At 60.6% G+C, this 57,671-nt stretch carries 41 protein-coding genes (1 of these 41 running past the window's edge); 18 read left to right on the top strand and 23 right to left on the bottom strand.

Going from position 1 to position 57,671, the window contains the following annotated elements:
• Window positions 1-1,086, top strand: the 3' portion of a protein-coding gene (gene gatA / locus BV106_RS21375; protein WP_051946148.1) for an Asp-tRNA(Asn)/Glu-tRNA(Gln) amidotransferase subunit GatA. It extends 363 nt beyond the left edge of the window; 1,086 of the gene's 1,449 nt are visible here — the last part of the coding sequence; the start codon falls outside the window, past its left edge; it ends in the stop codon at window positions 1,084-1,086.
• Between the two features lie 62 nt (window positions 1,087-1,148).
• On the opposite strand, the gene BV106_RS21370 is transcribed toward gatA, so the two are convergent.
• Window positions 1,149-1,682, bottom strand: coding sequence for a DUF456 domain-containing protein (locus tag BV106_RS21370; RefSeq protein WP_051946147.1), 534 nt, complete (start codon window positions 1,680-1,682; stop codon window positions 1,149-1,151).
• Complete coding sequence (locus BV106_RS21365) at window positions 1,679-2,299, bottom strand: nitroreductase (protein ID WP_051946146.1); 621 nt, start codon at window positions 2,297-2,299, stop codon at window positions 1,679-1,681. Before BV106_RS21365 ends, BV106_RS21370 begins: the two co-directional genes overlap by 4 nt.
• Before the next feature lie 172 nt (window positions 2,300-2,471).
• Between BV106_RS21365 and BV106_RS21360 the strand changes: the two genes are divergently transcribed.
• Window positions 2,472-2,951: a redoxin domain-containing protein gene (locus tag BV106_RS21360; RefSeq protein WP_038168048.1), complete on the top strand. Its 480-nt coding sequence runs from the start codon at window positions 2,472-2,474 to the stop codon at window positions 2,949-2,951.
• A gap of 84 nt (window positions 2,952-3,035) precedes the next feature.
• Here BV106_RS21360 and BV106_RS36015 read toward each other — a convergent pair whose 3' ends face one another.
• The 9 genes from BV106_RS36015 to BV106_RS21315 form a co-directional block, all read right to left on the bottom strand.
• Window positions 3,036-5,126: a response regulator gene (locus tag BV106_RS36015; RefSeq protein ID WP_051946145.1), complete on the bottom strand. Its 2,091-nt coding sequence runs from the start codon at window positions 5,124-5,126 to the stop codon at window positions 3,036-3,038.
• Complete coding sequence (locus BV106_RS21350; protein ID WP_038168045.1) at window positions 5,119-6,180, bottom strand: chemotaxis protein CheB; 1,062 nt, start codon at window positions 6,178-6,180, stop codon at window positions 5,119-5,121. Before BV106_RS21350 ends, BV106_RS36015 begins: the two co-directional genes overlap by 8 nt.
• Before the next feature lie 72 nt (window positions 6,181-6,252).
• Window positions 6,253-8,391, bottom strand: coding sequence for a response regulator (locus BV106_RS21345; protein ID WP_081892059.1), 2,139 nt, complete (start codon window positions 8,389-8,391; stop codon window positions 6,253-6,255).
• A gap of 102 nt (window positions 8,392-8,493) precedes the next feature.
• Window positions 8,494-10,116, bottom strand: coding sequence for a methyl-accepting chemotaxis protein (locus tag BV106_RS21340; RefSeq protein WP_038168041.1), 1,623 nt, complete (start codon window positions 10,114-10,116; stop codon window positions 8,494-8,496).
• Window positions 10,117-10,149: 33 nt separating this feature from the next.
• Window positions 10,150-10,725 (bottom strand): chemotaxis protein CheW, encoded by a 576-nt coding sequence (locus BV106_RS21335; protein ID WP_038168040.1) that lies wholly within the window; start codon window positions 10,723-10,725, stop codon window positions 10,150-10,152.
• Entirely contained in the window at window positions 10,715-12,181 is a 1,467-nt protein-coding gene (locus BV106_RS21330; RefSeq protein WP_051946144.1) for a CheR family methyltransferase, read from the bottom strand. The genes BV106_RS21335 and BV106_RS21330 overlap by 11 nt, the downstream gene beginning before the upstream one ends.
• Window positions 12,178-12,693, bottom strand: a complete 516-nt coding sequence (locus tag BV106_RS21325) for a chemotaxis protein CheW (protein WP_038168038.1) — start codon at window positions 12,691-12,693, stop codon at window positions 12,178-12,180. The genes BV106_RS21330 and BV106_RS21325 overlap by 4 nt, the downstream gene beginning before the upstream one ends.
• Before the next feature lie 61 nt (window positions 12,694-12,754).
• Window positions 12,755-14,368 (bottom strand): hypothetical protein, encoded by a 1,614-nt coding sequence (locus BV106_RS21320; protein WP_038168035.1) that lies wholly within the window; start codon window positions 14,366-14,368, stop codon window positions 12,755-12,757.
• Window positions 14,365-15,135, bottom strand: coding sequence for an ABC transporter ATP-binding protein (locus tag BV106_RS21315; protein WP_038168033.1), 771 nt, complete (start codon window positions 15,133-15,135; stop codon window positions 14,365-14,367). The genes BV106_RS21320 and BV106_RS21315 overlap by 4 nt, the downstream gene beginning before the upstream one ends.
• Window positions 15,136-15,307: 172 nt before the next feature.
• Between BV106_RS21315 and BV106_RS21310 the strand changes: the two genes are divergently transcribed.
• From BV106_RS21310 to BV106_RS21295, 4 genes are all read left to right on the top strand, one after another.
• Window positions 15,308-16,465 carry a Gfo/Idh/MocA family oxidoreductase gene (locus tag BV106_RS21310; protein ID WP_038168032.1) on the top strand — a complete coding sequence of 386 codons (1,158 nt, stop codon included), beginning with the start codon at window positions 15,308-15,310 and terminating at the stop codon, window positions 16,463-16,465.
• A gap of 226 nt (window positions 16,466-16,691) precedes the next feature.
• Window positions 16,692-20,009 (top strand): DUF1553 domain-containing protein, encoded by a 3,318-nt coding sequence (locus tag BV106_RS21305; protein ID WP_063767974.1) that lies wholly within the window; start codon window positions 16,692-16,694, stop codon window positions 20,007-20,009.
• A gap of 32 nt (window positions 20,010-20,041) precedes the next feature.
• Window positions 20,042-21,493 carry a DUF1501 domain-containing protein gene (locus BV106_RS21300; protein WP_038168030.1) on the top strand — a complete coding sequence of 484 codons (1,452 nt, stop codon included), beginning with the start codon at window positions 20,042-20,044 and terminating at the stop codon, window positions 21,491-21,493.
• A 179-nt stretch (window positions 21,494-21,672) separates the two neighbouring features.
• Window positions 21,673-22,665: a sugar phosphate isomerase/epimerase family protein gene (locus tag BV106_RS21295; protein ID WP_038168029.1), complete on the top strand. Its 993-nt coding sequence runs from the start codon at window positions 21,673-21,675 to the stop codon at window positions 22,663-22,665.
• A gap of 282 nt (window positions 22,666-22,947) precedes the next feature.
• On the opposite strand, the gene BV106_RS21290 is transcribed toward BV106_RS21295, so the two are convergent.
• Window positions 22,948-23,538 (bottom strand): papain-like cysteine protease family protein, encoded by a 591-nt coding sequence (locus BV106_RS21290; protein WP_265595921.1) that lies wholly within the window; start codon window positions 23,536-23,538, stop codon window positions 22,948-22,950.
• 484 nt (window positions 23,539-24,022) lie between these two features.
• Between BV106_RS21290 and BV106_RS36010 the strand changes: the two genes are divergently transcribed.
• The 3 genes from BV106_RS36010 to BV106_RS21275 all read left to right on the top strand — a co-directional run bounded on the left by BV106_RS36010 (window position 24,023) and on the right by BV106_RS21275 (window position 26,706).
• Window positions 24,023-24,886: a hypothetical protein gene (locus tag BV106_RS36010; protein WP_051946142.1), complete on the top strand. Its 864-nt coding sequence runs from the start codon at window positions 24,023-24,025 to the stop codon at window positions 24,884-24,886.
• A gap of 312 nt (window positions 24,887-25,198) precedes the next feature.
• Window positions 25,199-25,747 (top strand): hypothetical protein, encoded by a 549-nt coding sequence (locus BV106_RS21280; RefSeq protein ID WP_038168024.1) that lies wholly within the window; start codon window positions 25,199-25,201, stop codon window positions 25,745-25,747.
• 65 nt (window positions 25,748-25,812) lie between these two features.
• Complete coding sequence (locus tag BV106_RS21275; protein WP_038168021.1) at window positions 25,813-26,706, top strand: DUF1444 family protein; 894 nt, start codon at window positions 25,813-25,815, stop codon at window positions 26,704-26,706.
• A 69-nt stretch (window positions 26,707-26,775) separates the two neighbouring features.
• On the opposite strand, the gene BV106_RS21270 is transcribed toward BV106_RS21275, so the two are convergent.
• The gene (locus BV106_RS21270; RefSeq protein WP_038168019.1) at window positions 26,776-27,600 is read right to left on the bottom strand and encodes a TlpA disulfide reductase family protein; all 825 of its coding nucleotides are present in this window, start codon (window positions 27,598-27,600) and stop codon (window positions 26,776-26,778) included.
• Between the two features lie 330 nt (window positions 27,601-27,930).
• Here BV106_RS21270 and BV106_RS21265 point away from each other — a divergent pair, with 330 nt between their 5' ends.
• On the top strand, window positions 27,931-28,758 hold the full coding sequence (locus BV106_RS21265; protein WP_038168017.1) for a PEP-CTERM sorting domain-containing protein: 828 nt from the start codon (window positions 27,931-27,933) through the stop codon (window positions 28,756-28,758).
• A gap of 313 nt (window positions 28,759-29,071) precedes the next feature.
• On the opposite strand, the gene BV106_RS36005 is transcribed toward BV106_RS21265, so the two are convergent.
• The 5 genes from BV106_RS36005 to BV106_RS21240 all read right to left on the bottom strand — a co-directional run bounded on the left by BV106_RS36005 (window position 29,072) and on the right by BV106_RS21240 (window position 41,145).
• Window positions 29,072-32,623, bottom strand: a complete 3,552-nt coding sequence (locus BV106_RS36005) for a c-type cytochrome domain-containing protein (protein ID WP_051946141.1) — start codon at window positions 32,621-32,623, stop codon at window positions 29,072-29,074.
• 168 nt (window positions 32,624-32,791) lie between these two features.
• Window positions 32,792-35,611 carry a DUF1549 domain-containing protein gene (locus BV106_RS21255; RefSeq protein WP_038168015.1) on the bottom strand — a complete coding sequence of 940 codons (2,820 nt, stop codon included), beginning with the start codon at window positions 35,609-35,611 and terminating at the stop codon, window positions 32,792-32,794.
• 76 nt (window positions 35,612-35,687) lie between these two features.
• On the bottom strand, window positions 35,688-38,120 hold the full coding sequence (locus BV106_RS21250; RefSeq protein ID WP_038168084.1) for a PPC domain-containing protein: 2,433 nt from the start codon (window positions 38,118-38,120) through the stop codon (window positions 35,688-35,690).
• 129 nt (window positions 38,121-38,249) lie between these two features.
• A complete protein-coding gene (locus BV106_RS21245) occupies window positions 38,250-39,599 on the bottom strand; it encodes a DUF1501 domain-containing protein (RefSeq protein ID WP_081892055.1) in 1,350 nt (449 codons plus the stop codon).
• A 310-nt stretch (window positions 39,600-39,909) separates the two neighbouring features.
• Window positions 39,910-41,145 (bottom strand): hypothetical protein, encoded by a 1,236-nt coding sequence (locus BV106_RS21240; RefSeq protein WP_265595920.1) that lies wholly within the window; start codon window positions 41,143-41,145, stop codon window positions 39,910-39,912.
• A 272-nt stretch (window positions 41,146-41,417) separates the two neighbouring features.
• Here BV106_RS21240 and BV106_RS36000 point away from each other — a divergent pair, with 272 nt between their 5' ends.
• The 3 genes from BV106_RS36000 to BV106_RS21225 all read left to right on the top strand — a co-directional run bounded on the left by BV106_RS36000 (window position 41,418) and on the right by BV106_RS21225 (window position 44,972).
• Window positions 41,418-42,800 (top strand): NAD(+)/NADH kinase, encoded by a 1,383-nt coding sequence (locus BV106_RS36000; RefSeq protein WP_051946139.1) that lies wholly within the window; start codon window positions 41,418-41,420, stop codon window positions 42,798-42,800.
• A gap of 75 nt (window positions 42,801-42,875) precedes the next feature.
• A complete protein-coding gene (gene argS / locus BV106_RS21230; RefSeq protein WP_038168010.1) occupies window positions 42,876-44,642 on the top strand; it encodes an arginine--tRNA ligase in 1,767 nt (588 codons plus the stop codon).
• A 96-nt stretch (window positions 44,643-44,738) separates the two neighbouring features.
• Window positions 44,739-44,972, top strand: coding sequence for a DUF4032 domain-containing protein (locus BV106_RS21225; RefSeq protein WP_038168009.1), 234 nt, complete (start codon window positions 44,739-44,741; stop codon window positions 44,970-44,972).
• Between the two features lie 48 nt (window positions 44,973-45,020).
• On the opposite strand, the gene BV106_RS21220 is transcribed toward BV106_RS21225, so the two are convergent.
• Together BV106_RS21220 and htpG are read right to left on the bottom strand one after the other, a co-directional pair.
• Complete coding sequence (locus tag BV106_RS21220; RefSeq protein ID WP_038168007.1) at window positions 45,021-45,359, bottom strand: hypothetical protein; 339 nt, start codon at window positions 45,357-45,359, stop codon at window positions 45,021-45,023.
• Between the two features lie 306 nt (window positions 45,360-45,665).
• Window positions 45,666-47,507 (bottom strand): molecular chaperone HtpG, encoded by a 1,842-nt coding sequence (gene htpG, locus BV106_RS21215; RefSeq protein ID WP_038168005.1) that lies wholly within the window; start codon window positions 47,505-47,507, stop codon window positions 45,666-45,668.
• 115 nt (window positions 47,508-47,622) lie between these two features.
• Between htpG and BV106_RS21210 the strand changes: the two genes are divergently transcribed.
• The 3 genes from BV106_RS21210 (at window position 47,623) to BV106_RS38755 (ending at window position 49,423) form a co-directional block, all read left to right on the top strand.
• Window positions 47,623-47,973 carry an aspartate 1-decarboxylase gene (locus BV106_RS21210; protein WP_038168003.1) on the top strand — a complete coding sequence of 117 codons (351 nt, stop codon included), beginning with the start codon at window positions 47,623-47,625 and terminating at the stop codon, window positions 47,971-47,973.
• 267 nt (window positions 47,974-48,240) lie between these two features.
• A complete protein-coding gene (ppk2, locus tag BV106_RS21205) occupies window positions 48,241-49,101 on the top strand; it encodes a polyphosphate kinase 2 (protein ID WP_051946149.1) in 861 nt (286 codons plus the stop codon).
• A 151-nt stretch (window positions 49,102-49,252) separates the two neighbouring features.
• Window positions 49,253-49,423 (top strand): hypothetical protein, encoded by a 171-nt coding sequence (locus tag BV106_RS38755; protein ID WP_265595918.1) that lies wholly within the window; start codon window positions 49,253-49,255, stop codon window positions 49,421-49,423.
• Between the two features lie 188 nt (window positions 49,424-49,611).
• Here BV106_RS38755 and BV106_RS38750 read toward each other — a convergent pair whose 3' ends face one another.
• Window positions 49,612-49,782: a hypothetical protein gene (locus tag BV106_RS38750; RefSeq protein ID WP_265595917.1), complete on the bottom strand. Its 171-nt coding sequence runs from the start codon at window positions 49,780-49,782 to the stop codon at window positions 49,612-49,614.
• A 222-nt stretch (window positions 49,783-50,004) separates the two neighbouring features.
• On the opposite strand from BV106_RS38750, the gene BV106_RS21200 reads away from it, so the two are divergent.
• Window positions 50,005-50,808 (top strand): alpha/beta hydrolase, encoded by an 804-nt coding sequence (locus tag BV106_RS21200; RefSeq protein ID WP_038168001.1) that lies wholly within the window; start codon window positions 50,005-50,007, stop codon window positions 50,806-50,808.
• 844 nt (window positions 50,809-51,652) lie between these two features.
• On the opposite strand, the gene BV106_RS21195 is transcribed toward BV106_RS21200, so the two are convergent.
• On the bottom strand, window positions 51,653-53,101 hold the full coding sequence (locus tag BV106_RS21195) for a DUF1501 domain-containing protein (protein WP_038168000.1): 1,449 nt from the start codon (window positions 53,099-53,101) through the stop codon (window positions 51,653-51,655).
• A complete protein-coding gene (locus BV106_RS21190; RefSeq protein WP_265595916.1) occupies window positions 53,098-55,746 on the bottom strand; it encodes a PSD1 and planctomycete cytochrome C domain-containing protein in 2,649 nt (882 codons plus the stop codon). The genes BV106_RS21195 and BV106_RS21190 overlap by 4 nt, the downstream gene beginning before the upstream one ends.
• Window positions 55,747-56,084: 338 nt before the next feature.
• On the opposite strand from BV106_RS21190, the gene BV106_RS21185 reads away from it, so the two are divergent.
• Complete coding sequence (locus tag BV106_RS21185; protein ID WP_038167997.1) at window positions 56,085-57,494, top strand: acetylxylan esterase; 1,410 nt, start codon at window positions 56,085-56,087, stop codon at window positions 57,492-57,494.
• The last annotated feature ends 177 nt before the right edge of the window (window positions 57,495-57,671 follow it).

The raw sequence follows: 57,671 nt of genomic DNA, 5'->3' as shown, positions 1-57,671 counted from the left end.
GCCATGGGCTCCTCCACAGAGAACTCCGCCTTCTTCGCGAGCCGGAACCCGTGGGACACTGAACGCGTCCCTGGCGGGTCCAGCGGCGGCTCAGCTTCCGCAGTAGGCGGTGATATCGCCATTGCCGCCCTGGGATCCGATACGGGCGGCTCGATCCGGCAACCCTCCGCCTTCTGCGGGTGCGTTGGCATCAAGCCCACGTACGGGCGGGTCTCCCGCTTCGGTCTGGTGGCCTTCGCTTCATCCCTTGATCAGATCGGCCCCATCACGAAGACCGTCGAAGACGCCGCGCTGGTCTTAAACCATCTCTGCGGCAAAGACGGACGCGACAGTACCTCACTGGACGCAGCAGTGCCCGACTTCACATCTGGCCTCGGCCAGGATATCAAGGGGCTGCGCTTTGGCCTGCCCAAGGAGTACCTTGTGGATGGAGTGGATGCTCGCATTCGCAGTGCCGTTGATGCTGCCATCACCCACATTCAGGGTCTGGGAGGCATTGTGGAGGAGATCAGCCTCCCGCACACCGACGTGGGTATTGCCACCTATTACGTCATCGCACCAGCTGAGGCCTCCACGAACCTCTCACGCTTTGACGGCGTCCGGTACGGCCACCGCGCCGAGAACACCAAAGACGTTCTGGATCACTATCTCACGACCCGCGCCGAAGGCTTCGGGCCTGAAGTGAAGCGACGCATCCTGCTCGGCACTTATGTGCTGAGTTCGGGCTACTATGACGCCTACTACGTGAAAGCCCAGAAGGCCCGGACCCTCATTCGTAAGGACTTTGACGAGGCATTCAAGAAGGTGGATATCGTGCTCTCTCCCACAACGCCCGAGCTCCCCTTCAAGCTGGGGGCCCACAGCGATGATCCCCTTTCCGTCTATCTGGCGGACCTATTCACCATTCCGGCCAACCTGGCGGGGCTCCCCGGCATCAGCGTGCCATGTGGGTTCGTGGAAGATGGCGGCACCACGCTGCCAGTGGGTCTGCAGATGGTGGGACGTGCGCTGGATGAAGTCACCCTGCTTCGCGCGGCCCATGCCTACGAGCAGTCCACCTCCTGGCATTTGAAAAAGCCCCGGTAGGAGGCTTCGGCCGTCATCTCACGCGGTTCAGGAGTCAAACGACCGGCATTCCATGCCGGTCGTCACCACCAGAACACGTCCACGAGAAAGCACACCACCATGGCGATGCTCAGACCCAGCTTGAGCACCATGCCCATGGTCGTCCCCACCACGGTACCCCAGGTCGCTTTCATGGCAGGGTTGATCTTCTTTTTCGCAAAAAGGACCTCAAAAGCAAAGCCGCCAATGAGAGGACCGAAGATCAATCCCAATGGGCCAAAGAACAGTCCCACAATCCCGCCCACCAAGACACCCCAGAAGCCCCAGCGGCTGCCGCCAAACCACTTGGACCCCACGGCTCCACTGAGAAAATCCACTGCGAACGTGGCTGCCAGCAGGAGCGCCATGACGCCGAGTCCCCACAGGCTCATGCCGTGATCCGGCATCAGCAGGGTGTGAAGCCCGCCTGCCACAAAGAGCAGCACCGGACCGGGGAGCATAGGGACCACGGTGCCCAGCACGCCGACAAACATCAGCAGGACCGTCAGGCACCACACCATCCAGTGCCCGATCTCCAGGCTCTGGAACCACTGCACCATATCATGCCACCAGCTCATTCCCCGGCTGCCTCTCCATGCCAGGTGATCTTGCCCTGCACCGGGCTGCGACGCCCCTCCGGCCACACAAAGCCTGGCTTGGGCCAGCCCAGGTAAAACAAGCCCAGGCAACGATCTTCAGTCCCCAACTGTAGCCAATCAGCAAACTTGCGGTCGTACACCAAAGCCGGGGTGGACCAGTAGCCCGCCAGCCCTGCGGCACTCGCGCTCAGATGCAGATTCTGTACGGCACAGGCCACCGCCTCGATTTCCTCCAGTTCCGGGATCTTTGCCCCGCCGCGCCGGGCCATGACGATCGCAATGATGACGGGTGCCAGTCGGGCGCTCTCCGTCATCTTCCGATACTTGTCCTCACGAAACTCTGAGGCAGGTGTGATCTCCTGGTAAACCGCCTGCATCGTCGCAGCCAGTTCAGCCCGGGCCGCTCCTTGCAGCACGTGAAACCTCCACGGCTCCGTCATGCCGTGAGTGGGAGCCTGATTTGCATTCTCCATCAACGCCTCCAGGAGTGCCCTATCCACCTGCCGGCTTGAATCCATGTCCGCCGGTTTGACGGAACGACGGTGCCGGATGTGGTCGGTGATGCTCTGAAGAGGGGTAGGCGCGGCTTCGGACATAGATGGGGTCAGGAAGAAAACGTACGACGTTCCCCTCGCGATGCGACAGAATCAAGTCCAGGCGCGAGCAGGCGAGTTGATTTGTTTGACCCCGTCACCGTACCGCCTACAATCGGCCCGTTCGGACGCTTGGCGTCACGATCACAAACCCGAATCCCAACTCTCTCTTCTCATGCCTCTCGCAGTCGGTACCAAAGCCCCGGATTTCACCCTCAAGAGCAAGAACGCCGATGGCCTCAAAGATGTGACCTTGAGCGCCAACTTTGGCAGCAAGAACACCGTGTTGCTCTTCTTCCCTCTCGCTTTCACGGGCGTGTGCACCCAGGAACTGTGTGACATCACCGCCGGCCTTGGTGGTTATGGCGATCTCAACGCTGACGTCATCGCCGTGAGCGTGGACAGCCCCTTCGCTCAGGAAGCCTGGGCCCAGAAGGAGAAGATCGGCATCACCTTGGTCAGCGACCTCAACAAGGAAACGACCAAGGCTTACGACGTGCTCTTCCCCGGTCTGGCTGGCATCGGTGACACCTCGGCCCGCTCCGCCTTCGTCATCGACAAAGACGGCGTGATCCAGTACTCGGAGCAGACTCCCTCCCCCAAAGAACTGCCCAACTTCGAAGCCGTGAAGGCTGCCCTGGGCTCTCTCTCCTAAGGCGCACGACGGTTCCCGTCATAGCTTTTTGTATTCCGCGGCCGGGCTAATGCCCGGCCGCTTTTTTGGGGCCCGTCCAGCTCGCTATCGCAGACGCTCAATCGCCCTCAGCAGATCAGGGAAACTTACCGGCTTCACCAGGTGCTCCTGAAATCCGGCTTCACGAGATCGGCGATGATCGTCCTCCATGCCATAGCCACTCAGGGCTATGGCGCGCAATGGCAGCCGGGCGCGGATGGATTTCATGAGGTCCAATCCACTCCCATCGGGAAGCCCCAGATCGCTGATCAGCAGATCCACCGCTTCGCCCCCCTCCACCACCGCCAAGGCGGTGGCCACACTCCGGGCCACGAGCACCGTGTGCCCGCGACGCTGCAGAAGCTGACGCATCACCTCGCGGGTGTCCTCATGATCCTCGACAAGCAAAATACGTAACCCGGCGGGTTTCACAGCAGGGACGGTTGGCACCGAAGACGGCTGGCAGACAGGAAGCACCAAATCCGCCACTGACTGCCCCTGAAAGACGGGCAGCGTGAGAGTGAAGGTGGCCCCCTTGTTCCGCCCCGCACTCGCCGCCGTGAGTGTGCCATGGTGCAGATCCACGATGGCCTTGCTGATCGCAAGGCCCAGCCCCAGCCCTCCAAACTGCCGCGTGACCGTCCGGTTGCCCTGGTCGAAGGCATCGAAGATCCTGCCAATGTCCTCGGCGGCGATGCCAATGCCATTGTCCGAGACCTCGATCACGACCGTATTTCCTCCATCCCGTCCCGCCTGCCCCGGCTTCAGGTTCACCTGTACAACGCCTTCCTCGGGGGTGAATTTCACCGCATTGCGCAGCAGGTTCCACAGGACTTGAGTGAGGCGCATGGCATCACCTTGCACGCGGGTCTGCGTGGCAGTGTCATGGGTAACGATGCGGTCTGGCCCCGTGCGGGATTCACGGCAGATTTCCACCGCATGGTTCAGGAGATCACGTAGATCCACCTCATCATCCCGCATCTCCATCTTGCCTTTGATGATCCGGGTCAGATCCAGGAGATCGTCAATGAGCCGGGCCTCCAGATCAATGTTACGCTTGACCATCTCAAGGTCCCGGCGCAGCTCCTCCGGCACTTGGGGGCGACTGCACCACTCTGCCACCACGGCCAGCACCGGGCTCAGGGGCGTGCGCAGCTCATGGCTGAGCACCGCCAGGAACTGATCCTTCGCCTCGTTGGCACGCTTGAGTTCCTCTCTGGAGTTACGCAGCTCCTCCTCCCGCTGCTGAAGTTCTTCCACCAGCGCAGCGCGGGCTTCAGCCGCCTCCTTGGCCGCCCGTTCGCGCGCCGCCTCCAGCTCCCTGGCCCGGAATTCATGCAGAATGCGAGAATTCTCCTCCTCGTAGAACTTCCGCCTCAGCAGGGCCCGGATGCGCCCCTTCAGAATCGCGTAGTCCCCAGACTTCCCCACGAAATCATCTGCTCCAGCCTCCAGGGCACGGAAGAGATTGTCCCGTGATTCTGCCCCAGTGAGGACAATCGTGATGAGCGGCACCTCCAGCTGATGACGCAGTTCATTTATCCTTCGACATACCTCGAACCCATCCATCTTCGGCATGAGCAGGTCGATGATGACGCCGTCATACTTGTTCTTCCTGACCAGCTCCAGACTTTTCAGGGGATCCAGGGCGACGTCCACCTTGTACCCCTCACCCTCCAACTCTCCCCTCAAGTGCTCGAGGAAGGTCGGACTGTCATCGATGGCCAGGAGGCGGGCGGTCCGGAAACTGTTGTCACCGCCGGTAAAGATGCGCCCCTCCGGCCGCGACTTCTGCAAGAGCGTGCGCACCCTCAGCAGCAAATACTCCGGATTGCCCGACTTCAGAATGAAGTCATCGGCCCCGCTGTCCAGCCCCTGCAGTTCCTTGTCCTCCTGGGAGGTGAGGATCACGATGGGCAGGCTGCGGCTGTCCACATGCATTCTGATGCGGCGGCAGACCTCATCCCCGCGCATGCCCGGCAGGTAGTAGTCTAGCAGCACCAGATCTGGCCGCTTGTCACGCAGGGTGACAAAGGCCTCCTCTGCCGTGGACACCCAGGTGACCCGCCAGCCTTCTGCTTCCAGCAGGGAGATCAGCTTGAGCGCCTGACTGGCGGAATCTTCCACCAGGACGATATGACTGCGCGGCTCAGCCACGGGTCACCTCCCCGCTCTGGCAGACGACGTTGAGCCGCGGACCAATCTCCGAGACGGGCAAGACCTCACGGGCCGCCCCCAGACGCACCGCCGCACCGGGCATGCCATACACCACGGCGCTGGACTCGTGCTCGGCAAAGGTGAGCCCTCCGGAGTCGCACATCTCCTTCAGTCCCTCGGCACCGTCTTCCCCCATGCCCGTGAGCAAGACACCCAGCGCCCTGGCCCCGTGTACCTGGCTCATGGAGCGGAACAGGACCGTCCCGGAAGGCTTCTGCGCACACACCGCAGGCGTGTCCAGCAGGCCCAGGCGCATGCCCGCCACACAGATGGCATGACGGTCTGCCGGGGCCACATAGACCCCTCCCTCTTCCAGCGGCATCTGCGCCACCCCTTCCAGCACCTCCCGGTCGGGCAGCACATCATTGAGCCAGTGGACGAACCCCCGCACAAATCCCGGTGTGATGTGCTGCACCACCACGATGGGCTGCGTGACCGAGGGCGAGAGATCTCCTAGAACCCGGACCAGCGCACTGGGCCCCCCGGTGGAGGCCACCATGCCAATGACCGTGGGCCGCCAGCGCCCGGCCTGGGTCACTGGCACCCTGGCACCGGCGGAAGTCTCCGGCATGCCCGGCCACGTCACACGGTAACGCTGCCGGATCACCCTCACCTGGCTCATGATGTAGAGCTTGGTGCAGAGCGCCGCCGCCAGCTCCGCATAGTCGTCATGACTCATCCCCACCGGCTTCTGCACCACCGACAGCGCTCCGATCCGGAGGGCATTCATGGAGATGTTGAGCTCCTCATCCGCCACGTTGGAGGAAACAACCACAATGGGAGTGGGATACTCCGACATGATACGCCGAGTCACCTCCAGGCCGTTCATGCCCGGCAGCCGGATGTCCAGCGAGATCACGTCCGGACGCAGATGCTCCAGCACCGCCAGTGCCTCCTCCCCGCTCCTGACGGACGACACCACCTGCAACCGCGGATCCTGGTTGATGATGTGTTCCAGAAACATGCTGATCACCGGGGAATCCTCGACAATCATCACTGTGGTTTTTTTCGTCAATGCGCGAAGGGGTTGGGAAGTTGAAAGGAAGGGCAGGCGGTCAAGGGAGGGTCAGACCAGCTGTCGCACAGTATCGAGGAGCTCACGATGATCGAAGCGCTCCTTCACGATGTAAGCATCTGCACCCAAGGCCAGGCCGCGTTCCTGGTCCTCCCGGCTGCTCAAGGAGGTGACCAGCACCACCGGCAGCTCCGACAGGCGGGCATGGTTCTTCATGGCAGAGAGCAACTGGAAGCCGTCCATCTCCGGCATCTGCACATCCGATACCACTGCATCCACCGGCTCTGTTCTGAGCAGGTCATAAGCCGCCTTGCCGTTCACGGCCACCCGCACCGCATAGCCTGCAGCTTCCAGAATGGATTTTTGAAGCGTGCGGGCGGTGAATGAGTCGTCCACTACGAGCACCACCGGCTTCTTCTTGACCATCGACACGGGCTTCACCTCGCGGAGGGTTGATCCCAAGAAGCGCTGCATCAGGCCAGGCAGATTAATGACCAGCGCCACCTCCCCACCCTCCAGAAGAATGGCTCCAGAAAAGTGCGGTGACAATGAGGCGGGATGCGGCAAGGCCTTGATGAGGGCACTCGTCTCACCAACGAACTCCTCGACATTGAGGGCCAGAGGGCGGTCCCCTTTCAGCACGGCGACGAGCAGATGGCCATCTTCATGCCGGACGAGACTGGGCGGCAGACCACAAGCAGGACCCAGGGTCACAAGAGGGACCGGACGCCCCTCATGCATGATCACGGAACGCCCTTCCACGGTGTGCACCTCCCTGACGCGCTGCAGAGACGCGAGCCCGCGCATGCCCAGTGCGAAGGTACGCCCAGCGGTGCGCACCAGCAGAAGACGATGGGTGGACACGCTCACCGGCACCTCCAGAATCAACTGGCAGCCGCGCCCCGGACTCTGCTGCATGCGGGCGGTCCCCTGCAACTGGGTGGCACGATCCTTCACCACCGACAGTCCCACGCCGCGTCCGGAGACACGCGTCACTTCGGCCGTGGTCGAAAAACGCGGCTCAAAGAGGAAATCCAGCCACTGGGCGTCATCCATATTCTCCGCCACCTCAGGAGTGACCAGCCGATTGCGCAGCGCCTGGGCCCGCACAGACGGGATGTCCACCCCCTGCCCGTCATCCGAAACTGACAATCGAAGCACCTGGCCAATCACCTCAATGTCCAAACGGACCATTCCTGTCTCAGGTTTGCCCGCGGCACGACGTCGCGAGGGGGATTCGATGCCGTGCGCCATGGCATTGCGCAATGCATGCATCACAGGGTCCTTGAGAGATTGCAGCACCGCGCGGTCTGCCTGTAGTTCACCACCATCGATGGTGAACTCAACCTTCTTCCCGGTCTCCGCCGCCAGATCGCGCATCATTTTGGGAAACCCTTCAAAGACGCTGTTGATGGGGACCATGCCAATGCGCCGCACCTCCTCCAGCTGACGCTCTCCCAACGTACGCAGAGCCCAACCCGCCTGCTGCTGCTGCAAGCGTACACGCTGCAGTTGCTTGCTCAGCGCCACCAGTCCCGCATGCAACTCGGTGGAACCCGCCATGGCACGATCACTGGATTGTCTCAAGGCTTCGGTCTGCTCAAACAACTCCTCCAGCTCCCGTCCCAAGGCCTCTTGACGCGAGGCTTCAGCCACCAGCTGTCCACTCGACTGCAACAACCTTTCCAAATGCCCGGCGTGAATCCGCAGGCTGTCAGGTCCGGCCCCTCCAGACGCCAGAGGTTTCTTCGCTGAGGGAGCCCTGCTTCCAGCCTCCGGTTCAAGGTACAACACCCCTTCAGGCACCTGCTCCTCCAGCATTGCGGATGGTGTCACGGACGTCTGGTCCACCAAGTTGGTCTCCGAGCCCCCTTCCGCCCCCATCAGATCATCCACCTCATCCACGAGCCTGATCATCCGGTCCTTCGCCGCAGCATCTGCCGGCACCCGCCCTCTGGCGATCTCTGAAAGCAGACTCTCCAGGTCATGGGCCAGATGCTCCACCTCCAGCAGATCACAGACACGGGCCCCGCCTTTCATGCTGTGAGCCATGCGAAAGGCTTCATCAAACACCGGCCCCTCCGTCAGCGGCCAGGCCTCCACCAGTGCACGGACCGCAACGATCTGCTCACGGTATTCCAGGCGGAAGGCCGCAAGCACACGCTGTTGAATGTCTGACGAGGAGGACACGAAGGGATTGGGGATTTAGGAACTGGATGGAAGGGATGTCAGGGGAATGCTCCCTCCCGTGGCATAGACCGGGAGGAACTGGGTGCGGCAGACTGGCCGGGCCTACAGCTGATACTTGCCCACGGCCATGCGGAGCTGGATGCTGAGTTCGTTGAGATTACCCAGGGCCTTCTCCAGCTGAGCCGTCCCGATTGCGGTCTGCTCGGCCGCCTGACGAATGTCACGCATCCCCTGGGTCACCTGGTCAAAGCCAATCTGCTGTTGACTGGTGGCACCGATGATCTGCTGGAAGGCGTGCACGCTTTCTACCGTCGTGTGCGTCATTTGATGGATGGTCTGCTCTGTGACCTGGGCCTGCTGCTTTCCGGAATCTGAGCGCTTCACGGCCTCCTCCGTGAGCATGACCGTGCTGTTGATCCCACGCTGGATCTCACCAAGAATACCGCCCACATGCACGGTGCTTTCCTTGGCCCGCTGGGCCAGGTTGCGCATCTCGCCCGCCACCACGGCAAACCGGGCCCCGTGATCGCCGGCACTGGCCGCTTCGATGCTGGCATTGAGCGCCAGCAGGTTGGACTGGTCCGAGATCTCGTTCACCGTACTGATGATGTCGCCAATGGCCTGCGTCCGCTCACTCAACCCCACGATCTTCACGGCCACATCCTCCACCTGCTGGCGAATGCCTTCCATGAGCCGGGTGGTGGCCTGCACAGCCCCCACCCCGGACTGACTCGCCGCGGAGGTGGCCTCGGCATTGGCCGCCACCTGCTTGGCCTTGTCTGCGATCTCCGCACCGGACTGCGTGATTTCCTGCATCGTGGCGGAAACCTCCTGCACCGTGGCCGCCTGCTCCTTGGTGCTCGACGCCTGCTGCTGGGTGGACGCCAGGATCTCTGCCGCGGCGGAATTGATGTTTCCCGTAACCCCGAGAATCTGTCCGCTCAAGTCTTTGAGGTTGTCCACCATGTTGTCAAAAGCATCACCCAGCAGCCCGAGCTCATTGCGGCTGGCGATGGCGGCCTTTTCCGTGCGTAGATTGCCCCGTGAAACATTGTCTGCGAGGGCAACCAGACGCTGAAGCGGCCCGGTGATGCTTCTGGCCACCAGCCAACTGATGAGGAAGCCCAGGGTGCCGACGAGCAAGGTGATGAGCACTTCCTTGGTCACCAGTTCCCGGGACTGCTCCTGCAGGAGCTGAGTGTACCCTTTGTTGATCACGATGCCGAGGTCCTGGATCTCCGACTCCCGCTGCAGCAGGCTTGTCAGGAGCGGTGCGAAGTCAGGCGAGGTTTTTTCCATGGCCACCAGCCGGTCGGTATCATCGATGGACACCGTGATGAGCTGCGCCTGCTTCAGCATGTTGTCACGGACAGGTCCTTCAGGTGCAGCTGGCACCCGGACCATTTCAGGCCGGTTCATGCGCTCGATCACCTCCCCACCGTTCAACAATCCCTCCTGGGTGTTCACCCACACCTTCCTCACGTAATCCAGCTTTTCCCGTGCGACCCGCTTCTCCATGAGGAGCAGCGCCGTGGAGAAGTGCTGCTGCTGCAGCATGCGCTGACGTCCCACCAGTTCAAGGACGAGGAACTTGCTCTGCTGGCTGTCGAGCGTGCTGACTGTAAAGTAGAGGATGGTGGACAGGGCCACCATGAAGAACAGCGGGATGATGGTGAGCTTGGTGCCGACCTTGAGATCACGCCAGACGTTGGGAGAAGAATTCATGTACAATGGAATGGATGGAAAAATGGATGCGTCCTAAGCGGAAATGGTGCTGTGAAAGGGTTCAAGAATAACATTCGCGTCCAGAAGGACCCCCAGCCTTCCTGCCGCCTCAAATACGTGGTTTTCTTTGATTGCTTCAGGTGCCAGATGCACAAACCCAAGGACCTCGTCACAGCCCAGTGCCAGGCGAAGCGTGGAATGACGCAGCACTGCCCCTCGCACGAATCCTGAGACATCTCCACCTGTCGTTTTGAGATATGGATAGGGGCTGCAGAGACCGACCAATTCACTCCGGACATTCACGACTCCCAGCAGCGCCTCATGGGCATCTGGGACAGCCGCCCACTGCTGGAAGCTTACAATCTGTGCGACTTGGGCTGCATCCAACCCGATCACGGACTCCCCCACCCGCAAGAGCAACACTTGCTGAGCTCGGTCATCGTCCAATCGCCCGGCCCCTTTCATCTCCGCCAGAGCGGCAGCACGGCGCAGTAACACGGCATCCCGCTCCTCTGCCCCGGGTTGAAACGCCCGTTGCAGGGTCGCCTCCGCATCTTTCATGCGCAGCTTCACCTGCTCCCAGTTGATTCGTTCTGTCTCAGGCTTCATGTGTCGTGGTGGCTCCATGATAGGGTTGCAAGAGGGCGCGCAATTCACCAGCGGTCAATCCATCGCCCCAGGGCAGGACAGCCCCGCCTTCCAGACGGATGATCAACCGGCGGGCATTCTGAAAACTCCGGGCGGCTGGCTCTCCCAACCCCAGCTGCACCAGTCCCAGATAGTAGTGGGCGACAGCCAGGTCACGACGCAGGTACAGGCTACGCTTCAGCGCCATCCGGGCCTTCTCCCACTCACCCTGCTGGAACAACACCAGCCCCAGGTGGAAATGCGCCCCTTCATGCAGAGGCTGGGCCGCAATCAGCGCCTCCGCCAGCTTCCGTGCGGAAGTCAGATCGCCCTTGTCGGCCGATGTGGTTATTTCCTCAACCGCCGTCTCTCTGTTTGCCTCCCGCTCCGCCGGGCGGACTGGTTCTGGCACAGCGGGCGACGCCTCACGCACCACCGGAACCCACTGGGGTGCGGCTGCGCTCGTCCGGACAGTCTGGACCGTAGGGGCCGCTGGGAGCGCCGGTGCTGCCACACTCCGGGACACAGGGACTGCAAGCCCCGGGGAGGGAGCATTCTTTCCTTCTCCTTCCGAGGCCCGCTGATACAACACAGCGCCCGGCGCATTGACGGTCTGGAACGCGCGAAAGATCTCCGTATGCGGCTCGGCATGCCCCACGGCCAGCCATCCGCCCGGCACCAAGCTGCGGTAGAACTGATCCGCAAGACGCCGGTTCGTCGGGACATCGAAGTAGATGATAACGTTCCGGCAGATGATGAGATCCAGCCCGCTCAACTCATGCTCAATGGAAGGAAACTTGTCTTTGACCAGATTGTGGTGACGGAAGGTCACCGCCTCGCGATAAAGATCGTTGATGCGCCAGCGGGCTCCCAACTGGTGAAAGGTGCGCTTGAGCAATTCCGGCTCCATGCCGCGGAGCGCCCAGTTGTCATACACTCCCGCCCGGGCGAGTGCGAGGAAACGGCGGTTGATATCCGTCGCAACAATCTCGAAGGACCAATCTTGTGCCGCATCTCCCAGTAGATCATGCAGGAGGATCGCCAGCGAGTAGGGCTCTGCCCCCACAGAACAGCCTGCGCTCCAAATGCGGAGGGACTTGAGCGCCGCGCGCCGATGGATGAGATCCGGCAACACGTGATCCCTCAGTGCGTGGAACATCTCCAGATGCCGGAAGAAGAACGTCTCGCCAATCGTCAACTCTTCCACCAGGCGGTCCAGCGCCGGGTCGAGCCCACGGGTTAACATTTCGAGGATCTCCCCAGCCTGGCGTCCCTCCAGCTGCTGACAGCGGCCCACGGCTGTGGCGAGATCGCGGTCCTTGTCGGCATAGTACGACAGGCCCGTGGTGGCGATGATCCACTCCTTCAGTTTTTGGAAATCCGGATCTCTGAGCAGGGCGTGCACCCTGGGATCCGCCATGGACGACACTGTGCTCATGCCTCCTGTTCCGCCAATTCAAAAGCATCATGACGCAGCTTCTCACGCGCCGCCAACTGCCGGAGCCGGATGCTTTCCCCTTCCAACAACACCTTGGATGGACTGAGCAGCACGATGGACATCTCAGGAGCTGGACGCGCGACCACGCGGTCCGCACAGTTGTTGAGAACGTGATCCACGGGCAGCCTCACCGTCTGAACGGCATCATACCGCAGCAGTTCCACGCCCTCATCAGCCAGCCAGGCCACATTCAGATCTCCCAGGCGGGCGACGACGAGGCGGGACTGCAGCTGCTCTTCAGGATTCCAATCCGCGTCTTGCATGGCCAGCTGGAGCACACTCTCCAGCCGCAGCACGGGCACCATCTCGCCCCTCAGGTTGAGGAATCCCCGGAGCACGGGCGGCGTCTCGGGCGGGTGTACCAGGCGCACGCAGGGCAACACCTCCCGGACATGGTGCACTTCGATCCCCAGCCGAACACCGCAGATGGAAAAAGTCAGAGCGGAAGGCATGAGAGCAACTCGGGAAACGATGGGCTGGTGCTGATCAACACGCCCTTCAACGGATGCCGCCCTAAGCTTGGTTGCCCCTTTTTTTGCTCAAGCCATCAATTCTCCTCGCAAGAACCAGATAGATCAGCCCCACGATCACCAGTTGGATCGAAATGGCCACGGGGAAAAAACCAAACTTCATGGCACCCCACCCCCCCATGGCGACGGCCGAGGACACCCCCATGACCACCATCATCGTCAAACATCCCCACCGGGCCTGATCCTTGGCGTCATACGGTGTAGCGAACGGCCGCCACTCATTCATCAGGCCGGGCACGAGAGACCACACAGGGAGCATCACCACATTGGGCAACAGGAGCAGCAGCCACTTGCTCATGCCGTGGGTGGCGAGGACGAGGGTCAAAAGCAGCACAATGAGTGGCACCGCCAGAAGGACAAGGACGGCCTTCCTGGCCCCATGAAACAGGGGCTGCCAGCGCCCTTCCGGTGAGGATTGGAAGAGCTCCGCGGCCTGCCAGTTCTCACTGTAGGCCAGCATCTGCATGGCCATGAGCGGCAGCCAGCCCATGTAAATGCCAGCCAGAGCCACATCCACACCGCTGTCGCGCCCCGCCCGACCTGCCAGGAGAAACACCAGGGGCAATGCCAGTACCTGGGCAATGCCCGGGTAGAGCCGCAATTTCGTTTCCCGGTCCCGAAACATATAGGCCGCGGTCAAAATGAAGCTGCTGCGCTCCACCGGATGACTCAGCCAACGACGCAACGGAGCAGCGCCGACCAGGCGGCGAATCCACCAGGCCTTCCCTGTCGCTTTTACTTCCGGCGACGCTTGCTCGTTGAGCAAGGTGAGCCCTTCCCCATAGCTGGCGGCCAGCCGATGCATGCCCAACCAAGCCACCATCAAGGTCGCGAACACCCCCACCGCAGCGGCGATCACCATCCAGGCCTCCGGCCGGTGTGATGCCAGGACGGCATCCAGCGCCCCGAACCACGTAGGAGGCAGCAGCAACAGCCACCAGGCGTGACGAAGCTCCTCCAGATTCACCTGGCCCAGCAGCCGGAAGGACTGACTTCCCATCACCAGCACCACGGTCAGGATCGTCTGGAACGTGGTCATGATGTTATCCAGCCGGTCCCGGCCAAACCACTTCAAACACACCTGATACACCACCACCAGCGCTCCGGCACAAAAGCCGATCATGCCCCCCAATGAAACCAGATGAGCTAGAGGAAACCACCAGTGGGCATCCCGCAGCCACAGACCTGCGACCATGCCTGGGAGATTCAGCGCGAGGGCCATAATGGCGGTCACCCCGCACAGCACACTCGTCTTGGCATGGAGGAGCTCTTTGGCAGTCACGGGACGATGCAGAAGAATCTCCGACTCCTCCCGGTTGAACAACACACTGCCAGCCGTGGCCACTAGATGCATCACCACCAGGAACAGGGTGGCCCCATGCATCATCACAGAAAACGTCAGGGTATCCACCCGCTGGATGGCCAGACAGGGAGCGAACCCCACCAGAAGATAGAACCCCAGCGTGCCCAGCATGCTGTGCCGGTTCACCTTGCCTTCCTCACCGCGCTTTCGGGAGGTGGCACGCCCCCGAAAGAACAGAGTCCAAAAGAGGCGCCGCAGAACTTTCCCGTTGCTCTGGCTCGCAGAAGTCTTCATGACCGGAGAGACCGGGCGAACGATTCGGCCCGTTGTTCGTGGTCATGCGAGCCTGTGAGCCGGGTGAATAGTTGCTCCAGGCTGGCCGCAGCGTGCTCCCGAATCAGATCCTCCGGGGCGCCATCGACGAGGAGCCGCCCCTGGTGAATGATAGCCACCCGATGGCACACGCGCTCCACTACATCCAGGATGTGGGAGCTGTACACGATCGTTTTGCCCTCGCGGGCCAGGGTCTCCAGCAGGGCCTTGAACCCCACTGCGGCATTGGCATCCAGCCCGTCCAGCGGTTCGTCCAGAAACACCACCTTGGGCTGATGCAAAAGGGCGGCGGTGATGACCACCTTCCTCCGCATGCCCTTCGAATAGGCCCCCAGCAGCTTTCTCTCCAGTGTGTCCATGCCCAGCTCGAAGTACTCGATAAAACGGACCACCCGTTCCACGGCGGCGCTTTCCTCGATCCCATAGAGAGAGGCCACCATCAGCAGATACTCCATCCCGGTGAGAGACTCGTACACCGCTCCCGAGTCGGGCACGAATCCCAGCGCCCGCTTGGCCTCCACCGGCTCCAGCGTGATATCCCGCCCCGCGATCAGTGCCGTGCCTTCATCCGGCTTGAGCAACCCGGTGACCATCTTCAGCGTGGTGGTCTTCCCTGCCCCGTTCGGCCCCAGCAACCCGACAATCTGCCCCGCTGGCACTTCGAGCGACAGGTTGTCCACTGCTGTTTGAACGCCATAGCGTTTGGTCAGACCGCGGAGAGAAAGCATCGAGAAAGTTAGGAGTGAACGGCGAAAAGTAAAAACTGAATCCGCAGAGTTCAGCGCGACCCGCCTCCGGTGCCAATGGCACCCCACTTTTGACTTTTCACTTTTTACTTTTCACTTCTCCGCCCCCGCGCCAGACTCCCGCCTCACTCTCTCTCACACTAGTTACCCACCCATGAGCAGAAAAATTCGTTACGGCATGGTCGGTGGTGGTCGCGGCGCCTTCATCGGCGGCGTTCACCGCATCGCAGCCAACATTGATGGCCAGATTGAGCTGGTCTGCGGCGCTTTCTCGTCCGACCCCCAGAAGTCCAAAGATTCCGGCAGTGATTTCTTCCTCCCCGCAGATCGCTGCTACGGCAGCTTCGAGGAGATGATCCAGAAGGAGTCCGCCCTTCCTGAAGGGGAGCGCATGGACTTCGTCTCCATCGTCACGCCGAATCACATGCACTTCCCCCCGGCCAAGGCTGCCCTGGAAGCCGGTTTCCACGTGCTGTCTGACAAGCCCGCCACCCTCACCCTGGAAGAGGCCAAGGCGTTGACGGAGATCGTCAAAAAATCTGGCCGCCTCTATGGCCTGACCCACAACTACACGGGCTACCCCATGGTGAAGCAGGCCCGCGAGATGGTGCACGACGGGAAGTTGGGCAAAATCCGCAAGGTGGTGGTAGAGTACCCGCAGGGATGGCTGGCCACCCGCATTGAGGCCTCTGGCCAGAAGCAGGCAGAATGGCGCACCGATCCCAAGCGCTCCGGCGCGGCGGGCTGTATCGGCGACATCGGCACCCATGCCGAAAACCTGGCTGAGTACATCACTGGACTGCAGATCAAGGAACTCGCCGCAGACATTACCAGCTTCGTCGAAGGGCGTGCACTTGATGACGATGGCAACGTGCTGCTCCGCTTCAACAACGGGGCCAAGGGCGTACTTCACGCCTCCCAGATCAGTGTGGGTGAGGAAAACAACCTCAACATCCGCGTGTACGGTGAAAAGGGCGGCCTGGAATGGCATCAAAATGAGCCGAACACCCTGCTGGTGAAGTGGATCGACCAGCCCATGCAGGTATATCGCACCGCCAACGGCTACCTGGGTAAGGCAGCCCTGGCCGCCGGTCGCACTCCCCCTGCCCACCCGGAAGGTTACCTTGAGGCCTTCGCCAACATCTACCGGAACTTCGCAGCGCACATCCGTGCGGAACTGGAAGGCACCACACCGGATCCCCTGGTGCTCGACTACCCGAAAATCGAAGACGGCGTGCGCGGCATGGCCTTCATCGAGGCCGTGGTGGGCTCCTCCCAGAACAACGCAGCCTGGACTCCGATCAACGTCTAGGCTGGCGCTAGGGCTGCAGTAACTGCATTTCCCTGAGGCACCGTCCCACCAGACGGTGCCTTCTCTGTTTTCCAGTGGGTCGCCGAAGGTTGCCAATGAGGCCATTTGTCCTATGATTGCGCCGGACAGCTGGCCAAATTCCGGGGATCGGGATCCATGAGCGCCCCTTCATTTGCCTCGCTTCCTCCTCATACGAAAATGGCGGGTGCGCCGCCGGACCTTTTTCATGCTCAAACTGTTGCCCTCCACTACCCCCGCCCTAGCGCGGTGGGTCGCGCTCGCCGTGAGCCTGACAGGAGGCGCGGTCCAGGGGGCGAATGACAGCCCCGTGAGCTTCAATTTCCAGGTCCAGCCGATCCTTGCGGGCAGCTGCTATCAGTGCCACGGCCCCGACGAAAAGCAGCGCAAAGGTGGCCTGCGGCTGGATGTGCGGGAGGCGGCACTCAAGGACGGCGTCATTGTCCCCGGCAAGCCGGAAGCGAGCTCGCTCATCGAACGCCTTTTCACCAGTGATGAGGACGAGGTGATGCCTCCGCCGGACTCGCACAAGACGATTGATACCCCCCAGCGGGAGGTGCTGAAGAAATGGATTGCGGAAGGTGCCAGTTACGAGCGGCACTGGTCCTTTACCCCGCCCAGGTCCCCCGCCGTACCGCTCCCAACGACGGCCGACGCCAAGGCGCTCGCGAGCTTCCCCATCACCAACCCGGTGGATGCCTTTGTCCTGGATCACCTGCGCGTCAAAGGGCACCAACCAGCCCTGCCAGCCTCCCGGGAACGCTGGCTGCGCCGGGTCACCTTTGACCTCACTGGCCTTCCTCCCACTCTGCAGGAGATGGATGCCTTCCTGGCCGACACCTCCCCACAGGCCTACGAGACGGTGGTGGATCGCCTTCTCGCCAGCCAGCGCTATGGGGAGAGGATGGCTACCGACTGGCTGGACGCGGCCCGCTACGCGGATTCCTACGGGCGGCATGAAGATGCCGAGAGCATCGTCTGGCCCTACCGGGACTGGGTCATCCAGGCCTTCAATGACAACCTGCCGTATGACGAGTTCATCGTCAGGCAAACCGCCGGAGATGAACTGTCCGACCGGCCTCGCACCGCAGAAGTGCTCGCCACCACGTTCAACCGGCTCGTGCCACAATCGAACGAAGCGGGAAGCAACGAGGAGGAGTTCCGCCAGGAACACGTGGCGGACCGCATCAAGACCAACGCAACGGCCATCCTAGGGCTGACCCTGGAGTGTGCCCGCTGCCACGATCACAAGTACGATCCGCTCACCCAGCGGGAGTACTACCAGATGGCGGCGTTTTTCAACAACATCGCCGAACTCGGTCTTTTCCCCCGGCAGACAGCGGGAATCCCGGCCCCGGGACATCTGCTCATGTCCTCTGCGGACGAGGAGCGCAATCTCGCGATGCTGCAGGAGATCAAGCAGGCGGAAGCCGCTTGGGACACCCTGCAACGGAACAGCCGGGAGCGGTATGAGGCCTGGGTGGATGAACATGGCAAACCACCACCCGCCACACCAACCTCGCACTACGAGTTTGAGAGCGTGGGCGAGAAGAAACGTGGCCAGCGCAAGCTCTTCTCCGACTCCCTGCATCCGGACAAGTTCACCGGCGTGGCGCGTCAATCCATCGAACCAAGCGAAGGTGTCCGCGGCCTGGGCCTGAGGTTCGAGGATGACAACGGAGCCAGATTCCCCGGGGTGGGAGTCTTCCGGCGGTCCGATCCGTTTTCCATCGCCCTCTGGATCCGTCCGGAGGAATCGCAGAGCCGAGCGGTGGTCATTCACCGCACCCGCAGTGGTCTGGATGCCGCCAGCCGCGGGTACGAACTGCTCCTCAATGAACTCCATCCCGAGTTCTCCCTGAGCCACTACGCTCCGGGCAACTCAATCCGCATCCACTCCAAAACGGCCATCCCTCTCAACGCCTGGACCCACATCATAGCCAGCTATGACGGGTCCAGCCGGTCGACGGGGCTGCGCCTCTACGTCAACGGGAAGGCCGCCGAGGCCGAGGTGATTTCTGATCATCTCTACCGTGACATCTTGTACCGTCCCGAGTGGGGTGACTACGATGCCGTCCGGCTTCAGGACAACATCGATGAGGACGACGTGGCCCTTTCGATTGGCTACCGCCCCAATGACAAGATCATCAAGAACGCCACCTTTGATGACTTCAAGATCTTCGACAAGACGCTTTCGCCCAACGAAGCCGCCCTGCTGGCCCTCCCTCCCCAGCCGCCTAAAAAGCAGGAGGAACGCGGTTTCCTGGCCGGCATCTGGTACGGCCTGACGCATCCTTTTGTCGGCCGTGCTCCTGACGTGGCCCCCACCCCGGACGCAGGCTATGAAGCCTGGCTGAGGGACCTGGACCCGCAAGGCAAGGCCGCACTGAAGCGGCTGCATGACCTCCGGACCGCCCAGGATGACCTGGTGAACCACGCCAGGGAGATCATGGTCATGCGGGAGATGGAACCGCGCCGCGCCACCTTTGTGCTGGCACGGGGCCAGTTCGACCAGCCCGGGGAGCAGGTGTTTCCTGAAACTCCCGCCAGCATTCTGCCTCTGCCTGCAGACTTCCCACGCAACCGGCTGGGCCTTGCCCGCTGGTATGTGGACAGACGGAACCCACTGACGGCGCGTGTGGCGGTGAACCGCATCTGGCAGGTGTTCTTTGGTCGTGGGATCGTGGGCACCTCGGAGGACTTCGGCATCCAGGGAGAGCTGCCAACCCATCCCGAACTTCTGGACTGGCTCGCCGTTGATTTCATGGACCAGGGGTGGGACGTGAAGCGGCTCTGCCGCATCGTGGTGCTCTCCTCCACCTATCGGCAGTCCTCCACGCCACAGGATCCGCAGTTGCTGAAGGACGATCCGGACAACCGCCTGCTGGCACGCGGCCCCCGCCACCGGCTCTCTGCAGAAATGATCCGTGACAACGCGCTGGCCATCAGCGGTCTGCTCACGCCAACCATGGGAGGTCCTCCCACACGCCCTTACCTGCCTGAGAACCTGTACGAGGACTCCGGGGTGCAGATGACCTACAAGCAGAGTCACGGCGAAGCCTTGTGGCGGCGCAGCCTCTACACCTTCTGGAAGCGGACGCTGCCGCCGCCCACCATGACCATCTTCGATGCCCCCAGCCGGGAGTTCTGCCTCACCCGGCGGGAGACCACGAGTACGCCCATGCAGTCGCTCGCGATGATGAACGCTCCGGAATTCGTCGAGGCCGCGCGTGCCTTGGCAGAGCGTCTCATCAGGACCTATCCGCAAGACCGGACTGCGCGCATCGCGGAGGCCTTCCGGCTCACGTCAAGTCGCAGCCCCCGCGCCGGTGAAACCTCGGTGCTCCTGAAGCTTCTGGAGGAAGAGCATCTCCACTACACTCAGGCTCCGCAGGAGGCTGAAGCGCTGCGCCGCGGCAATGGGGAGCATCCAGCGGATCTCGATCTACCAGGCGCGGAAGTCGCCGCCACCACCATGCTGATCCGGGTGCTCCTGGGCAGTGAGGAGGCCTTGTTAAAGGAATGAACCGCCCTGCTGGCACCCAACTGATTTCACGCATGTCCCCTGCCCCTCTCCATCCCAATCGCCGTCAGATGTTGGCGCGCACCGCCATGGGTCTGGGGGGCATGGCCTTCGCCGATCTGCTGGCGGCTGAGACCGGCTCCACCCAGAACCCTGCCCCCATTCGCCCGGGCGTTCCTGGACTGCCACATTTTGCCCCACGGGCCAAGCGTGTCATCTGCCTCTTCATGAGCGGCGGGATGACACACCTGGAAACCTTCGACCCCAAGCCGCTCTTGAACGAGCGCGTGGGGCAGGAACTGCCGGATTCGTTCAAAAAAGGCCGCTCCGTCCTCTTGGGCATGTCGGGCAACCAGGCCAAGTTTCCTCTCGTTGGCTCCTGGATCCCCTTTCAGCAGCACGGGAAGTCCGGTGCCTGGTTGAGCGATGCCTTCCCTCATCTGGCCACGATGGCGGATGACATGTGCTTCATCAAATCCATGCACTCCGACGCGGTCAATCACGACCCGGCGATGACGTTCATGAGCACAGGGGCGCAGCTCCCCGGCCGCCCCAGCATGGGAGCTTGGCTCAGCTACGGCCTCGGCAGCCTGAACAACAACCTCCCCTCCTTCGTTGTCCTCATCACCAAGGGGGCTGTGGATCAGCCGCTTTCCACCCGGCTCTGGGACAGCGGATTCCTCCCCACCCAGAATCAGGGCGTCCAGCTCCGGGCGGCCAAGGATCCCGTCCTCTTCCTGAGCAATCCTGCCGGCATCAGTGAGGCCAACAACCGCCGGGCCATCCGCGCCTTGCAGGAACTCCAGGCGCAAAGCGATGCGCCTGAAGCGGCGCTCCAGGCCCGCCTGGAACAGTATGAGATGGCCTTCCGCATGCAGACCTCCGTACCCGAGGTGACGGACTTAAGCCAGGAAACGGACGCCGTGAAGGGGCTATACGGGCCTGAGGTCTCCACTCCGGGAACGTTCGCGGCAAACTGCCTGCTGGCCCGGCGCCTGGCGCAGCGCGGCGTACGCTACATTCAGCTTTACCAGCCCGGCTGGGATATGCACGGGAACATCGTGCGGGACTTCAAAGGCCTCTCGACGCGGGTGGACCAGCCAGCAGCGGGGTTGCTTCAGGACCTGAAAAATCAAGGGATGCTTGAGGACACACTGGTGGTCTTCACCTCAGAGTTTGGCCGTACCTGCTACTCCCAAGGGCGCCTGCGCGGTACCGGCTCCCAGATGGAGTATGGGCGCGAGCACCACCGGGACTGCTACAGCACCTGGCTGGCGGGCGGCGGCGTGAAGCCCGGCGTGAGCTACGGTGAAACAGATGAACTGGGCTTTGGTGTGGCCAAGGATCCAGTCCACGTCCACGACCTGCATGCCACCATGCTGCACCTGCTGGGCATTGATCACGAGCGCTTCACCTTCCGCTTCCAGGGACGCGACTTCCGGCTCACGGATGTCGCAGGCAAGGTGGTCACGCCCGTCCTGGCGTAGCCGTTTTGGCGAGTGTGGAGTTTTATTGTCCGACTGCCAGCTTTTGGCATTCGTCTGCCGTTTCCGCGTTGATTTCCCTCATCTCCCAGCCCCTTTTCCTTTGCCAACCCGGCAGCCCCATGACAGCATCGCTGGCTCGAAAGTACCAAATCTGAACGCTTCTTTACAAGACACTGATTATGGCCAGACCCGTCACTCTCTTCACCGGCCAGTGGGCCGACATCCCGCTGGAAACTCTGCTCGGCAAGGTCAAGACCTTTGGCTACGATGGCGTGGAACTCGGCTGCTGGGGTGACCACTTCGAAGTCGCCAAGGCAGACCAGGCCTACTGCGATGCCAAACGCGCTCTCATTGAGAAGGCCGGCCTCAAGTGCTTCGCCATCTCCGCTCACCTCGTGGGCCAGGCTGTTTGCGACAACATTGATGAACGTCACAAGCAGATCCTTCCAGACTACATCTACGGCGACGGAGATCCTGAAGGCGTGCGTCAGCGTGCCGCAGAAGAGTTGATCAAAACGGCCCAGGCCGCCAAGCGCTTCGGCGTCAGCGTGGTCAACGGGTTCACCGGCAGCAGCATCTGGCACCTGGTGTACAGCTTCCCGCCGAACCTCCCCAGCCAGATCGAAAACGGCTACAAGGACTTTGCCAAACGCTTCACGCCCATCCTTGATGAGTTCCAGAAGCAGGGCGTGAAGTTCGCTCTCGAAGTCCATCCGACTGAAATCGCCTTCGACATCGCCAGCGCTGAGCGTGCCCTCCAGGCGGTGGACTACCACCCGGCTTTTGGCTTCAACTACGATCCCTCCCACTTCGGCTACCAGGGGGTGGACTATGTGAAGTTCCTCTACAAGTTCAGCGACCGCATCTTCCACGCACACATGAAGGACGTGGCCTGGGATCTGAGCAACGACACTGGCGTCTTCGGCGGGCACGTGGACTTCCACCGCCCCAACCGTTACTGGGACTTCAAGTCCGTGGGTCGCGGCGACATCAACTTCGAGAAGATCATCCGCGCACTGAACGACATCCAGTACGCAGGCCCTCTCAGCATCGAGTGGGAAGACGGCGGCATGGACCGCGAGTTCGGCGCCACTGAGTCCGCAGCCTTCGTGAAGGCCCTGGACTTCCCCACCTCGAAGATCATCTTCGACGCGCAGTTCGCTGAGAAGTAAGTCTCTTCGACATCTTTTGCCTTTAAAGGCGCGCCCAAATCGGGCGCGCCTTCTTTCCATGTGGCTGAGGCATCCAAAACGACCTCCTGAAACTTCAACCCAAGTTTCGCAACTGTGGAGGCTAGCCAGCCATCATTCCAATTTTGGCGAGGCATCTTGCTCAAGTCAGCGGTCCTCAACGACACCATGAGGCACCTTGTCCTTCTGGCCCACGGAGCGCCAAGGACTGCCGAGTCAACCGAGCCCGAATAGAGCCAAAAATTAGGCGGGTCTGCGGAACGCCTAGCGGCGCCGCTTGCGCACATCCACAAACCAATGCGCTGTCGTCGTTTGCAGTACGGCTTGAGGATTAACGGAATAATGTGCATCAGTAAAAGGATCGTAGATCCTTACAGAGTTGACAACAGGTCCGAAATCTGTCGGCGTGAAGTCAACCTGATGCAACACAACCACGTGCCCCATGCGTGGTCCTGTTTGGTATGACACGATCAACGGGCGATCTTGCGCCAACTCAGACACAAGCCAGTCTGGTCTGGGAGCACCGCGGTAGTAGGCACAACGGGAAGCCCACGGTGCCCCGTCGTAGTCAAAACCCCACTGATTCAAGAATTGCGCGATTTCCCCATCTGAAGCGGTCTCAGACTTGAGATAGCCTTTCACTGCGGTCACAATATCCTCTTGCCGCCATTCGACTGACTTGTAGTTAAGCATCATCTGGATGCAGGCCGCCCAACACCATACCGGCGTCTTTTGACGAGCCTTAAAGAACTCAAAGCCATCCGCATAGGCGATTTCAGCTCGCGATGATTGCGTCAACGAGAGTACCGAAATCGCGATGATAGTGAAGACAGCACGCAATGCTTTCATTTGCATGGATTGTTGAATTCTGAACTTCCAAGCCAACTTTCGCCCCTGAGCGAGACTGCACCTGCATATAACCTTCAATATTTTTACAACGATGCAATCGAACAATGTTTAACACCTTTTTTCGACATCAAATCAGTCACCACCTCCGCCTAGCCAAACGGCCTCACCGGCAGCAGCGCCTGTACTTAGTGTACAGTCCAGTTTGCCGGGAAGTAAGCCCCACAGTTTCCTCCCGCAGATTCCTTCAAAAGGCGTGCCCGCAAGGTACGCCTTTTTGCTTTTTGTGGAGTTTCTCAGAGTACCGACTTGTGCCACTGCGATTCGCCTCTTGGCACCCCACCTGTAAGCTTCAGTGCCCCAAAGTCCCAGACGTCCAATTCCAGGGCGGCATTCGAATTTCACTTGGCAGGGCGCTCTGTTTTTGCGAGTCTTTGACAGTATCCGTCCTGGGTTACCAACCAACAGGCAGTAGAAACCTCCCCTTCATTTTATGGGACACTCTATCTTCGGGATCATCGGACCGGCGGGGCTCGTCGCAGACTACGCCACCCAACATGAGTTGCACCGTCCTACTCCTCTCAGGAAGAATGATCTGGTCTTCCTACCGCTGAGTGACGAGCACCTTGATGAGCTCTTTCCCGATCCCTGCGTCCACGATGACGAAATGATCTATCTGTGCTCTGGATTGAAGGAGACCCTGACCGAACTCTCAAAAGAGGGACCTGTCGCCTGGATCGAGACGGCCTATGTAGGGGGGCTGGGCGAGCAAGGGGCGACGGTCTATCAGAATGGAACCTGCATCATGGAACCGACCGTCGCCTTCCGCGGTCCCATCTCCGTGGCACTTCAGTTGATGGGGGTATCCAAGGGTGCCGAAGACATCGATGAGTTCGCTGCGGCCGGTCTATGCGAGTACCGAGAGAACGACGACTGGATCGCCTCCACCAACGGAAAGGATTGGGGGAATCCATATCCGACTTCCCTGTCCGGACACCCCTTGATCGAGACCACCGACGAACTTCAGGAGGAACAGGAGCTTCAACGGTCCAACCCCGGGTCGTTCTCAATGGTGGCCTGCATTGTGGGGTCTGGCCTCAACCTCCTGGGTTGTTTCCTTCTGGCCGGAGTGCATTTTATAGACGGCATGGCCTCCTTCGCCAGTGCGGGAGGTTCCGCGATTCACTCAAGCGATCTGCTGACCTGGATCTGGTCTCCAGTCGCCATGGCCACCTACACTTACTTCGACGCCTCGCCGAATCCGGCATCGCCGGAGTTCGCGCTGGTCTCCGCAATCAGTTTCGGAGTGTTCGTCGGGTTCTTTGTCGCCTGGATCAAGAGGCCTGTGTACGCTTGAGGTTGTCTCGCGACAAGCAGCAGTAGCAGAGCAGCAGCAAACGCCCCCGACTTGGCCTTGGCGGGTTCGAGGAAGATATGGCCAGGTTTGTTCGTGCAATAAAGGAGGCGGGGGTTCATAGCCCTGCTCACGCACCAAACGTCCCTTGATCCGCTTCCCGCTCCGACCAGCCAAAAGACCGCGGGGCCACGAGGGCAGCCCTACCAGACATCGCCCTCACAAACCGACACTTCCCGCTCGAACGACTGGGTGCCCCTGTGGTCAAAAAGGCTGCGCCACGCCTGTGATCGAAAAAACCACAACCTCCCCACAATGAATCCCGCAGCACTCCACCTGCTCACCGTTGCCGCCATCCTGCTCCAAGCTCCGATTGTCGGAGCGAAGGAACCGATCCCCTCACCCACGCAGCCAAGCCCGAGTACGGCTTCCCCAGTCACTGACGATGAGGCCCGGCTGGTAAAGGCGTTGCTCGACCAATTGCCCCCCTCCCAAACGACGCTGTGGCGGCACATAGCGCAGGTCAAAGGGACTGGCCCCCAAGTCACCGAAGACCAGCTCAAGTTCGCCAACGCCAACTTGGAAAAAGTCCGTGAGATCATCCCGCAATTGCGCAAGAGCCTTAAGGTAGGCGCATCCATCTTCAGCTACCCCGGCCTCCTCGCCCACGGCGACATCACCTATCAGATCATCAAGGGGGGCGGTCGGGACGCCTTTGCAGAGCCGGCTGCTCCCGTTGAGTACGGATACCGCTTCTATATCGGAATACCCAAGTCAGAATTTTCCCACATCTATGACTTTGAGCTGCTCTTCGATTCCCAGGGGATCATTCGCACCATCAACAGTGTTGACTGGAAGAACTAGCCCACAACAAAAAGCACCCCTGGTTGGCCTCAAAAGACTCTAATCCCAGCCCTTCAACGCGCCGCATGCTCAAGCGTCTCATCGCCAAACTCTTTGCACCATCCACCCCAGCCCCCGGCTCGTCGAATTCACGCCTGATCACTCCAGCAGAGTTCACGGAGGACTACGTCAACACGTTACAAAACACCCATCCCGAACTCACGATCGAAGTGGTGCAGGACTTGGAACTCCGCGTTGCCCGGGAGGGGCAGCCCGCCGTGAGCACCTTCCTGCACAATGTCTACGACGTGTACAAGCAAGCCCCTGGAGACAAGGCGACGATCTTCGAAAAGTTCACCCTCACCATCTTTGACTTGCTCGATCTCCAGGACAAGAAGCTGGATCCCTCCCGCATTGTTCCAATCGTCAAAGACCGTGCGTGGATCGAGGAAACACGGGCCAGCCTGGCAACACGTGGGGACGGCGAACCTCCAGAGCACATCGTTGAAGGACTCAACAGCGAGTTAGTCATCCTCTATGCAGAGGACTTGGACAACAGCATCCGTTACATCTCCCACAGCGACCTCGCTGAGGCGGGCATTGAATCTTGGAACTTGCGCGATCTCGCCTGTGAGAACCTCCGGCGTCTGCTCCCCAAAATTGAGTGCCACGGCGAAAATGGCCTCTACATGCTCGCTGCTGGCGGCAACTTTGAAGCCAGTCTTCCCCTGTTGGATTTCGTCTGGAAGGATCCCGGGCTAAAGGTTGACGGCGAGTTCGTCTTCGCCATCCCAGCTCGCGATCTGCTTGTCATAACTGGCAGCAAAGACGGAGAGGGCATCGCGAAGCTGCATCAGATCAACCACGACGTCTTCTCGCAAAATGGATCCTATCGACTGACACAGAAACTCTTTCTGTACCGCCAAGGGGAAATCGAAATCTTCGAAGAGGAATCGGATCGGAACCCAACTGTGTCCTAGTCGCCCAATAGAAAAGCTGAGACCGGACATCCGATCTCAGCTCAAAATCAGGTGGTCGGTGACCAGCTGTTACTTCTTGCCAATTTCCTTCTCGATCGCGGCCGCGAGTTGTTCGCCCCGGAGGTCTTTGCCGGCAATCTTCCCTTCGCGATTCAGCAGAAATGTAGCCGGAATGCCCTGAATGCCGTACTTCCCGGAAACTTCGTTCCCCCAGCCTTTGCCGTCGAAGTATTGGGGCCAGGTCATCTTGTGCTCCTTCAGAAAGGCATCAAGCGCGGCGCGATCTTGATCGAGACTGACACCAATGATCTCCAGCCCCTGATCGTGGAACTTCTCATAGGCCTTGATCACGTTCGGCATCTCATGAACGCACGGCCCACACCAGGTGGCCCAGAAATCAATCAGGACGACCTTGCCCTTTAGGCCAGCCACGGACAACGGCTTACCCTCCAGGTCTTTCACTTCGAAGTTGGGAAACTCCGCGCCTTCCACGAGCTTCTTGCTGATCTCCTTCGCGGCCTTACCCCGCTCAATGGCCGCCAGCACTTTGTCGACTTGCTGGCCTGGCTTGGTTTCAGGGTAGTCGGCCTTCACCTTTCCAAGCAGTTTGATGGCCGTGTCCTCGTCTTCGATGATCTGCGCATACAGCATCGCCTTCATCATGGCCACGTTGGCCACTTCGTCCGTCTTCTCATCCTTGTGCTGAGCGAGGAGAGCATCAAAGGCTTCAATCTCCGCCTTCAGATCCTCTGCGGTGGACTTCCCAGCTGCCGCCTTCTGCTGCACCTGACCAACGATCTTGACCATTTCTTCTTTGATGATCGCGGCCATCATGTGGGGAGCCAATGTGAGCCCGGCCAAGGCCGCAAACATGAGTAGAGATTTCGATTTCATAGGGTTGGATGATAGCGGTCAGAGGTCCTGAAAGACGGGTTCTCATCGAGCCGTCGTGAACTGGAAAATGGGTAGTATACAGGGCATGAAGACGTGCCTCACGACTTTTCCAGACGCAAAACCGCGATTCCGCGGAATGCCCTCCGTCCCTCGCCTGATGAAATACGCACCTGCTTCAGGAGCAGACGGGCGATTTTTTCCCTATGACACTGGCTAAGCGGCGACCGGATGCTCTCCTAAGGTGCTTGTGGTACCCAAAAAGGATTTACGATGCGACTGCCAGATGTCATTTTTATGGTTTGCGAATTTTAGCTCCTTTGTTCGCCAGTCATGATCCGCCCCGCCAGCCGTCTCTCCCCTCTCATTTTCGCCCTCGGCTTGTGGTGCCTTTGTACCTTCAATGCGAGTGCCACGGTTTTTCTGATCGACCTCAATGAGAATGCTGGATCCCCTCTCCCTGCCGGTCAGACTTGGAACACCTATGCAGCACCCACCAACATCACGGGTGCCACGATCTTGAGTTCTAGCGGACAATCCAGTTCCGTCACCTTCAGCGTCACGGGGACCATTACGGACAATACTGCCAACTCTGGAACAGCCGTTTTTGACCCAAACCAATCTGGTGTGGTCAACCTGCCCACTTGGGTGGCAGCGGGAGGTGCCAACGGAGCCGCTGGCGACAACTTTTTCACGAACAACTCCACGACCACAGCCGCATCTTACACGCTCACCTTTGGGGGGCTCACTGCAGGAGACATCGTATCCATCGATCTCCTCGCATCTCGCAATAGCGGTAGCGCACTGGGTTTCTTCGACTACTCACTGGATGGTGGCACAAACTGGACAGGATTCAGAGTGCTCAATGCAGATGGAACAGCAGCCACGACCAATGGTTGGGATACAAACACAACCAAGAGCCAGGAGTTCAGCCTCCAGTCCCAGGGCTACGTTCTGCACCGCTATCTCAATGCCGCCGATCTTACGCTCACCGGCTCCTCGCTCATGATTCGGACCACGGACGCCAATACGACCACGAGTACGTTTTCAGCCATCAACGCCATTCAAGTGACGGTCACTCCCGAACCGACCACCGGAGCCCTTCTGATGATGGCGATGGCTTGCTTGGGCTGCCGCCGCCGCAGGAAGAGCGAGGTGTGAGGTTCGAGGGAAAATGGGCCTGCACCGGACAAGCCAAGGGAGCGCACGCATCTTGCGCGTTGTTCTCTGCATCTTGCCGGGAACGTCAGTCAGCACGTGGCATCGGGAGGTGCCACTATACACTCGTGCAACATCGCATAGGAGCGACCTGGAGATGTTGAGGGCGGTAGGAGGGAAAGCGGACGCTGTCGGCCTTCCCACCTGACCACCTTTTTTGGAAGGTACCCAAGGTTGACTCGCTTAGGGCTCGTCCAACCTTGGGCTGTGCTACAAATCCCCTTCGGGGATTAACTGCGGACTGAGCCGAAGCCCATTACTTCGGCAGCATGGCGAGATACTGCTCCGTCATTTGCTTCACCTTGTCGCGCTGGACGGGCAACTGAGGCTCCAGCTTGGCCAGTTCACCTTTGATCTCGACCACGGCCTTCTCCTTGTCGGCGATTTCCTTGGTGGAGTTCTCAATGGTCTTCTGCCCATCGGTCTGGCGTTTCTTCGTGCCGTCCACTTCGATGTTGGCCTTGGAGACTTCCAGGCGCTTCGCCTCGACGGTTTTCATGTCCTCAGCAATGCGAGCCCGCACGTCAGCGAGCTGCTTTTCAAGCGGATCCAGGACAGTCTTGATTTGAGCCAAGGCCGTCTGCACGGGTTGCGACTTGGCAGCGAGCTCCTTGTCCGCTTCGCCCGGCTCAGCCTGCTTCTCCGCCAGGGTCTTCTGCTGGGCGGCGATCTGGTTGTTCAGATTCTGCTGCTGATTGCGGAACGGCGCGGCGGCTTTCTCCGCTGCTTCAAACTCGCCTTTAGCCTGGGCGACCACCTTCTCGAGCTTTTCGACCTGGGCGCTCGACTGCTTCACAGCAGCCTGACCTTCGGCCAACAGCTTTTTGATGGCATCCAGCGGGCCCGCAGCGGTCGCAGCCTCACCCTTCACGGCCTGCTGGGCCTGCTCGGCCGCAGCGAGCTGGGTTGAGACTTCAGCCGCCTTCTTCTCGGCCGCTCCTGCGGCGGTTTTGGCGTCGTCCAAAGGCTTCTGAGCACCGGCCTTCTGGTCAGCGGGAGCATCAGCCAAGGCTTTCTCAGCAGCCGCCTGAGCAGCTTGTGCTGCGCTCAAAGCCTTGACAGCTTCTTCTTTAGCGGACTTGGCAGATTGCACCGCCTTGTCTGCCGCAGCGAGACGCTCGTTCACTTTGGCCAGGGCGGCTTCCTTGGTTTTAGCTTCTTCGGCACGAGTGGCGTCGGCCTTCACTGCCGCCTCACGAGTCGCCTTCGCGGCATTCAGTTCACCCTCGACCTTGGCCAGGGCTTCCTTCTTTGCCTGAGCCGCCTTGCCTGGAGCGTCCAGCTTGGTGTTGACTTCATTGCGCTGCTTGGCCAGCACCGCGATCTGGTTATTGATATCCGTCACAGCCTTCTGGGCTGCCGCCACGCGATTCGCTTTTTCCTGCTCCAGGGCCTTCAGCTCAGCCTCCTTCATCCCCTGGGCCTTCTTCTGCTCCTCGGTCTGGCCCAGAAGCTGTGCCTCCTGCGCCTTGGCGGGCTCGACAATTTTCTCCACTCCGGGAAGTTCGCCACTCACCTTGGCCAGGGCTGCCTCTACCGCAGGCAGGGCTGCCGTGGCTTCCGCTATGGCTTTCTTGCTCGTTTCAATCCGCTCCGCCGCCGCGACCTTGGCAGCCTCGCTGTCCTTGAAGGCTTCCTGATAGCCGACGAAATCAGCTTCCATCTTCTCAAGCTTCTCACGTTCGGCCAAAACGTTCACGTTGAACTGGGCCGCACGCAGCATCGAAGGCAGCTTCTGGTAAACCGCCAGCTGATCGCGCAAGGCCTTCAGTTTTTCCTGCACGCCCCCTACGGCATTGCGGGTGTCCCCCAGTTGTTTCTCAGATTCGGCAATGGATTTAGGCAGCGTTTCGAGCACTTTCTTGGCGTCCTCGAAGGCCTTTAGTTTCGCCGGTTTTCCCGTATTCAGCGCGGCGACCTGATCTTGCGCAGCCTTAACCACCTTGTCGAAGTCCGCCACCGGCTGCGGGGCCGTGGCTGTCTCCTTCTTCACGCCTTCCAGCTTCCCGTTTGCCTCGGCCAGCTTTTTGTCGAGGTCCGCAACTTGTGCCGCCAGCTCGGGTGCCGTCAGCTTGGCCTTGTCCGCGCCGAGCTTTGCAATCTGCTGTTCCAGTTCCTTCTGCTGGGCGACCTGTTGCTCGTACTTCTTGAGAAGATCTGCCTGAGCCTGACGCTTGGTCTGGGCTTCTTTGACCGCTTTCTCCAGACCAGCGAGGGTGTTGGGGAAATTCTTGATCTCACCGTCCAGCTGGTTGCGCTGGGCGCCTGTGTCCTCCAGCTGCTTCCGCAGGGCGGCGATCTGAGCCTCCTTCGCCTTCACCGCTTCTTCAGCCTGCTTCACCGCGGCCTCTGCCGCAGGCACCTTCGCGACGAGCTCGGTGGCGTAGCGCTCGCTCTCCACGATGCGCTGGGCAATGGTCGGAGGATTACTGGAAAGCACGCCCTTTTCCTCGAACTTATCCGCACTCCAGAGGCGCACGTCCCCTTTCCAGTCACCCGACACCACGGTCTTGCTGTCGAACAATCCGGCGACTTCCGTCACGATGTCTTGTTGCTTCTTGGACTCTGCTTTCTTGGTGCCGTTGATATCCCAGACCTTGATCAATCCATCGCGACCTGAGGAAACAACCGTGCCATCGGGGGCGAATGCCACCGCCAGGACGCCGCCAGCATGAGCATCCCAGCTCTTCACCAGCTTCCCGTTCTCCATCTCATAGGTGTTGATTTTCCCGTCCTCGCCGCTGGAGGCCAACACATTGGAATCAGATCTCCAGGCCACCCCGGTACAGGCCGCCTTGTGCCCGTCCAGCTGGTAAAATTCACCGCCAGTGGCCGCCTCTGTCACCATCACGTTGCCATTACGGTCACCGCTGGCCAGCAGAATGCCGTCCGGGCTAAAGCCCACCGCGAGCACCCATTCCGTGTGCTTCTTGTTGACGTAGAGTTCTTCACCGGTGGAGGTGTTGAAGACTTTGACCTTCTTGGAAGGGCTACCGATGGCAATCATCGCCTGGTTGGCGCTGATGTCTGCACTCATCACGGCATCGAACTCCTTGCCCGCTTCCGCCACGCGTTTGCCGGTCTTCACATCCCAGACCACGGCATTCCCCATCTTGCCCCCGCGTCCGCCGCCAGCAATGAGGAGTGCGCCGTTCTGGCTGAACTTCAGGGAGCGGATGTAGCCCTCAGGATACGGATACACGCCGGCCAGCACCTGGGTGTTGGTGTCATAGACCAGCGCCTGTTTCAGACCGCTGATGGCCACCAGGGGCGACCAGGGATTGGCCGCGATGGCGGTGATGGCGGTGGTTCGCGGGGCCGTGGCCACGGGTTCCAGCAGAACATTTTCCGGCATCGGCAAGGGTCCTTCCGGCTTGCCAGCCTTGGCCACCACCATGGAGAGGTTGCTCTTGGGCGCACCCTTCTTGGCAATGCTGGATGCGGTCTCCAGCACGCCGCCGTTGACCCACTTGGTCAGCACCTCGATCTCCGCCGCGCTGAGCGGCGCGCCTTCTGGCGGCATGAAAGGTTCCGCTGTCTTCTTTGTCGTCGAGACCAGCTTGCTGCCCTCCGCATCACCCGGGTTCACCACCGGGCCACCCCCGCCACCCGTCATGGCGGCGGCAAAGCTGGTGAGGTCCAGATCGCCCTTCTTCTTGTCCGGATTGTGACATGAGAAACACTTGTTCTCCAGCAGTGGACGCACGTGGTCATTGTAAGTGACCTTCTCCTGGGCTGCAGCCTGGGCCGCCAGGCCGCATGCGGTGGCGATCGGAAGTAGGAAAAGAGTACGATGATGGGAAGTCATGGCTTCAGAATGACGAACTGGCAGGGACTGGATAGATACGAGGGAGGGGTGACAGACCTATCTGGCCCCCTCTTCCTCAGCAGGATCACGGATGATGATCACATCCGGCCCACCCGTCTCCCGGCACCATCAGGTGCGGACGAGGTGCAAAGTGGGCCGGGATGCTGACTAGTGATTGAAGTAGAACTCCTTGGAATTGAGCAGCGCCCAGAAGAGGTCTTCCAGCACCACCTGACGAGGCTCGCCGGACTCCGCAATCTGCTTGAGGACCACTTCCGACTCCTTGGCCAGGGGCTCCCGGCCAAAGGTGCGCAGATAGAGCTCAAGGATGATCTCCTGATCCGACTTCTTCTCGTTGACCAGGGTGGCCACGACCTTGCCGCGCTTGATGTTCTCATGCGCTGCGTCGCCGTTCATGAAGTGCAGCGCCTGTGAAAGCGTCGGGTCCATCTTCACCTCGCAGGAGCAAACCGTCTCACGGCTGGCGCGACCGAAGGTGGTGAGGAAATAATTCGACACCGAGCCGTCAGCGATCTGAACCGCACGGGCTCCGAGGGGAAGCCCCTGATACTTGGTGGGAGTGTTCGTCACCGAAGACACGGCATCCGCCAGCACTTCGGCACGCATGCGGCGCACCAGGGCGTGGGCGAAGTTGCGCTTGTCACTCTCATTGCTCTCGTTGACCTGGGTGGCCCGCTGGTAGGTGATCGAGTTGCAGATGTCACGAACCAGACGCTTGAAGTCGTAGTTGTACTCCGTGAGCTTCTTGCCCAGGGTGTCGATCAACTCGGGGTTGGAAGCGGGGTTGCTGATGCGGACGTCGTCCACGGGGTCGATGATCCCCACGCCAAAGAAGTGCGCCCAGGTGATGTTCGCCAGGTTGCGGGCGAAGAACGGGTTCTCCGGTGAGGCCAGCCACTTGGCCAGCACGGCACGGCGGTCTTCACCCGGCTGCATGGTGGGCTCATCGCCACCCAGGAACTTGGGTTTCATCGCCGCCTTCGTCAGCGGGTGGCGGGACTCCCCGCCCTTGCTGTTGAAGACGATCGTTTCCCGCGGATCATCCGTCTGCTTGCGCCCGATCTGGGTGAAGAAGGCCATGAACCCGTAGTAGTCATTCATGGTCCACCGGTCGAACGGATGGTTGTGGCACTGGGCACACTGGATGCGCATCCCCATGAACACCTGGGCCACGTTCTCCGTCACCTTCAGGGTTTCGCGTTCGATCTGGAAGTAGTTCGTCGGTGGGTTGTTGATGGTGCCGCCCTGGGAGGCAATCAACTCGGCCACGATCTCATTCATCGGCACGTTCTTGCCAATGCGGTCCGCCAGCCAGTTGTAGTAAAGAAGAACGTTTTTGTAGTAGGCGCCCTGGTTGTTCTCGGTGCTGCGGATCTGCATCAACTCCGACCACTTCATCACCCACATCTCGGTGAACTCTTTTCTCTGGAGCAGCTTGTCCACCAGCGCTTCACGCTTCTTGGGGTTCGCATCCGCCACAAACTCGGTCACTTCCTGAGCGCTAGGCAGCACGCCCACCACGTCCAAGGAAACGCGACGGAGGAATTCCTGGTCTGAACAAACGCCGGAGGGAAGGATGCGCAGTTTGTGCAGCTTCTCGTTGACCAGCGTGTCGATGTAGTTGGCCTCCACCAGCTTGGGCCGCTCATACTTCAACCCTTCGGGGATGACGATGAACTGGGACACCACAGAGTACACGTCGAAGCGTGCAAGAATGAACGACTCCCCACGATCGTGGGAGGTCACACGGCCCTCTTTGTCCACGCTGGCGCTCGGATCGTTGTTGGACATGAACACCACCAGATTGGTCACATCGCGATCTGTGCCGTCGGAGTAGGTGGCACGAACCGAGACCTGCTGGGTCTCACCCTTGCCTTCGAGAACCGCCTGCTTGGGGAAGATCTCGATGCCCGTGACGTGAGCCACTTCTGGTGCGTCATTCGGCACCCCCTTGCTGATCCACTCGATCAGCGTTTTGCTCAGATGGCTGTCCTTGTCGAAGCAGGCGTTGCCGGAGTGCGGCACTTCACCGAGGGCCTTTTCGATCAGGGTGCTGTCTTCGGGGATGGCCAGGTTGATGCGCCGTCCGCTCATTTCGCGGGTGACGCGGTCGTAGTCGCCAGCAGGGTCAAAGCCGAAGAGGGACAGCCGGAAACCGTCCTTGCCGCGGGCAGAGCCATGACAGCCACCCGTATTACAACCCGCCTTCAAGAACACCGGCATGACGTCGAGCCGGAAGGAAACCTCACGGTCCTTGACGGCGTCTGCCACTTTCACCGCAGCCGTTGCCGTCTTGCCATTGAAGGCAGCGGTGAGTTCCGTGCTGCCGTCCTGGCCGGGCTTCAGATGCATGCCCTTGACCGAGGCTACCTGGGGGTTAGTGACCTTTAGCTCGGCGAGCTCCGTCACATCCCGGGTGGTGCCGTCATTGAATCTGGCAAACACCAGCACGCGCTGGCTGTCACGCTGAGTCTCCAGCGACAGGGTTCCAGGAAGGATCTCGATGCTCTCCAGCTTGTTGAGTTTTTCCTTCAACCGGGCCAGAGCCTTCAGCTCTTCCTCTGTCTTCTGTTTGATCACCAGTCCCTGGGGCCACTTGGCACCTTCAGCGATCCAGCGCTTCATCAGATCGGCCTGTTCAGCGGTAAGCGGATCCCCTTTGGGAGGCATGATGTCATCGTGATCATGCGGCAGCACCACGCGGCTGTAGATCGGGCTCTTCTCTGGAGTGCCAGGAACCACGGCCGCACCGCCTTCGCCCCCCTTCAACAGGCTCTCACCCGAGTCCATGAGCAGCTTGCCCTTGGTCTTCGCCGGGTTGTGACACTCAACGCACTTGGATTCAAGCAGCGGCTGGATGTCCCGCACGAAATCCACCGGACCAGACTGTTCCGCTCGGGCCATTCCCGTCGCAAGACACAATCCGATGCCCAGAAGGGCCTTGGAGGTGAGAGATGAAGTCTTCATGGTGGGAAACACTGTCGTGGGGGTCTTGAGTGTGAGTCGTTGGGAGATGGCGAGGATCGGGAGCGCGCGTTGCGAACTATTTGGCGGCCGACTCCTGACGGAGCTGCTCCAGACGGCTGAGTTGTTTCTTCGGCGCATCGGCCGCAGGTGCGGCTGGCTTGGCGGCCGCCACCTGGGCTGCCGGCTGAGCCGGTACGGCGGGGGCCTTGCGGGGAGCATCCACACGGAGCGTCGTGCCCCCGGCGATGCGGTGCACGGCCACGCCCCCCTGCACGGGCACTTCCACCTGGCAGAAGAGGTTGGCATGCTTGCCTACAGGCGATTTGTCCGTGGTCTTGATCTTGAAGCTCAGTTCCTTGGCGTCCTTGTTGAACTTCAGCGTTTCCACCTCCACGGAATCCGGGATGCCGAAGATCTTGGCGGAAGCCTCCCCGTCGAAGGGTTGGGCCAGCTCCAGCTTGCAGACAAACTCGCCGTCTTTCCCCTGCTCCACTGCGGTGAGCTGCATGCTGCCAGACAGGTAGGCAGGCACCACGGTCACCTCGCAGAAAGGAGACGCTGCATAGATGGTCCCGTTGCCGCCCTCGGCCTCACCCAGGACGGTCAGGCTGTAGTTTCCAGGCGACACATTGCCGGTGGTATCCAGCGTGAAGGTGGCTTCATCCTGGCCTTCGGGGATGTCAATTTCCCCTTGGGAGTTCATGCCGTTGGGGCGCCACATCATGAGCACGCGAATGGCAGCCTTGAAGCCTTCCTTGCGCTTGGCCACCACCTTGAGGGGCAGGATGCCATTGGGCACCAAGGGGGTCGTGGGTTTGATCAGTTCAAGGGTATAAGGAACCTCTTCCACCACGGCCACCGGGAGCTGATCCACCTGCTCCGTGTAGTAGATCGTGTTGCCGCTGCGCACCATGTCGAACTCCTGCGCCATGCGCCCTTCGACCTTCTGGTTGGCATCTGTCGGCTTGAGCGTCACCGGCACGGCCGCGCCGCCCAGAGGTGCGTCTGCCGTAGCCTCAAAGAGCAACGGGATGCTGGTCTGGTTTCCCGGCATGTTGGTGGACACCATCTTGACCCCCGGGGGCAGATTCGGCATTTCGAACGTCATGTCGCCCGAAGCATTGTTGCGGGTCACGTTCACCATGGTGGCGTAGCGATTGCCACGCGGCACGGCAATGAACTGACGCTTGTGACTGTCGTTCACCCCGAAGTTCGGTGAGGCAAAGGTCACGAGCGGCACCGAGGCCACCGCCTCAACGCGGTACACATACGTGGGACCGCCACGAGCCAGGTGGTCGCGGATAATCACACAATACGCGCCGTCCGCCGGTGCCGTCACAGACAGCTTGCAGTCCAGGCGACGCTTGGTGCCGCCGTCATCCGCAGCGCCAATTTGGGCACCCTTTTCATTGGTCAGCACCATCACCGGATCCAGAGGTGATCCGAGCGACTGGGCATAGGCAAAGAAGTCCACCTTCATCCCCTTTTTAAGATTCACCCAGAACCGGTCTTCATCCCCAGGCTTTTCAATGATGCCGTTCAGGGCACAAGGAGCCTCCAGATTGGTGCGGTTCGCCTCCTTGTCGTTGGGCTCCACTTCCAGATAGCTGTCAAACGGGCTGACGCGCATGATGTTCCCGGAAGGAGCCGGATCATCCTTCAGATACACCATGTGCTTGTCTGACGTGTCGGCCGGCAGAGTGACATCCTCTTCGGTGACGTCGCCATTGGCTTCGATGAACTTCACCTTCTGCGTGCTGCCCGCCTTGCCGCCGGAGGGATAGCACACCTCAGGCCGGCGGAAGCTGCCGACGTGCAAGCGGTAACGGGACTCGCCATTGCCGCGATAAGAAGACTCACGAACCTGGATGGTGTAGTTTCCATCATCCGGGGCCACAAATGTCAGGTGGCCATCCTGACGGTGGAGCACCGTGTCATCCGACACCGCGACCTCAAAACGGTCGCTGTTCATCAAGGCGATGTAGGGGTCAAAGGTGATGTATCCCAGACGCATGCCCTCGATCTCCAGGCTGATGCGCTGGCCTTTTTTGGCCGCGATGCGGTAGTAGTCCACATCTTCGGTATTGGCCACGCCTTCCACCGTCTGATTCAGGGCAATCTCCTGGGGAGCTTCGAAGTCGTTGTTCGGCTCTTTCTCCTGCACGCTGGCAAACGGACCCACCATGATCTGCCTCATGAAGGACAATCCGGTCCGGGTGCGCACGCGGACGAAATGGTTCCCCAGCGGTACATCAGGAGCCACAGAAATGACGGTCTCCACCGAGCCGTTCTCCACCTTGCCCACGGACTTCAAGGCAAACCCGGGAGAATAGAAAATGAGCCCGTCGAAGTCAGCCAGACGAGTGCCGCGCAGGGTCAAGGTCGTCTCCACCCCACGCTGCACCCCGGTGGGGGAAGTGCCTGTGAACGTGGGCAGAGCGGCCACCACAGCCGGGACAGCGGTGGCCAGCACCAGTGCCGCCCCCACTAGGCGAAGAGAGTTTTTCATGGTCAACATCAGTCTAATAGAAGTCTGTACGCCCGCCCGATGTGGGCTGGCGTGGGCTCGGATATCAGGAAGGCGGTGAAGCAGAAACTTCACCGCCTTCGCTTACGACAGTTCTGGCGGTGAATTCAGTTAGGCGAGAATGCCTTCGATCACCTCGCCACCATTTACGATGTCGATGGGGCGGCCGCCGTCGGCCATCAGGCGCTTCTCGGCATTGATCCCAATCAGACGGTACATCGTTTTGGCCAGGCTTTCCGGGGAGACGGGGTCAGCGTCAGGCTCACCGCCGAGGGCATCGGAGGAGCCATACACCATGCCGCGTTTCACACCACCACCAGCCAGCGCCACGCTGAACACACGAGGATAGTGGTCGCGGCCGTTGGTGCTGTTAATCTTGGGTGTACGGCCAAATTCGGAGCTGACCATCACCAAGGTGCGGTCCAGCATGCCGCGATCATCCAGATCCTGGATCAGACGGGCGAAAGCGATGTCGAAGTTTGGCGCGTTGTTCTTGAAGCCGTTCTTGATGTCGCTGTGGTGATCCCAGCCGCCATAAGTCACGGTGACGAGGCGGACGCCGGATTCCACAAGGCGGCGGGCCAGGAGCAGACGCTGACCAGCCTGATTGCGGCCATATTCATCGCGAAGCTTGGCGGTTTCAGCATTCAGATCGAATGCCTCACGAGCCTTCTGGGAGCTGACCAAGCCGTAGGCGGCCTGATAGAAGCTGTCCATGGCAGTCAGCGCATCGGACTTCTCCAAGGAGCTGAAGTGCGCGTCCACGGCATCCAGGAGACCGCGGCGGCGGTTGAAGCGCTGCTCGGTCACATCCTTCGGCAGGGCGAGGTCACGCACCGCGAAGTTGCTCTGGGCGGGGTCACTGCCAAGGCTGAAAGGACCGTAGGCCGTGCTGAGATAGCCGGTGCCCATGGACTCGCCGCCTGCGACACCACCGAAGGCCTGCGGCACGCAGACATAAGGAGGAAGGCTGTTCTTCACGCCCAGCTCATGAGAAACCACGCTACCGAAGCTCGGGAACTTGATCGCGGGGCTCGGGCGGTACCCGGTAAACATGTTGTGGGTGCCACGCTCATGTGCGGCTTCCCCGTGCGTCATGGAGCGGATGATCGTCAACTTGTCCGCGATGGCGGCGGTCTTGGCGAAATGCTCGCCAAAATAGACTCCCGGCAGATTCGTCTTCACCGGGGTCAACGGGCCACGGTAGTCGGCCGAAGCGAAAGGCTTGGGGTCCCAGCTTTCCTGGTGGGCGATCCCGCCGGGAAGGTAGATGTGAATCACCGCGTCCGCCTTGGCATCGACCTTCGCCACATCAGGGATGGTCATTCCTGCTTCCAGACGAAGGAGGTTCGGCAGGCTCAGGCCCAGACCACCGGCAAGACCTGCATAGAGAAATTCGCGACGGCTTTGTCCAACTCTCAGGTCGAGGTGGTTGCCCTGGCAAAGAGAATGCATTTTCATGACGGTTAGAAGGGATGGAGGACGGGTTGGTTGCTGGGGTGGTGACTTTGGGTGCCACAATCACCACTCCAGCAAATTACGGTGCCTGTGATGGATTCTTACAGGAGGAGAAAAATTGCTGAATAAATTTTGTCCAAATTGGCCGCCAAGACATGTTGTCCCATCAGGACTCTACGCGGTGCCCGGCTTCCGGTGCAGACGCATTCACCCCGATCAAGGCGCAATTCCCCCCTGGTTTAAGGGCATGCCATCAGAGAAAAGGATAGCCTTGCCTTGAGCCTCGGAATCGCAGGATACGCCTCGTCATGAATCAGTAACCGCGGGCAGTCCAGCCCTCAGTCACCACTTCATCAATCCACACCTGATTGGCGCTATCACTTTCCTCTGGAGCCGGATAGCGGAGCTTCACAATCATCGGCGTCATTTCACCAAAATTTTTCTTTGTCAGGTAGTCCAGGGTTCTGCCTACCGTCGAGGTCCGCACGCAGTAGCCGTAGAGCTCTGGAGCCCCCTTCTCGGCTGGATTTACCAGCTTGAGACAAAGCAGCCGCTGAGAGTCTGGGAAGTTGTAATTGTAGAGCTCCGCCGGAACGGCCTGAAGCCGGAAGAACACTGGCCGCGTGGGCTTCTCTGCCATGAACTTGCTCCAGTCCATTTCGCTGTACAGCGCATAGCTGCCCCAGTCCACCACGTAGGGTGCACCTGGCTCCGGGCGCACCGCCATCGCATTGCGCCGGTTCCCGGCAGCATCCACCACGGCGAAGAGATAGCTGTGAGCGCCCTGCGGCTCTGCCTCCAACAGATCCACCCGGGAGAAAGACACGGGGCCATCAGACTGTCGCGAGTAGTAGTCCTTGAGACTCTTCTCAAGCACCGAGGCGTCCCGCATGTATTTCTTGCGTTCTTCCAGGTTTTTGGCGCCGAGGAAAGATTTCACCGTCATCAACGCCTCCTCCTGCTCACGATTCCAGGCGGAGGCTTTCACTGGCGCCGCAGCTCCAGTTCCTTCTTTGCTCTCCGCACCATTGCCAGAAACGGAAGCGTTCGGGATGGGCTCCTCCTTCATATAAGTGGCATGGAAAGTCTCCCACCCACGAGCCACCTCCTCCCACCAGTTCTGCGTCTTCCCCAGGACGGCAATCGCGATGAGGAAGATCACAATACCAAGGCCCCAGATCAGGGAGCGGGCGCTGGATTTCACATGCGGATCATACTCCAGCCGATTCCTCAGATCCCCTTCCGGCGGTCGGGGCATCATGGGCGGCAGATCGGCCGCAGGCACCACCACCGGTGCGGTTGCAGGCTTGGGCGCTGCCGCTGCCACTTTCGCAATCACGGGCGGCGTGGCGGCGCGGGCAGGCGACGGAGACGGCGCGGTTCTGGCAGGAGCAGAGACGCTTGTGGAGCGCGCAGGCGGGGCCGCGACACTGGAGCGAGCGGGTGCCTTGGCGGCCACAGCCACACCGCCCCCCTCGCCCATCTCGATGATGTTGGTGAGCAGCGCCTTGTGCTTCACCCGCGAAGTCTTGGTCGTAAACTGCAGCATGATCATCCGCCCGCATGACGGACACTCCCTGGAACGCGTCACGTTGGTGACGTTTACTTCCACAGAACTCTCACAGTGGGGGCAATCCAGACGGGCCAGGGGCATGATGACGATTTATTTTTTTGGCAGGGGCTTGAAACTAGCCTTCGCAGTGGGTGGACGCAAGACTGCAACGCTGCCCCGCTGGCAAATGCCATCGCCGCCTTCTGGCCTGTGACGACCCAATCGTTTTTGTACTTGGCCTTTGTCACACTTCATCCCATCTTGCCGCCATGCCCCGCCGCATCGCCCTCTTTGGAGGCAGCTTCAATCCACCTGGACTGCACCATCGTCGAATCGCTGCTCTCCTTTCAGAGAAGTTCGATGAGGTCAAGGTGGTGCCCTGCGGCCCCCGACCGGACAAACCGGAGGTCGGCAGCGTGCCCTCCGTCTTCCGGGCCGCGCTTTGCGATCTCACCTTTGGGGATCTGGCGAAGGTCGAGGTCGATCTCTTCGATCTGGAGCAAGACACTTTCACCCGGAACGCTGCGCTCGAAGAGCGATATGCCTCAGAAGGCGAAATCTGGCACGTAGTGGGAGCTGACTGGCTGACCGGCGGTGCATTGGGGCAATCCCTCATTCACACCGGCTGGGAACGTGGCCCAGAGCTCTGGCAGCACAGCCGTTTTGCCGTGCTGACCCGCCCGGGCCATGCCCTCAACCACGGTGATCTACCCCGGAACGCAGAGATCTTCCCCATTCAGCTGGATGACTCTAGCACCGAGATCCGCGATCTCTTTCTGCATGGCGAGAGCGCGGCCCACCTCCTGACGGCTCCTGCCCTGCGCTACATTGAGCGCTACGGTCTCTACCGGGGCACCAACCCTGCCACCTGGTCCCGCGGCACTCTGGAGGATCTCCGTTGCCTGGTGCTCGCAGATCCCGCCAATCCCAAGTGTCAGGAATGGGAGCCCGAGCTACGCCCGCACGAAGACGTTCGAAACCCGGGTTTCATTGTGACCCTGGGTGGAGATGGAGCCATGCTTCGCACCATCCGGGAACACTGGCGCAGGCGTCTGCCTTTCTTTGGCATCAATGCGGGCCACCTTGGCTTCCTGCTCAATGCCCCAGATCAGGTCTTCGAGGAGCGCACCTTCCCCCCCAAAGACGTGATTTTCCGGCAACTCCCCCTCATCTTCATGGAGATGGAGACCCTCGATGGACAGCGCATCACCGACTATGCTTTCAATGACGCCTGGGTGGAGCGCACCACCAGCCAGAGCGCGTGGATGGAAGTGAGTGTGAATGGGGTGACCCGCCTGCCCAAGCTCGTCGCGGACGGAGCCCTCGTCTCCACCGCTGCCGGCAGCACCGCCTATGCTCGCGCCATGGGCGCAGCCCCCCTGCTGGCGGACACGCCAGCGTGGCTTCTGGTAGGCTCCAACGTCATGGAACCCGCCCATTGGAAGAGCGCCCTGCTCTCCATGGACACCGATGTGGAGTTCCGCAATCTGGACCCGCAAAAGCGCCCCATCACCGCCTATGTGGATGGCATTTCCCAGGGCCCCATCGTCAGCTTGCGCGCCCGCTTGAGCCGGGCGGCCACGGCGGAACTGGTCTTCCTGGCGAACCGCGACATGGCGGAAAAGATAGCTGGCATTCAGTTCATCAACTGACAGAGCGAATGGTTAGAGGATGCACAACCCGGGAGGATGTGCTCTATTGCGGACCCTGTTTGTCCGGACTCTTCCATGCGCACCTATCGCCAGCTCCTTACCGAACGCCTCCTCGCCGCTTTCACCACCGCCGGTATCACTCCGCCGGAAGGCTTGGTCATCGAAGTGACCAACGCCAGCGACTCGCGCTTCGGCGACTATCAGAGCAATGCGGCCATGACCGCAGCCAAGCTTCTCTCCACCAAGGAACTGAAGGTCAATCCCCGTGCGATGGCGACCCAGCTCGTCGAAGCGATGGACGTGACCGGCCTCTGCGAGAAGCCTGAGATTGCTGGCCCGGGATTTCTGAACTTCCGACTCACGAAGGAAGCCCTGCAAGGCTCCCTCTCCAGCCTGATCACCGATGAACGCCTCGGCGTCCCGACCGTGGACAGTGCGAAAACGATCGTGGTGGACTTCTCGGCCCCGAACGTGGCCAAGCCCATGCACGTGGGGCACATCCGCAGCACTTTCATTGGCGACAGTCTTGCGAGACTGGCCCGCCTTGTGGGACATAACGTCATTACTGACAACCACGTCGGCGACTGGGGCACCCAGTTTGGCATGATCATTCATGGCTGGAAGACCCGCCTCAACCACGACGCGCTGAAGCAGGATCCCATCCACGAACTCGTGCGGGTCTATCGCGAGATCAATGCTGCGACCAAGGCAGATGAAACCGTGCTGGAGACCTGCAAGACGGAGCTGGTCAAGCTCCAGCAGGGCGATGACGAAAACCTGGCCATCTGGAAGGAGTGCGTGAAGCTCACGCTCGACCAGCTTCATGACATCTACGGCCGTCTCGGCATCCAGTTCGACCACTACCTGGGAGAGAGCTACTACAACGATGCGCTCGCCCCCTTGGTGGAAGACATGCTGGCCAAGGGCCAGGCGCGCATCAGCGAAGGCGCTGCTTGCGTCTTCTCCGATGGGGTGAAGAAGCCTGAAGAAGACCCCTTCCTGATCAATCGCGACGGACAGTGGACACCCGCCCCGTGCATCGTGCGCAAGAGCGACGGCGGCTTCCTCTACGCCACGACCGACCTCGCCACCATCGACCATCGCGTGATCGAGTGGAAGGCGGACGAGATCTGGTATGTGGTTGGCGCGCCTCAGCAGCTGCACTTCCGGCAGGTCTTTGAGGCCGCCCATCGGCGCGGTCACTCCACCCGCATGGTGCACATCGCCTTCGGCAGCATCCTGGGTCCAGATGGCAAGATGTTCAAAACCCGCTCCGGCGAGAGCGTCGGCCTGCTTGACGTCATCGACGAGGCGGTGGAACGCGCCCGCGCCGTGGTGGAAGAGCGTGAGTTCAGCGACGAGGAAAAGGCGAAGATCGCCAGCGTCATCGGCATCGCCGCCGTGAAGTATGCGGAGCTGAGCCAGCATCGCATGACGGACTACAAGTTTGCCTGGGAAAAGATGCTCTCCTTCCAGGGCAACACCGCCCCGTACCTACTCAATGCCTACGTCCGGACACGTGCCATTTTCCGCAAGCTGGACGGCGAAGTGAAGCTCGAATCCGAAGTGTCCTTCACCGAGGACGCGGAGCGACAGCTCGCCCTGAAACTGGCCCAGTTCGGCGAGGCCGTGCATGATGTGCTCGATGATTTCCGCCCCAACCTGCTGGCGCAGTATCTCTATGAGCTGGCTGGCTTCTATCACACATTCTACGAGGCCTGCCCGGTGCTCCGCTCGGAAGGCGTGGTAAGAAACACCCGCCTGGTGCTGGCGGATACGACCTCCCGAGTGCTGAAATCTGGCCTCGGATTGCTCGGCATTGAAACAACTGACCGCATGTAGTGTCCAACCATCGCCAGGAGTGGTTTCGCACCCGCTCCTTGCCTGGCATCGTCTTCTGATTTCGACGATCCAATGCCTTTCTCACCCCTTTCCGTCATGAGCAGTCGACAGATTCCCGCCGGAGCATCCGCCCCGGCCGTCAGTTCCAAATCCGCCTCCAAGTACTACGGGTACTTTCTGGAAGAGCGTGATGAGATCCTCAAACACAAATGGATTGAGAGCCAGAAGGCTGGCGAGGACATTGGCTTCGACCGAGCCCTCACCGAGTGGGTCCGGGAGCATCGGGACGAATGGCGCAAGGAGCGCGAGAGGCGCAAAGAGAAGAAGTAGGATGAGGCGGCAAGCCTAAGCCTGCATCCCCCTACCGCCCCCCAGCCACTAGCTGGTGGGTGGACCAAACTTATCCGTGGCCAGCCCCAGGGCGCGTTGGGCGAATTTATCCTCGTCCGCCCACTGGTCTGACGAACCGTAGTTCACGTGGCTGTCTTCTTCAAAGACACCCAGGAAGTGCGAGCCGCCCCCGAGTTGCCCCGCCATGCCGTTGACCTCTGAGGCCACACAGTAGCAGGCGTCACTCTCCCCTTCCCGATACACCATCATGGCGTAGCGATACTCAACCGAGCCAGTCGCAACGATGTTTCTCAGCAGCACCGCAGAGTGCCCTTTGAACGAGTAGCGTCTTGCGGTTTCGGAGGACTTGAAGGCTGGCAGATACATGTTGCAGGTTGCAAGTGGTTCGAATCTCGCAACATAGGCATTATTTCCACACGCACGAAGAGGGTTTCAAGTAAAGATTTACAACCACCATAAGGGGTTTCTTTAGTATCGATCTAAAAGGCCCTCACGGCTGTATGGTGAGTATAGTAAGCCTTTTCAGTGCAACTTTGCTAACTTCTCAGCCGAATTCCGCGTCTGAAGAAACCAAATATTTTCATTTAGTTCCCTGACGGTGAAGGCAAAACAAAAAGGCGCAGCGACCAAAACGATCGCTGCGCCAAGGATGAGCGGGAAACGAGGTGGCGGTTAGCCCAGCGCCTTCTCCATGATGCTGTGCATCCGGCCGATCATCGCTTGGGGATCTTCCAGAAGGCCGGCGGAAAGCAGGGCGTTATCCAGAATCTGGTTCGCCAGGAGGCTTGCGAGTTCCGGATTGCTGCTCGTGGCGCCTGCCAGTTTGCGGACGATCGCATGGGAGGGATTGAGCTCTAGGATGACCTCGGCGGCATCCAGTTCGTCATCCTTCTTCATGGCACGCATCATCTGGCGCAGTTGCGGGCTCATCTCGCCATCCGGCAGCACGGCCATCGCCGGGCTGCTCACCAGACGCTTGCCAGTGCGGACCTCTTTGACCCGGTTGCCCAGGTTGTCCTTGATCCAGGAGCTGAGTTTGTCGCCGTCCTCGGCGCTGAGGGTCTCGCCTTCCGTCTGGGAGTCACCCAGATCCACCTGGCTGGAGTTGACCGCCTGAAGGGGCTTGCCATCGAATTCCGCCAGGGCGTTGACCACGTAGTCGTCAATGGACTCAAAGAGGTAGATCACCTCGAAGCCCTTGGCCTTGAAAGCCTCAAGATAAGGTCCGTTCTCGATCGCAGCGCGGCTTGGGGCGATCTGGTAGTAGATGGCCTTCTGCTCCTCTTTCATGCGCTTCACGTACTCCTGGAGGCCGACGACCTCGCCCTCGCCAGTGAGGGAGGTTTCAAAGCGGAGCAGTTTGGCAATGGCTCCCTTGTTTTCGTAGTCGGTGGCCACGCCTTCCTTGAAGAAGCGGCTGAAGTCCTTGTAGAACTCCTGATACTTTTTGGCATCGCCGTCTGCCTCGCGCTCGAGGAACTTCATGAGGCGACCCTGCACGGTCTGGCCCAGTTTGCGGAACAGCGCACTGTCCTGCATGGTCTCACGGGAGATGTTCAGGGGAAGGTCTTCGCTGTCCACCACCCCGCGGACGAAGCGCATCCACTCAGGGAGGAACTTCTTCGGGCGGTGGTCGATGAGCACCTTGCGGCAGTAGAGCGCCACGCCGGGCTCCATCTGGCCCATGCCGTACTGCTCGGTGTTGCTCGTAGGAGCGAAGAGCAGCGCATTGATGTTCAACGGGGCATCCGCATTGAAGTGGAAGGTGTACCGCGGTTCGTCAAACGAGTGGGAGGTGAACTTGTAAAACTCAGCGTACTGCTCGGCGGTCACCTCGTTTTTGTTTTTCAGCCACAGGGCTTCCACTGTGTTGATACGCTCCCCGTTCAGGTGGATCGGGAAGCCCACGAAGTTGGAGTACTTGGTGAGGATCTGCTTGATGCGCTCCGGCTTGGCGAACTCTTTCTTGTCCTCCTTGAGCTGCAGCACCAGTTTGCAACCGCGACGCTGCCCGGGGGCCTCCTCGATGGTGTAGCCGCTGACGCCGTCGCTGGTCCAGACGAGGTGTTCGCCTTCGTTGCGCCAGGAGTGAGTGTACACTTTCACCTCGCTCGCCACCATGAAGGCGGAGTAAAAGCCCACGCCGAACTGGCCGATGACGTTGCCGCCTTCTTTGCCGCTCTGCTTCATGGCTTCCACGAAGGCCTTGGAGCCGGAGTGGGCGATGGTGCCGAGGTTTTCCACCAGCTCCTCACGGGTCATGCCGATGCCGTAGTCAGAGATGGTCAGGGTACCGGCGGTATCGTCGGTGCTGATGTTCACTTCCAGGGGAAGGGCCTCGTCGAAGATCTCCTTCTCCGTCAGTTGCAGGAGACGCATCTTCTCCATGGAGTCGGATGCATTCGAGACCAACTCACGGGCGAAAATCTCGTGGTCGGTGTAGAGGGAGTGGATGACGATGTCCAGCAGCTGCTTGACTTCGGCCTGGAACTCGTGGGTGGGAGCCTTGCTCATGATTGATTGATAGGAAATTGCGAAACTGGGGCCGTGATCATAGGCACGGTTCCCCCGTTGTCAAAACTCAGGGCAAACCGCTTGACGGTGCGGCCACCGGAAGCACTTTGCAGTTGTGTTACGCATTCAGCTCAAGTCCAAACTGCACCGCGCTGCCATCACGGATTCCAACGTCGAATACGAAGGGAGCATCTCGATTCCGCCCGATCTCATGAGGGCCGTAGACATCTGGGTGGGTGAGAAGGTGCTGGTCACCTCAGTGACCACCGGGGCACGGCTTGAGACCTATGTCATTGAGGGCAAGGAAGGCTCCGGCCAGATCATCGTCAACGGTGCCGCCGCCCACCTCATCACCGCCGGTCACCGGGTGACGATCATGGCCTTTGGCCTGGATGACAAGCCGATCATCCCCAAGCGTCTGCTCCTGGGACCCAGCAACGAGCCGCTGACGGAGCAAGTGCTCTAGTCCGGGCCGCAGGTCCAGGCTGCGCAGGCAAAGTCCCCGAAAATCTCCAGGGGATTTTCCTGAACTATTTGTCACGTTTGGCTTCTTTTTAGTGGCTGGATGCAGGCTTAACTGCCTGCATCCATCATGCCCTCTCCCAAGAAGTCCCCCGCCCCAGTCGCCAAGGCCTCGAAGAAATCGGCCTCCAAGAGCAAAGCCAGCGGATCGAACGGCGACTCCCCGCTCCACGTCAACAATGAGCTCTTCGCCCGCCTGCATGAGGAAGCGATGGACAGCTTCGACGAGGAACTGGAAATGGAACTGGATGACCTTGCGGGATTCGATCCCAATGACCCTGCGGTGTCGTCAGAGGCCATGGAGTTTCGTAAGCACTACTTCCGTGAGCTGCTCCGTCTCCAGGGGGAGCTGGTCAAGCTTCAGGAGTGGGTCATGCGCACCAAGCACAAGCTGGTGGTCATTTTCGAAGGTCGTGATGCCGCTGGTAAAGGGGGCGTCATCAAGCGCATCACCCAGCGCCTGAACCCGCGTGTTTGCCGAGTCGCCGCTCTGCCCGCCCCCACCGAGCGCGAACGGACCCAGTGGTACTTTCAGCGTTATGCCGCCCACCTCCCCGCTGGCGGAGAGATCGTGCTTTTCGACCGCAGCTGGTACAACCGGGCGGGCGTGGAGCGTGTGATGGGCTTCTGCACGGACGAGGAGTACGAGGAATTCTTCCGCTCGGTGCCCGAGTTTGAAAAGATGCTCATCCGCTCCGGCACCCAGGTGCTGAAGTACTGGTTCTCCATCACGGACGAGGAACAGGAGTTCCGGTTCACCTGCCGAATCCATGACCCCCTGAAGCAGTGGAAACTGAGCCCGATGGATCTGGAGTCCCGGAGCCGCTGGGAAGAGTACACCAAGGCCAAGGAGATCATGCTGGAACGCACCAGCCTCCCGGAGACCCCATGGTGGGTCGTCCCGGCGGTGGACAAGAAGAAAGCCCGTCTCAACTGCATCTACCACCTGCTCCAACAGGTGCCCTATGAGGAGGTGGACAAGCAGACCGTCGCGCTGCCGGTGCGGAAGCGGCACAAGGATTACCATCGCAATCCGGTGCCTCAGGACATCATCGTCCCCCAAGTATACTAGCTGTAGTCAGCCCGGCGCATACGCCTTTTGGTTCAGAATCTTCGTTATTTTTCGAAGTCGTTTTATTATTTCTCTAATCTCATGGTATATTTTCAGCTGAAAACTACTTCTCAGTATTTCCCTTAAACACCGTTACATCTTCGTTCTATCCATGATCACGCCAGACGCCTTCCGTCCCCTGCCAGAGAAGCAAGTCACCAGCCCTTGGTATGGCGTCGCCCGCAGTTTGGAGCTTGTCTCCCGACCCTTCGACGCCGCCAGCACCGTGCTCCAGTTTGGGCTCCGCCTCGCCACGATGTTCCGTCTTCGGACGAACCCGTGAGCGATTCGTCCTCCCGGTTTCCAGCGCAAGCTGGTGAGAGCACCGGCCGCCCGCCCCCTAGGACACCCAGGCTGACACAAAGCCGTTTCCCGCATTCCGTCGTTCCCCTTGCACAGTAGGAACGACAGGTGCTGGAAGCGGCTTTGGTCTTTTTGTCTGGATCTAATCTAAGAGAGCCATGCAGGCTCTCAGGTCTCATTGGCCACTGCAGTGGCCGCAGGATGATGGCGGAACTCATTGACCACCGTCATCACCAGGGTGAGCACGAGGATGGCAAGGGCCTCAAAAATCCAAATGGCCAAGGGGGCCATCGGCCGACGTGCCGCCGACGCCAAATTGCGAGCATCTTTGGTTTTCATGCAGCAGTATTGTCGCAAAAATCGTGCCCAAACACACGCAACAGATTCGTCACCTCTCTCTGACGTCCGATTCCCGTTGCCTGGAGAAATGCCGTCATCTCCGCGCTATTTTGCGCTTGGCATGTCTCCCCCCCTCCGCTAGCTCTTGATGCTCGCCAGGGAGCGCACGCGACCCTGGGCCACGCTTCAAGAAACAACCATCTCACTACCTTTTTTCCACCCATGCCCCACGTCCAGACCAATGGCATCAACATGTACTACGAAGAGCGCGGCAACGGAGAACCGCTCATCTGCATCATGGGCGTCACCGCCCCTGGCGGCGTATGGGAAGCCCATGCCAACGTCTGGCAGGAGCATTTTCGCTGCATCCTCGGAGACAACCGCGGCGTGGGTCTGACTGACAAGCCTGCCGGACCGTACACCACAGACATGATGGCGGACGACTACGCCGGCCTGATGGACGCGCTGGGCATCAAGAAGGCCCGTGTGGTCGGCTGTTCCCTGGGCAGTGTCATCGCGCAGAAACTGGCCCTGCGCCATCCTGAGAAGGTGCAGAGCCTGATCCTCATGTGTACCTGGGCCCGTCAGGACCGCTTCGGCCTCTACACCTGGGAGCACATGATGAAGTGCAAGGCGGACTTCCGCCCGGAAGACTTCATGCACTATGTGCAGATGCTCATCTTCACGAAGCCCTGGTTCGACAACGACGACTGCTGGAACAACATGCAGCAGGGCCTGCGGGATGCCGCCATCAACGCTGCCCCGCAGCCGGTTCACGCCATGGAAGCGCAGGCCGCCGCCGCCATGAGCCATAACACGCTGAACGACCTGAAGAATGTGAAATGCCCCGCCCTTGTCATCGGCGGCAAGAACGACGTCTTCACCCCCCGCTGGATGGGCGAGGAAGTCGCCGCAAACATTCCCGGCGCCGAACTTCATCTCTATGACGATGCGGGCCACGCGTTCCATTGGGAGTGTATGAATGACTTCAACCCCCGCACGACAGACTGGCTGTTGAAGCACTAGGGTCTGATTTCTTCGGTTTGATGATGTCGAAAGCCACCGCAGCGTTCTGCGGTGGCTTTTTTTTTGAGGGTGTCGAACCCGCAACGACACCGACGAATCAAGAACACGACCGGATCAGCAGCCAATCCGCCTTGACCCGAATTCTTCCCCGCGAGTGCCCGAACACGGAGGGTTCACCATGCGTAGCCACGGGTCGACCGAGCGGAGCGAGGGCTACCCGTGGATGGCACCCATTCACATGCTACCGCGGAGCGGTAGGGCCCATCGTGTTGAGTGGAGCCCGGACGACCGGCACGGAATGTGACCAGCAGGTAGATTGGACGCTATGGGCCTACCGCTCCGCGGTAGATTTCGCCTGTTCCCTATCCATGGGTTGCACTCGCTACGCTCGCTTCACCCATGGCTATTCATGGCGAACCCTCCGGGTTCATGAGGCAACACAACAGATCAATCGCCCGCATGCCTTCGCCCAGTGCTTCATACATTTTCAGAACTAACGCGTCAATGCTCTTACGCATCCGCCGCCCCTCAGGAGAACCCGGAGGGTTCACCATACGTAGCCACGGGTCGACCGAGCGGAGCGAGGGCTATCCGTGGAATGCGTCTTGATTCCCTCTACCGCGGAGCGGTAGGCCCATCGTGTTGCGGACTCCGGACGACCGGCACGGAATGTGACCAGCAGGTAGATTGGACGCTATGGGCCTACCGCTCCGCGGTAGATTGCGTCTATTCCCTATCCATGGGTTGCACTCGCTACGCTCGCTTCACCCATGGCTATTCATGGCGAACCCTCCGGGTTCATGAGATAACTCGCGCAACACTGACGCACTGACGCACCGGCCCCCTACGCCAACAACTCCCGCACCACTTTCGCCCCCTGGCCGTCTGTCAACGATGCTGCGACGCCGTTGCGCTGGTAGGTGAGCTTGTTGTGATCCAGGCCGAAGAGATGCATCAGGGTGGCGTGCCAGTCGTAGTGGTGAACTTCATCCACCACGGCCTTGTGGCTCCATTCATCGGTTTCGCCGTGGACGTAACCGCGCTTGAGGCCGCCGCCTGCGGCCCACATGCTGAAGCCGTAGGTGTTGTGGTCGCGGCCCCATTTATCGCGACCCGCGTCGTTTTGCAGCACCGGCAGACGGCCCATTTCCCCACCCCAGTGAACCACGGTGGTATCGAGGAGCCCCCGTTGTTTAAGATCCAGCAGCAGGGCTGCGCTGGGCTGGTCACAGGCGGCGCAGTTCTTGGGCAATGATGAGAGGAGGGCGCTGTGCTGGTCCCAGGACTGGCCGGAGTTCAAGACCTGAACATAGCGCACCCCGCGCTCCACCAGACGTCGGGCAATGAGGCAGCGGGTGGCGTAGTCCCGGGTCACCGGGTTGTCCACGCCGTACAGTTTCTTGATCGAGGCCGGTTCATTGGAAATATCCAGCGCCTCGCGGGCAGCAGTCTGCATGTTGGCGGCCAGTTCATAACTGGCGATGCGGGCCTGCAGATCCAGCTCCCCCGGGTGTCCGCTGAGGTGCTGTTCGTTAAAGGCTCTCAACAAGCGCAACTGACGCTCCTGGGGGCGTCCGGCCAGGGACGGCGGAGGGTCCAGATTCAGAATGCGCGGCTCGGTCGGCCGAATCACGGTTCCCTGAAACAAGGCAGGCAGCCACCCATTGGTATAGTGTTCGCCCTGGAAGGTAGGCAGACCTCCTGGATGGGCCAGCACCATGTAGGCGGGCAGATCCTGGGTCTCACTGCCGAGTCCGTACGTGAGCCAGGAACCCAGCGCGGGCCTGCCTGCGGTCGTGCGACCGGCATTCATCGCATAGAGCGCCTGGGCATGATTGTTGACCCCTGAGGTCATGGAGCGGATGAGCGTGATGTCATCCACCACCTTGCTGAGGTGCGGCAGCAGTTCACTGAGCTCCATGCCGCACTGGCCGTGCTTCTGGAATTTCCAGGGAGAGCCCAGCACTTTCGACGATGCCTGGGCGAGGTTGTCATACTTGATCTCCCCCGGGAATTTCTGGCCGTCGTACTTCGTCAGCATCGGCTTGGGATCGAAGAGATCCATCTGCGATGGTCCGCCCATCATGAAGAGCGAGATCATCGCCTTGGCCTTGGCCTCATGGGGCGGCTGCTTGGGCAGCAGATCATAGGTGGCCTCACCGAATGTGGCTGGCTTGACCGGTGCCGCCATCAGCCCATCCTGCTGGAGCAGGGAGGCCAGCGCCAGACTGCCAAGACCAAATCCTCCCGCATGCATGAAGTGGCGGCGGGAGCATAGTTGAGCGTGATTCATTCGATGTAGAGAAAGCGGTTCGAGCTCAAGAGCACCTGGCACAAGCTTGCCAATGCCTCCTGGGGTGGATTGGGTTTGGGCGCACCCTTGGCGTGCTGGATGTCGTGATGATACTGCGTCAGCGACTGGGTCTGCTCTTGCAAGTAAGCCTGGGCCTCTGCCACCGCCCCCTCTGGCGCTGGCTCGCCGTAGAGAAGCAACCAGGCACGCCGGATCTGGGTGGCAGCGTCCCCCGGAGCCTCCGCTTCCAGGCGATCCGCAAGTCGGCGGGAGTTCTCAAGCACAAACGTGTCATTCATCAACAACAGCGACTGTGGAGCCACCGTGGTCTGGCTGCGCATTTCGCAGTTGGGCACCATCACCGGTGCATCAAAGGTCTCCAGCACAGTGACCGGCCGGGTACGCCGCACCTGGAGGTAGATGGAGCGGCGGAAGTCGGCCTTGCCCCCGCTCTCCACTTTGAAGAGCGTGATGGTCCCCTTGTCCACGCCAGCCACCACCCGCCCTGCGGGATCGCGACCGATCTCACTGGGAGGTCCATAGCTGTCTTGAACAAGCGCACCAGTCACGGCAAGCACGGAGTCCCTCAGGGTCTCGGCATCCATGCGTTGCATCTTGAACCGTCCGTAGAGGCGGTTCTCCGGATCTTGCTTGAGCGACGGTGCACTGACTGAGCTCTGCCGATAGGTCCGGCTCAGCAGCATCATGCGCTGCAGGGACTTCAGCTTCCAGCCGCTCTGAACAAACTCATCTGCAAGCCAGTCGAGCAGCTCAGGATGCGAAGGGAGCTCCCCCTGACGGCCAAAGTCGCCGGGCGTGTTCACAATGCCCCGCCCCATGTGATTGAGCCAAAAGCGGTTCACCAGCACCCGTGCCACCAGCGGATGCCGCCCGCTGGTCAGCCACTGGGCATAGGCCAGGCGACGCCCCGAGGAGCCGGAGGTGAGGGCGACTGGCTTGAAGGACTCCCCCGTTGCGCCGGAGAGAATGCCCAGCTCACCCGGCTGCACCGCCTGCTTGGGTTGCTCGTGATCGCCGCGATTGAAGAGCTTGGACACGGGCACCTGGCCCTTCACCTCAGTCAGTGCCATGAGGAAGCCTTCTGCAGGTTTGGTGGCACGGAGCTTGGTGGCCTCCGCCATCTTCGCATCCACCTCGCCCTGCTTCTTCAGGTCGTAAAGGTTCAGGGAATAAAGGGCCAGCGCGGAAGGGTACTTCTTGATGAGTGCCTTCTGTTCTGGGGTGCGGCTCTTCTCCACGGTGGCGCGGGCCAGCCGGTAGGGTTCACGATCTGCCTCGGGGAGCTTGAGCACCTCCACTTCAAAGATCTCATCCAGGAACTTCTTGCCCATGGCCCGGGCGTCCACTTCGATGGCCTTGGCCTGCTCCTCAATGGCGGCGGCTTTGGCCCGCTCCTCAGCGGTGTACAGGGAATAGAGGCGCTGGGCCGGGGTGCGCCAGGCCTCCCAATGGTAGGCGGGATCGAAGATGGCCCTCAAGCGGTAGTAGTCTGCCTGCGTGATCGGGTCATAGCGATGGTCATGACACTGCGCGCAGGCGACGGTGAGTCCCAGCAGGGATGAGGTGGCGACCTTGATCTGCTCTGCCACCACCTGGTTCTTGGCCAGCTTGGGATCATCCACCGTGTCCCCCGTGCCATCCGGTGCCATGCGCAGGAAGGCCGTGGCGGTCAGGTCGTCCCGACGCCTGGGGTCCAGCACCGCTTCCTGGGTGGTGGCGTGGGTCACACCGGCCAGTTCATCACCGGCCAGCTGCTCCTGGATGAACTCACTCCAGGGCTTGTCGTCGTTGAACGCCCGGATGACATAGTCCCGGTAGCGCCAGGCCTGGGGCCGCACGGAATCCGCCTCGGCATACCCATTGGAGTCCGCATAGCCCACGACATCCAGCCAGTGGCGGGACCAGCGCTCGCCGTAGGCCTTGGAGGCCAGCAGACGCTCAACCAGCCGTTCATAGGCGTCCACCGCCGGGTCGTTGACAAACTCCTCCACTTCCTTCGGCGCAGGGAGCAGTCCCGTGAGATCCAGCGTCACCCGCCGGATGAGCGTGCGGCGATCCGCCTCTGGGGCAAAGTCCAGCCCGGCGGCTTTGAGCTTCTGCCCGACAAACGCATCCACCGGGGTGATGCCCCCGGAAAGTCCGCCTTCAGGCAGGGCAGGCCGTTGCACCGGCTGAAAGGCCCAGTAGGCCCGATCCTCCTCCGAGATCAGCGCGCCCGGTGGCAGCTGCTGGGGCTCGGGCCTGGTGGTCTTGGCCCCTTGGGCGATCCATTGCTCCAGCACAGCGAGTTCCGGCTCCGACATCTTCTTGCCCTTCTTGGGCATCTCCCCCCGCCGGATGATCTGCACGAGTTCACTGCGCCCGGCATGCCCGGGCACCAACAGCGTGCCACCGCTTTCCAGAGGGGCATCCATGAAGCGGCGCAAGCGGAGATCCACCCCGCCCTCCGGCTTCTCCTCCTCGCCGTGGCAATGCGTGCAATGGGCCTTGAGGATCGGTCGCACGTCTTTCTCGAATGAAACCTCTGCAGCACGCAGTCCCCACACAGACGAGCCCAAGCCCAGCGCGATGAATCCTAAAGTAATCTGGCAGATGCCGCCACCGGCACGGAATGAGGCGGGCATAGCAGGGCAGAATGGGATGGGGAGACGTATGTCAGAGGGCATCGCAGAGTTCGCAAGACGCAGACATGCAAAGAACGTTCCAACTCCCGGTGCTGTATCAGTCCTCCAGGGGCATCAAGGGTTCTATCCCTCAACAAACCCCTCAAGGTGACACAATTTCATGATTCCGGATCACATTATGATGCAAACTACCAGATTCTCCCGGGTGGCCATCACAAATGCACAGCTAGCGGTGACAATTCCATGCCCACCTGATGACGGCTGAAAAATTGACGGATTGCCCGTAACATTTGCGCCTCTGGCGTGCGTAGAGGTTCGCTTCCAACCAATCCATCTACATGCGACCAACGATCAGGATCCGTCATCTGCTGCTCACTTCTCTTGCCGCCCTTGCCACCGGCCCCGTCCTTCCGCTGCTGGCTCAATCGCCTGCCCCAGCCCCTGCTACCAAGGCTCCCACCCCGGCGGCAACGACTGCTCCAGCCGTCGCACCCGCTCCCAAGCCTGCCAGCCTGCTCACCGTGGCCAGCACCAAGCCGGACGCCCTGTACAAGGTGGGTGAGGAGGTCACCTTCAAGGTCAGCCTTGCCCCCAACTCGCCCGTGGCACCCGATGCTGAGATCACCTGGAACATCTCCAAGGACGGCGTGCCGCCGATCAAAGAAGGCAAAGCACGCCTCTCGCAGGGTACGGCAACGGTCAGTAGCAGCCTTCCCGAGGCCGGGTTTCTCCTTTGCCGCGTGACCGTGCAGCACCATGGCAAACCCGTCACTGCTCTTGGCGGGGCCGGAGTCGAGCCTCTCTCGATCAAGCCCAGTCTTCCCGCGCCCGACGACTTCGACGCCTTCTGGGCCGAGCAGAAGAAGAAGGTGGCCGCCGTGCCTCTGAATCCCCGGCTCACGCCCGTGAAATCCGACGTACCCAAGACCGGCGAGAGCTACGATGTCCAGCTCGACTGCATCGGCGCCCCTGTCTCAGGTTATTTCTGCAAACCTGCCGGAGCCGCCCCCAAGTCCCTGCCTGCGGTCCTCCTGGTCCACGGAGCTGGAGTGCGCAGCTCCCAGCTCAACAGCGCGGCCAACTGGAGCAACAACGGAGCGCTGGCGATGGACATCAACGCCCACGGTCTGCCCAACGGCCGGTCAGACGAGTTCTACAAGGACGTGGACCAGAGCATCCTCAAGGACTATCGCTCCGCCATCAACGACAGCCGTGAGGGTTGTTATTACCTCGGCATGTTCCGCCGCCTCATGCAGGCCATGAACTTCCTCTGCGCCCAGCCGGAGTGGGATGGCAAGACGCTGATCGTGTACGGCTCCAGCCAGGGTGGTTTCCAGGCCTTCGCCGCCGCCGCGCTGGATGACCGCGTCACCTTCTTCGCCGCCGGGGTGCCTGCTGGCTGCGACCACACGGGCATGGAGGTCAACCGCATCGCGGGCTGGCCCAAGTTCCCCATCGTGGACAAAACGGGGGTTAAAAATACCAAGGCCCTGGAGGCCGCGCGCTACTTCGACGCGGTGAACTTCGCCGCCCGCACCAAGGCCAAGGCCGGGATCGTGACGGTTGGCTTCATCGACACCACCTGCCCGCCCACCAGCGTCTATGCCGCCTACAATGCGCTGCCGCTCCAGAACAAATCGATCTACAATGACATCCCCAGCGGGCACTCCAACTCGCCCCAGGCCGTCAAGGCCATGACCGATGCGGCCGTGGCCCAGCTCAAGGCGGGCAAGGGAGCAGCGGAGTGATGGAGTAGTGGAGTGATGGTAAGGGTGTACAACCACCCTTTCCATTCCTATCCAGCGTGCGTTTGAGGGCTGATGGTCCGGCTTCATTCAAGGATGATCGTGATGGGCAGGCTTGATGAGGCCGGGCCTACAGCCCTCCCTCGTATTTTGGTCATCCTGTCCTTGGGCGTTGCCCAA

Origin of the sequence: Verrucomicrobium sp. BvORR106, from assembly GCF_000739655.1 — a bacterium.
Taxonomy (GTDB): Bacteria; Verrucomicrobiota; Verrucomicrobiia; order Verrucomicrobiales; family Verrucomicrobiaceae; genus Verrucomicrobium.
This window is presented reverse-complemented; position numbering and strand designations above follow the sequence as displayed.

Bases quoted from the DNA above. Each gene is read 5' to 3' on its own strand.
- BV106_RS21370 (WP_051946147.1), bottom strand. From the start codon at position 1,682: ATGAGCTGGTGGCATGATATGGTGCAGTGGTTCCAGAGCCTGGAGATC.
- BV106_RS21365 (WP_051946146.1), bottom strand. From the start codon at position 2,299: ATGTCCGAAGCCGCGCCTACCCCTCTTCAGAGCATCACCGACCACATC.
- BV106_RS21360 (WP_038168048.1), top strand. From the start codon at position 2,472: ATGCCTCTCGCAGTCGGTACCAAAGCCCCGGATTTCACCCTCAAGAGC.
- BV106_RS21350 (WP_038168045.1), bottom strand. From the start codon at position 6,180: ATGATTGTCGAGGATTCCCCGGTGATCAGCATGTTTCTGGAACACATC.
- BV106_RS21340 (WP_038168041.1), bottom strand. From the start codon at position 10,116: ATGAATTCTTCTCCCAACGTCTGGCGTGATCTCAAGGTCGGCACCAAG.
- BV106_RS21335 (WP_038168040.1), bottom strand. From the start codon at position 10,725: ATGAAGCCTGAGACAGAACGAATCAACTGGGAGCAGGTGAAGCTGCGC.
- BV106_RS21330 (WP_051946144.1), bottom strand. From the start codon at position 12,181: ATGAGCACAGTGTCGTCCATGGCGGATCCCAGGGTGCACGCCCTGCTC.
- BV106_RS21325 (WP_038168038.1), bottom strand. From the start codon at position 12,693: ATGCCTTCCGCTCTGACTTTTTCCATCTGCGGTGTTCGGCTGGGGATC.
- BV106_RS21320 (WP_038168035.1), bottom strand. From the start codon at position 14,368: ATGAAGACTTCTGCGAGCCAGAGCAACGGGAAAGTTCTGCGGCGCCTC.
- BV106_RS21315 (WP_038168033.1), bottom strand. From the start codon at position 15,135: ATGCTTTCTCTCCGCGGTCTGACCAAACGCTATGGCGTTCAAACAGCA.
- BV106_RS21310 (WP_038168032.1), top strand. From the start codon at position 15,308: ATGAGCAGAAAAATTCGTTACGGCATGGTCGGTGGTGGTCGCGGCGCC.
- BV106_RS21305 (WP_063767974.1), top strand. From the start codon at position 16,692: ATGCTCAAACTGTTGCCCTCCACTACCCCCGCCCTAGCGCGGTGGGTC.
- BV106_RS21300 (WP_038168030.1), top strand. From the start codon at position 20,042: ATGTCCCCTGCCCCTCTCCATCCCAATCGCCGTCAGATGTTGGCGCGC.
- BV106_RS21295 (WP_038168029.1), top strand. From the start codon at position 21,673: ATGGCCAGACCCGTCACTCTCTTCACCGGCCAGTGGGCCGACATCCCG.
- BV106_RS21290 (WP_265595921.1), bottom strand. From the start codon at position 23,538: ATGCAAATGAAAGCATTGCGTGCTGTCTTCACTATCATCGCGATTTCG.
- BV106_RS36010 (WP_051946142.1), top strand. From the start codon at position 24,023: ATGGGACACTCTATCTTCGGGATCATCGGACCGGCGGGGCTCGTCGCA.
- BV106_RS21280 (WP_038168024.1), top strand. From the start codon at position 25,199: ATGAATCCCGCAGCACTCCACCTGCTCACCGTTGCCGCCATCCTGCTC.
- BV106_RS21275 (WP_038168021.1), top strand. From the start codon at position 25,813: ATGCTCAAGCGTCTCATCGCCAAACTCTTTGCACCATCCACCCCAGCC.
- BV106_RS21270 (WP_038168019.1), bottom strand. From the start codon at position 27,600: ATGAAATCGAAATCTCTACTCATGTTTGCGGCCTTGGCCGGGCTCACA.
- BV106_RS21265 (WP_038168017.1), top strand. From the start codon at position 27,931: ATGATCCGCCCCGCCAGCCGTCTCTCCCCTCTCATTTTCGCCCTCGGC.
- BV106_RS36005 (WP_051946141.1), bottom strand. From the start codon at position 32,623: ATGACTTCCCATCATCGTACTCTTTTCCTACTTCCGATCGCCACCGCA.
- BV106_RS21255 (WP_038168015.1), bottom strand. From the start codon at position 35,611: ATGAAGACTTCATCTCTCACCTCCAAGGCCCTTCTGGGCATCGGATTG.
- BV106_RS21250 (WP_038168084.1), bottom strand. From the start codon at position 38,120: ATGAAAAACTCTCTTCGCCTAGTGGGGGCGGCACTGGTGCTGGCCACC.
- BV106_RS21245 (WP_081892055.1), bottom strand. From the start codon at position 39,599: ATGAAAATGCATTCTCTTTGCCAGGGCAACCACCTCGACCTGAGAGTT.
- BV106_RS21240 (WP_265595920.1), bottom strand. From the start codon at position 41,145: ATGCTGCAGTTTACGACCAAGACTTCGCGGGTGAAGCACAAGGCGCTG.
- BV106_RS36000 (WP_051946139.1), top strand. From the start codon at position 41,418: ATGCCCCGCCGCATCGCCCTCTTTGGAGGCAGCTTCAATCCACCTGGA.
- argS (WP_038168010.1), top strand. From the start codon at position 42,876: ATGCGCACCTATCGCCAGCTCCTTACCGAACGCCTCCTCGCCGCTTTC.
- BV106_RS21225 (WP_038168009.1), top strand. From the start codon at position 44,739: ATGAGCAGTCGACAGATTCCCGCCGGAGCATCCGCCCCGGCCGTCAGT.
- BV106_RS21220 (WP_038168007.1), bottom strand. From the start codon at position 45,359: ATGTATCTGCCAGCCTTCAAGTCCTCCGAAACCGCAAGACGCTACTCG.
- htpG (WP_038168005.1), bottom strand. From the start codon at position 47,507: ATGAGCAAGGCTCCCACCCACGAGTTCCAGGCCGAAGTCAAGCAGCTG.
- ppk2 (WP_051946149.1), top strand. From the start codon at position 48,241: ATGGACAGCTTCGACGAGGAACTGGAAATGGAACTGGATGACCTTGCG.
- BV106_RS38755 (WP_265595918.1), top strand. From the start codon at position 49,253: ATGATCACGCCAGACGCCTTCCGTCCCCTGCCAGAGAAGCAAGTCACC.
- BV106_RS38750 (WP_265595917.1), bottom strand. From the start codon at position 49,782: ATGAAAACCAAAGATGCTCGCAATTTGGCGTCGGCGGCACGTCGGCCG.
- BV106_RS21200 (WP_038168001.1), top strand. From the start codon at position 50,005: ATGCCCCACGTCCAGACCAATGGCATCAACATGTACTACGAAGAGCGC.
- BV106_RS21195 (WP_038168000.1), bottom strand. From the start codon at position 53,101: ATGAATCACGCTCAACTATGCTCCCGCCGCCACTTCATGCATGCGGGA.
- BV106_RS21190 (WP_265595916.1), bottom strand. From the start codon at position 55,746: ATGCCCGCCTCATTCCGTGCCGGTGGCGGCATCTGCCAGATTACTTTA.
- BV106_RS21185 (WP_038167997.1), top strand. From the start codon at position 56,085: ATGCGACCAACGATCAGGATCCGTCATCTGCTGCTCACTTCTCTTGCC.